This window comes from Corynebacterium sp. S5S1 (assembly GCF_001913985.1).
GTDB classification, from domain to species: domain Bacteria; phylum Actinomycetota; class Actinomycetes; order Mycobacteriales; family Mycobacteriaceae; genus Corynebacterium; species Corynebacterium marquesiae.
The window spans coordinates 660-48288 of record NZ_MKXT01000014.1 but is presented as its reverse complement, the minus strand read 5'-3'; the positions used below and the strand labels follow the sequence as shown (position 1 = coordinate 48288).

Here is a 47629-nt window from a genome sequence, read left to right as displayed (position 1 = left end):
AGCCATGCCCGAAAACAACACGACCAAACAACCCCGCAGAGAGAATCCGCCCCCGATTTCTCCACCCTCGAGGTTGACAACCTATATAGGAACACCCCCCTATGCGTTTGTGCTAGGCACAGGACCAAGAAAGCCAGCTAAGGAATCGCGTACTGTGGGGTGCATCCACGTAATGGAGAAAGGTGATCAATATGAGCATCGACCAGAAGGAACTACTAGCGAAGGTCCCCACTCAGCTTTTGATTGACGGACAGTGGCGCGACGCGTCTTCCGGCGAGACCTTTAATGTAGAAAATCCGGCGACGGGCGCGACGATCGCCACGCTGTCCTCGGCGAATTCTAATGATGCGGTGGCTGCCCTCGATGCTGCCTGTGCGGCCCAAGATGAGTGGGCGCACACCACCCCGCGCGAGCGCGCAGATATTCTCCGCCGCGCCTTTGAGTTGGTACACGAGCGCGCCGATGAGTTCGCTACCCTGATGACCCTTGAAATGGGAAAGCCCTTTGCCGAGTCGCAAGGCGAGGTCACCTATGGTGCGGAATATTTGCGGTGGTTTAGTGAAGAAGCCACGCGTGATTATGGCCGCTACTCCCCTGTCCCGGAAGGCACCTTGCGCATGGTTACTCGCCGCAAGCCCGTGGGTCCGTGCCTATTGATTACTCCGTGGAACTTCCCCCTCGCCATGGCCACCCGAAAGGTTGCCCCGGCCGTTGCAGCAGGCTGCACCATGGTCCTGAAGCCAGCCAAGCTGACGCCGCTCACCGCGCAGTACTTCGCGCAAACCATGCTCGATGCCGGCCTGCCGCAAGGCGTGCTCAATGTTGTCTCTGGCAGCTCCGCTTCGGCCATTTCAGAGCCCTTGCTTGCCGACGCCCGCTTGCGCAAGCTCTCCTTCACCGGTTCTACCCCAGTGGGCAAAACCCTCCTGAAGGGTGCCGCGGACAATGTCTTGCGCACCTCTATGGAATTAGGCGGTAATGCACCGTTCATTGTTTTCGAGGATGCGGATATTGATCAAGCGGTTGCGGGAGCTATGGGCGCCAAGATGCGCAATATCGGCGAGGCCTGCACCGCGGCCAATCGCTTCTTGGTGCACGAGTCCGTGGCAGAGCAATTTACGCAGAAGCTGGCAACAGAGTTTGAGAAGCTTGTCGTTGGCAATGGCATGGACGAAGGCGTGACGTGTGGTCCACTGATTGAGGCTAAGGCCCTCGACAATATTGCAGCCCTGGTTGAGGATGCGGTGGACAAGGGTGCGACCGTTGTCACCGGTGGCACCCGCGGCGAGGGCGCGGGCCACTTCTATGCGCCCACTATCCTGAGCAATGTTTCACGTGAAACTCGCGTGGCTCAGGAAGAAATTTTTGGACCGGTCGCGCCCATCCTTACCTTCAAGGACGAATCGGAAGCGTTAGAGATTGCGAACGATACGGAGTACGGACTTGCCTCCTATGTATATACGGAGGATTCCGATCGCCTCTGGCGCGTTGCCGACGGCCTCGAGTTTGGCTTGATGGGATTCAATGCCGGTGTCATCTCTAATGCCGCTGCCCCATTCGGCGGTGTCAAGCAATCTGGTTTAGGACGCGAAGGCGGCGCCGAAGGTATTGAAGAATATACCGCGGTGCAGTACTTGGGTATCCGTGATCCTTATACCGGGGCCTAAAGGTTTGAGCGCTTTACAAGGCGGGAGAAACCAGCCGGGTCCCCTTTGCGCGACCCGGCTCAAGCTATTTATGCAAATCTCCTGACCAGCGTCTCCTAAGCGTGCACGAATCTGTGCTACCTGCCCAGTGGGTAGCATTTTGCCAGTTCAAGGCCTGGCAATTTGCCGGTAGCCGCCGAAACGGGGGCGGCTTTGATAAGAGCCTGTAAGGGCTTTTGATTAACCTTTGCAGCCTGCGGGGCGTATAGTGCCTCTCCGTATAATTCAATTTCTATTTCCTTCGTCTGCGATGCGTGGCCTTATGGCCAGCGCGTGGAGAGGGAATTTTCTTTTTGTTATTTGGAGTGAGTATATGACGCCTACGGAATCTGCAGCGGCTAAACCGCAGCTGATTACGCCTACGTTTGTCCTCGCGTGGGTGGCTAATTTTTGTCAGTTCTTGGTCTTTTACCTGTCCGTAACCACCATGGCCCTCTACGCGGTAGAGAGCTTCGGGGCATCGGATACCGTCGGTGGTTTCGCCTCCAGTGCCTTTGTTCTGGGCGCGACGTGCATGCGCGTGTTCTCCGGCTGGATCGTGGACCGCGTGGGCCACAAGAAGGCGGCCTTGACTTCCCTGGCCTTCGTCACAGTTGTAGCTGTGGCGTACTTTTTTGCGCATAATGTTGCGGTCTTGATTATCGTGCGAATGGTGCACGGCGCGGGCTATGCCTTGACCTCCACGGCACTCATGGCGGTGGCGCAGTCCGTTATCCCACATGAACGCCGTGCGGAAGGCACCGGATACTTCGCCCTGGGCACTACCCTTGCAACCGCGTTTGGTCCAGCTATCGGCCTGTTATTGGCTAATAACATCGGCTACACCACGCTTTTTGCTGTCGCCCTTGGTGCAAATATTGTTTCCTTGATCCTGGCCTTGGTGCTGCGCTATCCGGCCGAGGTTTCCTCCGAAAAGCCGGCCTTTAAGTTGCGCAATGCCGTGCACCCCAACGTGGTGCCCATCGGTCTATTCATGCTCCTAGTCGGCATCGCCTACTCCGGCGTGGTGACCTACCTCAACGCCTACGCCCGCAAGGAAGACCTGGCCACCGGCGCAGGGCTCTTCTTTATCGGCTATGCGGTCACGATGCTCATCATGCGCTTCGTCTTGGGCCGTATCCAGGACTATAAGGGTGATAATGCCGTGATGTACCTCGGCTTGGCCGCCTTTGTCGTGGCCCTGCTGATCATGGGTTTCCCCACCAATGACGTCATGCTGGTGGTCGCGGGCGCCTGCACCGGTTTGGGCTTCGGCACCCTCAGCCCCGCCTGCCAAGCCATCTCCGTGCGCTCGGTTCCTGCCGCGCAGATGGGCGCCGGTATCTCCACCATGTTCCTGCTCATGGACCTCGGTATTGGCCTGGCCCCGTTCGGCCTGGGCCCCATTGTTGGGGCAACGGGCTTTGACACGATGTATCTCATTCTCGCGGGTCTCGTGGTCATCGCCGCTATCTACTACTTCTTCGTGCACGGCCGCTTCCCTAAGGCGAAGGGGCACCATCTGAGCTTTGAAGCGGGCAAGTAACACAGCCACTGCCCCTCCTTCGCACTCGGCATGAAAAGCACGCCAGCGCTAAGCGCTGGCGTGCTTTTGTTTTGCGTGCACTCCGGGCAAGAAGAGGGTGCTGGCCTCGCCGGTAAGCTAAAGGCCCTGACACAGCCTGCGGTCTCGTTGCCTACCGGATGTTTGGGCTCATCGAGTGCGGGCGGAACAACGGGACATTGATGAGCTCGACATGAGGACGCGGCAAAGCGATACCTTTCGAGCAGTGCCAATAGTGATGGGGAACGTTCAAGGTGGATCGGTTCGGCGGACTATGAGCCCTTGTGTAACTAGGTGCGAAGCGAGTTCTGTTGGTGAGTGGGCAGGCAGCCAGCATCTACAACGCGCCGGGCGAGGGCGCGGTCGCCCATCTTGGCGGCAAAGGCCATGCGCATGATGATGCCGTGGCTGGGTGGGGTATCCAGCTTAATGGCGTCGCCGGGGCGAATGCGGCCGGGGGACACGATGCGCAGGTAGGTGCCGCAGTCGCCACGCGCGGTCCAGCGCTTGAGCCAGCCGCACTCCCCTAGCCAGCCGGCGAAGGTGGCACACGGTTGGCGGGGCACGGATACCTCAAGCACGGCAGTACCGATGCACACGCGCTGATTGATGAGCAGAGCAGACAGATCGATGCCCTGCGTGGTGAGATTTTCGCCAAAGCTCCCGGAGGCCAGCGGGCGGGAAAGTTCAGATTGCCAGTAATCCAGTTCCTCGCGGGAGTAAGCGTAGACGGCCTTATCGTTGCCGCCGTGATGTTGGGTGTCACCAATTATATCGCCGCGCACGCCAGATCCATCGCCGTAATGGGGTCCGGGTGCCGCCAGATCGATAAAGTCCTGCGGCTGCTTGTCGATGCCCGAGAACTCATGCCGCCCGCTCGGGTCCGGCCGGCGGACGGCGACATTGGTAGAGATGACCTGCATGCCTGCCACCCTAGCTGAGCGTGAGCGCCTCCGCGGTGAGAATATCGCGGTAGAACAGCTGCGGGGCGAGGGAGACGGCCTCGGCGAGCTGTGGGAGGGCGTCGTCAAGCGTGGCGGCGAAAGCAGGGTCCGCCAGCTTGCCATTGGCCACGCCGCGCGCCGTGATGGCAAAGACATAGGAAATAAACGGCATCCAGGCGGAATCGCCGAGCTCCGAATTGCCATCGCCAAAGGCGTCCAGCGCGAGCAGGGTATGCAGGACGGACTTATCGACGCCCAGCTGTTGCAGCGTCACCCGCAGCTGCATTGCGGTGCTACGCAGGTTAGAAATGGTGCCCAGGCGGGTGAGCGCAAGGTCATTGGCAAAGCACTCGCGCAGTGCGGCGATGCGGTGGGCATCATCGCAGAGCTGGTCGCTGTCCATTGCTGGCGTAGGTGCCTCGCCCGTTGCACTCATCAGCAGCATGGGGCGGGTGACATCGTCGACGCCGGTGGACGGCACGCGCGCGAGGGAGGCGGAGCCGTGGGCTTCGACGTAGTCATGGGCGGCGTCGGCAAGCGCGGCCAAGAGTGAGGAAGGCTCGGTGGCCGGCTCCTCGCGGCGGAAGGTGCGCGAGACCAAGCCGGTGCGGACAAAGGCGCGCATGCGCTGCCCTGGCTCAAAGTCTGCGGCCATAAGGGCGTCCATGCTGGCGCGCGGATCCGCCTCAATCTCCTTGATGATTCCCTCGAAGGTTTCCTTGGCCTTGGGCGCGAGGCGGCGCATGGCCGCGTAGGTAGGCCACATACCTTCGGTGTTTTCGGTTTCGCCGTCCTGGAAGATGATGAGGGCGCTAGCCGGCGGGTACTGTGGCGCGGCTAAGTCGCTGGCCGGCTCATCCTCGCGGAAGTCCACGATGAGGTGGCCGGCGTCCAGCAACTCCTCGGGCAGTTCAAAGCCTTCCTCCGTGGGCTCCAGCGGTTGCGGCTCGCCCGCAGGATTACCCAGCGGCCACGCCCAAGCCAGCAGTTCTACCTCCTCCTCATGCGCCTGCTCAGGGATGAGGATGCCGTCCTCAATGGTTGCGCGGGCGACCAACGGTGCCTTGCGCACGGTGGCAATGGCGGCATAAATGAGGTCGCTGGCCGCGGTGGCCTCATATTCCATGACGCGACGCTCAAAGCTGCGCTTTTGGTGCGCTGCGCGCTCCTTTTCCGGCAGTCCTTCGAGGTATTCCTCATAGGACAACGTGGACCACAGGAGGTAGAGCTCCAGCGAGGTCTTCTTCGTCAGCGCCGACTTCAGCGCGCGGTTAGGCACGGACAGGCTGGTGGCGGCCTCCGTAGAGCCATTGGCGGTGACAAGGTCCCTAATCTTCTGGTTCTTATCAATAACCACGAACTTTGCCAGCGGCAGTGGCTCCGGTGAGTGGATGGTGAAAAGTGCATCGGCATCGAGCTGGTCCGCCAGGATGACCTGCTTATCCAGGTAATACACGGGCTCGGCCGCGGTACGTTTGACGCGGGTGCGAATCGTCGCCGGCTCCACCTGGAAGGTCAGCTCATAGCCGGCTTCACTGCCGACGGTCTCCTCGCGCACGCTTTCGTCTTCGCCAAAGACGCGCTGGCCCTTTTCCATCTGGATAGCCTTGCCCGGCGCAGAAGCCAAGGCATAGCTAAACGGTGAAAGGTTGCCCAGGGCGTCGATAAAGCGGAAGTTGGTGCCGCGCGGGCCCTCGTTCTTGGCACGCATGTGCAGCGATTCCGCAAAGTTGAGGTACTGGATATCCACCAGTTCCTCGTCCTTGTACAGGGTGAAGCGGTAGCGGCCTACCCAGGGATCCTCGAAGGCGTCTGCGGGGAGCACCTCGTGGATGCCCTCCGGTAGTTCATCCTCCAGCACTGCCTCCTCTTCCCCACCAATGGGGACATAGGTCAGCTCCATGCTGAGATCCGTATTGGCGATGATCCGCGGGGACTGGGTATAGACCAGTTCGCCATCTAGGCCATGGGCATTGGGTAGCGTCTTTACGGCCATGTCCCAAGCAAAATCAGGGCTGCCGGAGACCTTGATGGTTGCGGATTCTTGGCGCGGGACCTCCACGGTGAAAGACTGGCTGACCTCGACCGGGGCGATAGTCCAGCCCTCCCATGCACCGTGGGGACGGGCCTCGCTGACCTTGGCCTTGGCGAGCTCCGTGCCAGCGGGAGCGATGAAGGTATAAGAGCCCTTGGCCACCGCGGTGGTGGTATCGATTGGGCGATGGGTGGAATCCAACAGCAGGCCGCCATTGGCCACGCCGGCGAATTCCACAGTGTGCTCCTCAAAGGAGACGCTGAGGTGGCTAAAGGCACGCGGCATGCTGATCCACAAGCCGGGCTCCTCGCCCTCCACATAGTAGAACTTGCGGGTGTCCTCGCTGCCATCGAGCAGCTGTGCGGTCACGGTCCACTGGGGATCTTCTGGCTCATAACCTGCGGTTACGGCCGGTAGGTACAGCTCCAGAGTGTGGGTAGCTGGGGAGAGGCGCAGGTGCGGGATCCCCTGAAATACCGCTGCGTCTGCAAAAGATGATAGCTGGCTGCGAAACTTCTCCTGGCTCATTTACCCCAGCCTAGATCATTTTCATGCAGATCTGCATTTTGGCTGCGAGCGGCGGAAATGACGCGAAAACCGGGGGAGAATACGGCGGAGATTTTGCATGTGCGTGCCCTGCAGAACGCGGAAAGCGTAGCGAACTACCCCGCGCCGGGATGCGGCTATTACACTGTGTGATTATGACTACCCAGAGCGATTCCACTTCGTACCGCTATACCCCGGAGCTGGCGAACCAGATCGAGAAGACCTGGCAGCAGTACTGGAAAGACAATGGCACCTTTAATGCCCCGAACCCGGTAGGCGAGCTCGCCACCGATGCGGGCGAGTTGCCTAAGGAAAAGCTCAATGTGCAGGATATGTTCCCCTACCCTTCCGGTGCGGGCCTGCACGTGGGACACCCACTGGGATATATCGCCACCGATACTTACGCCCGCTATAACCGCATGCTGGGCAAGAACGTGCTGCATACCTTGGGCTACGATGCCTTCGGACTGCCGGCCGAGCAGTACGCCATTCAGACCGGTACCCACCCGCGCACCACTACCGAGGCGAATATTGAAAACATGCGCCGCCAGCTGGGTATGTTGGGCTTGGGTCACGATCCGCGCCGCTCCGTGGAATCAACCGATCCGGAGTTCTTCAAGTGGACGCAGTGGATCTTCCTGCAGATTTATAACTCTTGGTTCGATGAGGAGCAGCAGAAGGCGCGCCCGATTGCAGAGCTCATCAAGGAACTAGAGGCCAATAAGCGCACCACCAAGGACGGTCGCTACTACGAGGACCTCACCGAAGAGGAAAAGGCCGCGGCTATCGACGAATTCCGCTTGGTCTACCTGTCTAATTCCACGGTGAACTGGTGCCCAGGCTTGGGTACTGTGCTGGCAAACGAGGAGGTCACCGCTGAGGGTAAGTCCGAGCGCGGAAATTTCCCGGTCTTCCGTAAGAACCTCTCGCAGTGGATGATGCGCATTACCGCCTACTCCGATCGCTTGCTGGATGATCTGGAGCTTTTGGATTGGCCGGACAAGGTCAAGTCCATGCAGCGCAATTGGATCGGCCGTTCTCGCGGCGCAGAGGTCTCCTTCTCTGCTGAGGGCTACGAGATCGAGGTCTTTACCACCCGCCCCGATACCCTCTTCGGCGCCGAGTACGTGGTCCTAGCCCCAGAGCATGAGCTTGTCGACGCCCTCCTCTCCCCCATCCCTTATGACGATGACGTGGATGAGCGTTGGACCTATGGCCACGATGATCCGAAGGAGGCCGTGGAGTCCTACCGCACCGATATTGCCGCCAAGTCCGATCTGGAGCGCCAGGAGAACAAGGAAAAGACCGGCGTATTCCTGGGTACTTATGCCACCAACCCGGTCTCTGGCAAGAAGGTCCCGATCTTCATCGCGGACTATGTGCTGACCGGCTACGGCACTGGCGCCATCATGGCAGTTCCGGCGCACGACACCCGTGACTACGAGTTTGCCCAGGCTTTCGGCCTACCAATTACGGAGGTTGTCTCTGGCGGAAACGTGGAGGAAGAAGCCTGGACCGAGGACGGCGCGCTGGTTAATTCCTCCAACGACAAGGGCCTAGACCTCAACGGCCTGAACAAGGCTGAGGCCATTGCCGCGGCCATCGAGTGGCTGGAAAAGGACGGCTCCGGCCGCGAAAAGGTGCAGTACAAACTGCGCGATTGGCTCTTCGCCCGCCAGCGTTACTGGGGCGAGCCCTTCCCCATCGTCTACGACAAGGATGGCTTCGCCCACGCCCTGCCGGAATCCATGCTGCCGGTAGAGCTGCCAGAGGTAGAAGATTATAAGCCCGTTTCCTTTGATCCAGAGGACAAGGACTCCGAACCACAACCACCGCTGGCAAAGGTGCGCGACTGGGTCGAGGTAGAGCTGGATCTGGGTGACGGTCCACAGACCTACTTCCGCGATACCAATGTTATGCCGCAGTGGGCGGGTTCTTCTTGGTACCAGCTGCGCTATATCGATCCCCGCAATGATGAGGCATTCTGCGATATCGAGAACGAGCGCTACTGGACTGGCCCGCGTCCGGAGCAGCATGGCCCGCAGGATCCGGGCGGCGTGGACCTCTATGTCGGCGGCGTCGAGCACGCTGTGCTGCACCTGCTTTACTCCCGCTTCTGGCATAAGGTGCTCTTTGACCTGGGCTTTGTTAGTTCCCAAGAGCCTTACCGTCGCCTGTACAACCAGGGCTATATCCAGGCCTATGCCTACACGGATTCCCGCGGCGTGTACGTTCCAGCCGCTGAAGTAGAGGAAAAGGACGGCAAGTTCTACTACAACGGCGAAGAGGTCAATCAGGAGTATGGCAAGATGGGCAAGTCCCTCAAGAATGCCGTGGCGCCGGACGATATTTGCCGCGACTTCGGTGCCGATACCCTGCGCGTTTACGAGATGTCCATGGGTCCACTGGATACGTCTCGCCCGTGGGCTACCAAGGACGTCGTAGGCTCCCAGCGCTTCCTGCAGCGCCTGTGGCGCCTAGCCGTCAACGAGGACACCGGCGAGCTGGCCACTACCGACGCCGCCTTGAGCGAGGATGACCTCAAGCAGCTCCACCGCACCATCGCAGGCGTGCGCGATGATTACGAGAACCTGCGGCTCAATACCGTGGTGGCTAAGCTCATCGAGTACGTCAACTACCTGACCAAGACCTACCGCACCGAGGCCCCGCGCGCCGCCGTGGAGCCGATCGCACAGTTGGTCTCCCCCATTGCCCCGCATATCGCGGAGGAACTGTGGCAGCGCTTCGGCCATGACGAGACCATCACCTATCAGCCCTTCCCCACTTTTGAGGAAAAGTACCTGGTGGACGATGAAATCGAGGTGCCGGTTCAGATCAATGGCAAGGTAAAGGCCCGCATCAACGTGGCCGCTGATGCGGACCAGGACGCGGTCTTCGAGGTTGCCCTCGCCGACGCGAAGATTGCTGAGCTGACCAGCGGAAAGAACGTGGTGAAGAAGATCTACGTTCCGGGCCGCATGGTCAACCTCGTGGTCAAGTAGTTACTCGTCCCAAAATTCCGTGGCGCACAGCGCAATGCCGTGCGCCCGGATCCCCTGGCCGACCTCCAGCTTCTCGTTCACGATGAGCGGGAGACCGTCGAGGTCGCATACCCAAAACTCCCCTATGCCCAGCTCATTGCTGTGCTTGGCGACGCCCCCGATAGTCCCCGCTACCTCTACCTGCGGGTTAAGCATGCTGGGCTTGAAATTCCGGTAGAAGCGCTCGGTAGCGGGCGAAGTTAAGGAAAACTCTTCCGGCTCCCCTACCTGGTAATTCAAAGCCACAACCGCCGGCCGCACCTGTCCCTGGAGCTTTTCTCCTCCGACTGGATTGCCTGCCGGCAGGGCGAAGGGCGCATCCGCCAGCGCCGCGAACTGTAGATCACCAGTTTCCACAATGCCGATATAGGGCGTTGCGCGATATATGGTGCCCGGTGCCTCTTCCCCGCCCCGGTAGGAAGGAACTGCGGCCCACTCCCCTTCGTACTCCATACCTGTAACCGCCATACCAGACGGGTCGGCGTGGAATAGCACTCGATCAAATCCGGGCGCCTCCCACATGTCGTGATCGTTAGGTAGCTCCGCAATGAGTTCTTCCATATCCGCGAAGTCGAAACCGCACGTGCTAAATAGCTTATCCATGCTTGCCATTCTAAACGCTGCGGTCTTCTCTGCCGGAGCGGTCATTGCGTTCGCACTCGCATCTCTGCCGCGAGTATTTACTTCACTATTTAATTTTTAAGTCAAGAACATATCTATTCAAACAATGGTGCGTTTCAGCAGATAGGTATTCAAAAGGAACATTAACGTGCTTTTGGTAGCAAAGGTATGGGTTTGTGAAATTGTGGTTCTCGTAGACCCACTTCTCTGTACAGTAGTGGGAGTTGGTGTATCAACTCCTGGCAAGCCAATGAGTTGCTAGATCAACTCTGCAGTATAGACTGTTGATAGAAGGAGAACCAAAGGAGGAATGCGATGCGCGTGGAGCAGAGTGCGGCGTGGGGAGACTTTGTTGCCATGCAAGAAGCGCTCCACGCACGTCTTTCTGGGGAGCTGCAGAGTGGCTCTAGATTGAGCGAGGCAGATTACGCGGTGTTGGCCGTGCTGAATCGCCGGCGCCAGATTTCTACGCGCCCGCATGAATTGGCGGCGGAGCTTCGGTGGGAGAAGTCGCGGTTGCATCGGCAGTTAGTGCGCATGGAGTCCCGAAAATTGGTTTCCAGGCGTGAGGCGCCGGAGTTAGGAACCCGTGCAGTTGAAGTCACTGTGACGGAAAGCGGAAGTGCTGCTTTCAACGCAGCGATCGTGCGACATACTGCAACAGTCGAAGAGATCGTGGTGGGCACCCTTAGTGACGAAGACCTACAAACCTTGGGCAGGATTTCCCGCACGTTGCTACGCGCGGTAGTTAAAGAGGGGACGTCGGAAAGCTAGCTGTCCGCGCCGACTGGTGCATGTAAAAAGGCACCCGCTATAACGGCGGGCGCCTTAGAGATTGGCTAGGCGGGACCTAGGAAATCTTAAGAACGGTGCGTCCGTGGTGGGTGCCCTCGAGGAGGGACTTGGATTCCTCGACAACGTCCGACAACGGAATCGTATTGGTCAGTGACTCAAGGATGGACCGGTCCAGCTTGCGTGCGAGGAGCTGCCAAGCGTTCTGGCGGTAGTGGAGCGGGGCGTCGACAGAGTTAACGCCGGCGAGGTGCACGTTGCGCAGAATGAACGGCAAGACGGTGGTGGGCAGGTCCGGGCCGGCGGCCATACCGGTGGAGGCGACGGTGCCGCCCCACACAGTGCGGGACAATACATTGGCCAGGACGTGGGAGCCGGAGGTATCAACCGCACCGGCATACGTTGCCTTCTGCAAGGGTTTTCCGGCCTCAGTAAATTCGGCGCGGTCCACAATGGTGTGGGCGCCTAGCTCGTGGAGGTACTGGGAGTAGTCATCCGGGCGGCCGGTCATCGCGTGAACCTCGTAGCCAGCATTGGAGAGGAGGTTCACAGCGATGGAGCCTACGCCACCGGTGGCGCCGGTGACCAAAACTGGACCATCGGGTAGCCCGCGCAGAGAATTAACGCATAGGGCGGCAGTGTAGCCCGCGGTGCCAACAGCGGCCGCCTGCTCTGCGGTGAAGTCCGCGGGCAGGGCGACGGTTGCCTGGGAATTCACGCGCTGCTTCGGGGTGTAGCCACCGTGGCGGAACTCGCCCAAGCCATCACCGAAGGAAGCTACCAAGGTGCCAACTGGGAGGCGTTCCACGTTGGACTCGGCAACGGTACCGACCACGTCGATGCCCGGAACCAACGGGCTGGTGCGCATGACACCACGATCGCCGGCAATTGCCATGGCGTCTTTGTAGTTCAGCGAAGAATAAGACACATCGACGGTAAGGTCGCCCTCGCCGAGGAACTCTCCCTCTTCAAAGGAGGTCGTGACGGATTTATCATCGTTGCGAGTAACTAGTAGAGTGCTCATGCTCACCATAGTACGTTAAATGTGATGCAGTGATTTAACAGCGAATCTCACGGGGATTTTTCAGGCTCGCTTGTTAACTTGAAGGACATGACGATGACCACGATGTCCGCCCGCACCTCGCGCCAGATTGGTGCGCGTGGACTGCCTGCTAAGCGCACGCTGTGGCGCAGTGCAGCGGTAGCCTGCGTGGTTGTCATGGTGGCTATCGCAGTAGCTACGGTGGGCAAGCCCTTCATAGATATCCCCGGTGTGGTTGATGCGTCTGCGCACGCACGCCGCAGCCTCGATCTGCAGATGTTTAATGGGTTTAATAACCCTCATCCGTGGTGGGGTCCGTGGACCAATACCTTTGGCAATATAGCGCTGTTTATGCCGCTCGGTGCGTGCTTGGTAGTAATGGGTCACAATTCGCGGCGCATCCGCTTTGGCCTCGGTGGAACCATCCTTCTGGCAATGGCGCTCAGCCTAGGTATCGAAATTACCCAATACGTATTCTCGCTGGGATTTAGCGACGTAGACGACTTGGTCTTCAATACCCTCGGCGCATCCTTGGGTGCGTTCCTGCTAAGCCGGAGCAGTTTTAAGGCGCAGCTGCGAGCTGTGCGCTTCATCGGCTGGACTGCGGCGGCGGGCCTGGGTGCTCTCGCTGCCGTAATCTTGGCCGGAGTGATTGTTTAGCGCCCTAGGGTGACTCGGTGTCCGAAGTTGAACATATCGAGGGAATCACCCTTCTCTAGGCCCTCAAACATCCCTGCGGGATTGGACGGAACCATGCCGGTGACTTGCGATACGCCGTAGTGTTCAAGCAGTACAGGGGCTAGGGGAGTTGATGGGCCTAGGACGACATTGAAGGACTCGCGGGAGAGCTCGAGCAGGCGGGGAGCGGTTTTATTGACAAAGGCAGAGCCGGTAATAAAGACATAATCGCACTCGGGCAGGATGTATTCGGCGGCGGAATCTGGATAGTCGCCCTCATTGAGCGAGCGCTCCAACATATAAAAATCCGCAGCCTGGTTGAGTGTCTTGGGTGCAAAAGGGAAGTGGCCAATGACCGCGACCTTCTTCCCCGCGACGGCGTTGCGGAAGGGATCAAAGAAGTGGGGCCAGGGGGAGTCGGCAAGCGTAAAACCATGCTCATCGGCTACAGAAGGCGTGGCGTAGTAGGAATTTAGCGCAGCCATGCCGAAGGAAGCCTCCGAAAAATTCCAGCTCTTGGCCAGCTGGGCGATGGCGCGAAGAGGAACCCCAGAGTACTCGGCGCGCATCTGGGCCGGGCGGGAGGTGGCAGACATGGTCATGGCCATGCCGCAGCTAGGACTTTCGGTGTATACCCGGGTCCACCGCGGTCCTTGGGCGGCGCGGGAGACCACTATGTCACGGGGAATGGCATCGATGAGGTCATCGTAGAGATCCCAGGCAGACATGCATAAACCAGCTTTCCCAAATTGTGTCGCACTCTTTGTGTGAAGGCAGTGTAGTCGAATTAGCTGGGACTAACCTATAGCTTTAGTCACATATATTCGCTACATCGAGCGCGGTCTGCTTGGCAAAGGGGCTTACCCCGGTAATGGTTGCGGATCCGGGTCCGGTCCACGTGCCGTAACCCACGAGGAAGAGGCCGTCGACGGTGGGGGAGGTGCTATCAAGGAGCCCGCGGATGGGCCGGAGGGCGGGCCGGAAACCGGTGCACCAGATGAGGTGGTCTGCGGTGACTTCAGCAAGCGAAGAAAACATAGGGGTGGCCTGCAAGAGTCCGGAATCCCGTGCGCGTAGAACCGGCGGAACCATCACAATATCGCCCAGGTTGGAATCCGCGCCGGGGTCTGGTTCGCCGCGGAGCATGGCGTTGAGGCGGGCGCGATTGCGCTGAAAGAGCACTCGGCCGTCAACGTCGTCGGGCATCCACCGCGGGGAGTTGCGGGTATACCAGGTGGTTTCCACACCGGAGAGTAGGAGCTCGGCTGCGATTTGGGCACCGGAATTGGCCGCGCCGACGACCGCCACGGTAGATCCGGCGAAGTCCGCGGGGCCTGGATAGAAGGCGGAATGCCATTGCCTCCCGTCAAAAGTACCGGGGTAGTAGGGGATAAAGGGAGCGGACCACGTGCCCGTGGCCGCCACGACCGTGCGTGCTGTCAGATGCTCTTCGCCGGCGAAGACGTGGAAGCACGCGCCGTCATGGGTTACCTCATCCACTGTGACCGGCCGACGAATGGGCAGTTCATAGCGCTTCTCATAACGCGCAAAGTAATCAATAACGTGGCTAGCTGGCGGAAAGCCTTCATAGTGGGGCATGGGCCATCCCGGCAGGTTGGAGGAGGCAGAATTGCTAAAGAGCGTGAGCGAGGGCCAGGTATGGCGCCAGGCCGCGCCGGGCCCGGGCTCAGCGTCTAGAATGACAAAATCCAGGCCCTTTTTGCGCAGATAGTAGCCCACCGCAAGACCCGCCTGGCCGGCACCAATGACTATGCAGTCCAGCATCAGATGAGCTTCCTCTCCCGCGCCACGGTCACCGCGGCGGTGCGAGTTTCCACACCCAATTTCTGAAAGATATGGATGAGGTGGGTTTTGACCGTGGCCTCAGAGATAAAGAGTTGCTTGGCCAGCTCCTTATTGGAGGAACCGGTAGACAACGCCCGGAGGATTTCTAGCTCGCGGGCGGACAGCGATTCGTGCGGCCGGCCCACGCGCTGGGCTAGGAGGTCTACTACCTCCGGTGCCAAGGTGCGGCGGTGCGCGGCGGTATTGAGCACGGCCTCGTGCAGCGCCTGCTCGGGGGAATCTTTAAGCAGATAGCCCATCGCGCCGGCCTCTACGGCGGCAAGGATATCGGCCTGCGTGTCATAGGTGGTGAGGATGAGTACCGGTGGGCCGCCGGCCTCCACTACCCGCTTGGTGGCCGCGATGCCATCCATGCCAGGCATCTGGATATCGCAGACCACGGCGTCTACCTGTGGGGCGTCGTCAGTAAAGAGCTTATCCACATCCGCGCCGGTAGAGCCTTCCATGACAACCTCGACATCGGAGAAGGTATTGAGGATGGCACGCAGGCCGGCGCGGACCACGGGGTGATCATCAATCAGCATGACATTAACCATTGCTTTTCTCCTTCAGCGGGATACGGACGGCCAGGGCGGTACCTTCGCCGGATTCCAGGTTCATGGTGCCGCCCACAGCTTCCACGCGGCCGCGGATGCCGCTGAGCCCAAAACCATGGTCCCTGCCGCTGGGGCGAGGGGAGGCGGATAGTCCGCATCCATTATCAACGACGTCCAAGGTCACCGCATCCTCAAAGAGACCGAGCGTGACCACGGCGCGCGAGGCGTGGGCATGTTTGATGACGTTATTGAGCCCTTCCTGCGCAGCACGTATGATGACCTCTTTGATGCGTCCGGGCACCTTGCCACTTCCAGATACCACCAGCTCAAAGGCGGTCTCTTCCCCCAAGGCTTTCACGCGGCTGCGCATCTGGGACAGCAGGGAACTAAGTTGGGTTTCCAGTCGCTCATCCGGGCCGGCTAGTTCGCGGACAAAGCGGCGGGCCTCAGCCAGGTTTTCGCTCGCGACGTCTTCAATAACCGCCAGTTGCTCCTCTTTGGTCGCTGGATCGTCGGTACCGCGGGCCGCGCGGGAGAGCAACAAGATGGAGCTGAGGCCTTGCGCGACGGTGTCATGGATCTCGCGAGAGAGGCGCTCACGCTCCTCTAGCCGGCCGGCTTGGTGCTCGCTGGCGGCCAGTTCGGCTTGGGTTTCGCGCAGCTGCTTGGCTATGTCCCTGTGGTGCGCCGCCTCTGCCTGCAGACGCCGCTGGATGAAAAAGACCGTGGCTGCAAAGGCGGTACCGATAAGTGGTCCCACGGCCGCAGCGATGGACCAGCCCTCGGGGTGCAGCCAGGCGGGAATAAAGGCGGCCGCTGCCCACAGCGCGGCGATGGAGACTAACCCAGGCACGGTGGGCAAAGCGCGCAAAAAGACAAAAATAAGCGGGAATTCCAACCACATGAAATCTTGCGCATGGACCATCAGACCCAGCCACAGGAGGCATAGCCCACCCAGCCATAACCATGTGGGCAGCCAACGCTGTGCGGCATAGACCACGGCGAGGGTGATGGCTAAGCCGATTACCCGGGCGTCGAGCCGGTCATCCACATAGGCGCGCGCCACGCCGAAGACCAGCAGAAACGCGAACATGGCGTGCAGGCCATAGACCCATAATTTCTGTCCTTTAAACACAACCACCCAGGATATCTGCGTACGGGTGGACCGTGAATCAACCACTTGGTTGACTCGAGGTTCAGCGAGCTGGCCGATTACTTCTGACCTGCATAAAGCGAATATAGAACTATGTTCCTAGCAATCAGAGAAATCACCACAGCGCGCGGCCGTTTCGCGCTCATCGGCGGCACGGTTGCGCTCATTACCCTTCTGCTCGTGATGCTCTCCGGTCTGACGGAGGGCCTGTCCAAGCAAAATACTTCCGCGTTGGAGTCCCTGGAAAAGGAATACCCATATATCTCCTTCTCCACCGAGGAACCCTCCTTTAGTGAATCCGAGATGCACGCCGGCGATATCGCCAGCGACGGCATTCCGCTCGGCGTAGCGCAGACCAAGCTGGAGGGGCACGGCGGCGTTGCCGTCCTCAGCCTGCCGGCCGGCACCCAGGTTCCGGGTACCGATAAGACCATCCCGGAGCAGGGCGTGCTCTTGCCAGAGTCCATCGACGCGACCGATACCGTCACCCTAGGTAGCGCCGATTTTTCGGTGGAGGACACCATCCCAGAGACGATGTATGCACATTCCGAGGTGGTATGGGCATCTACCGAAACCTGGCAGCGCATCAGCCACGCTCCGCAGGGCGTGATTGGTACGGCAGCGCTATATAAACAAGAGGTTCCTGGCTCCGTGAAGGTGTCCAAGTCTTTTTCCGGCTTGGCGGCCTATCAGTCTGAGCGCGGCTCGCTGCTAACCATGCAGGGTTTCCTGTACGGAATCTCCGCGCTGGTCACCGTCGCTTTCCTGACCGTATGGACCATCCAGCGCACCCGTGACCTGTCCATCTTGCGCGCGCTCGGCGCTACCGTGCGTTACCTCTTGCGCGATGCCCTGGCACAAGCCGCCATCATCTTGGCCGCCGGCACTATTGCGGGCGCCGTCGTTGGTTGGGTGCTCGGCGCGCTTGCTTCCGGCACCGTGCCCTTTGATGTTTCCCTGCGCACCATCGCCGTTCCCGCGGTTGGCATCTGGGCTCTCGGCATGGCCGGTGCCCTTATTGCTACCCGCCGCGTAGCTAAAGCCAACCCACTCGATGCCCTTGGAGGAAATGCTTAACATGTCCACCATTCTTGATATCCGCAACGCCACCGTGACCTACCAGGACGGTGAGACCACGACTACTGCGCTTGCCGAAGCCTCCCTCATCGCCGAATCCAATACGCTTACCGCCATCGTGGGTGAGTCAGGGTCCGGCAAGTCCACGCTGCTGTCCGTAGCCGCAGGCCTCATCACGCCGGACTCCGGGTCCGTGCACGTGGACGGTACCCGCTCCATCATTTTCCAACAGGCCAACCTGCTGTCCTCGCTCAATGTGCGCGACCAATTGGTGATTATGGACCATATCGCCGGCCGTAAGCTGCGCCCGCAGCACGCCGATGAGCTATTGGAGTTTGTTGGCCTAGAGGGGATGGGAAACCGCCGTATGGGCCAGTTGTCCGGTGGCCAGCGCCAGCGTGTCAATATCGCCCGGGCGCTGATGGAGCAGCCAGACCTGCTCTTGGCCGATGAGCCTACCTCTGCGCTTGATTCCCATCTCTCGCAGGAGATCATCCGTCTTTTGCGTGATGTCACCCAAGAAATGCAGACCGCCACCGTGCTAGTGACCCATGATCGCTCCTTGCTGAATTTTGCTGACCGCGTGGTAGAGGTCAAGGACGGTCACGTTTCTGAACAGGAGAAGGTTTCCGTGCTCAGCTAGCGTTGCATGGCGAGCAGCCGTGCGATTGCCTGCGGCACGGCTGCGGCAATCTGGGAGGCGGAGCAAATCCCAAAGCCGTCCGGGGTGTGGGCGGCAATGGCGGCAGCATGCTGGTGTATGGCCGCGGCATGGAGGATTTCCAGAATGATCGTCTCCGCACTTACTTCAGCGATATCCAATTGCGCGAGCGTGGCGCCGAGGATGCCAGAGAGCACGTCACCAGAACCGGCGGTGGCTGCGTAAGAATGCCCAGCGTTCATGCCGTAAATTTTCTGGCCTGGGGCCGTGACCGTGGTGATCCGGCCCTTGTGCAGGATGAAGCAGTCGAGCGCGTCGGAAAGCTCGCGCAGGTGCACCCCGAGTCCCTTCGAAAGATCAAGTTCGCGGCCGAGAGTTGCCGCGTAGAGCCGCTCAAATTCCCCGGCATGCGGGGTCAGGACGGCGCAGGGATGATCGCGTACGAGTTCGCGCAGATCCCCACAGGTAGAAAGTATGGTCAGCGCATCGGCGTCGATAATCGTGGGCAGTCTGCGTTCTAGCACGGCGCGCAATTCGGCGGCCGCCTCCGGTCCGGTGCCTCGCCCTGGGCCTACGACCCAGGCTTGGGCGTGGACTTTTTCTTGGGCGCTGGCATGGGGCACTACCTCCGGCAGGCTCGTGACCACGGAGTCATTGCCCACGACGCGAACCATGGACGGCGTGGCGCGCACCGCGCCTGTGGCGGCGAGAATGCCCGCGCCGGGAAAGGTGTTGCTGCCAGCACATACCGCGGTCACCCCGCCGGTGTATTTGGTGCTTTGAGCCCCCGGAGTCGGATCCAGAATCGGGCCCGTGCAGCCCACCGCCTTCGGGGCGGTAACTAGGCCTTGTTCTCCGGAAAGCACCGGCTCAGTCGGCCACTGGTAGGGCAGGGGGATAGTGGGTTCATTGGCGATATAGCCCACCGGCTCCGCGGTAGCGGAAAGCTCTTCTGCAAAGGAGCGCGGGGCGCCGGGCAGGAGCAGATCGCAGAGCACCACCGCACCGCATGCCGGGGCAAAGATATGTCCGGCACGGGCCCAGCCAAAGCTAATGGTCACGTCTGCCTCTACGGCATCGGCTGCGGCTACGCCGGTATCGGCGTTAATTCCCGAAGGAATGTCCACAGCTAATACCGGCACCCCACGCTTCTTGGCCTCGGTATAGGCCCTCAGTGGGGCACCGGAAAGGCCGCGGGTGGAGGCGAGGCCGGCGACGGCGTCGATAAGCAGATCGGCGTTTCCTAGGTCGTGCGCTATGGTTCCGCCGGCCGTGGCAAATGCGTCTAGCGCGGGTTCGTGTGCGGCATCCGCCGCGAGGATAGCCACTACTGAATAGCCTTCCTCCGCCAAGAAAACGCCAGCATAGAGGCCATCGCCGCCGTTGCCGCCTGGCCCGACAAGGATAGTTACGCGCCGATAAGAGCCGAGCATGTTCGCGGCCGTGGCCGCCACGCCTCGTGCGGCCAAGCGCATGAGCTCATCGTCAAAGTTCTGCTGGGCTAGAAGGGAACGCTCTGCCGCGCGAACGGCGGCAACGCTATAGGCATGTCGCATATTCGCCAGGATAGGCCTTTAAGGAGCCGGTTGGCAGGTTGGACACCAAAATAGGTTGCGTCCCTCCATGACCTTTTCTGCCACCGGGGTGCCGCAGATATAGCAAGGTAGGCCGGCGCGGCGATAGACGTAGACCTCGCCGCCGTGGTCATCCTTGCGCGGTTCGCGGCCCATGGCCTCGGGGGAGTGCTCGGGCCGCACGGTATCGATGCGGCCGTGCTCCACTCCGTATTCCATGAGATCCACCAAGTCCGCCCACGTGGCGTCAAAGGTTTCACGGGAAACGTCCCGGCCCGGGAGGAAAGGGGAGAGGCCGTGACGAAAGAGGGTCTCGGCCCGGTAGATATTGCCCACGCCGGCATAAAGGTGCTGATCCATCATGAGGGAGCCGATGCTGCGGCGCGATTTATGCACTTTGGCCCAGAGTGCCTCCACATCGGCGTCCGCGCGCAGCGGGTCTTGGCCTACCTTGGCTAGCTGTGCGCGGAACTCCTCTTCAGTGAGCAGGCGGCAAAACTGCGGCCCGCGCAGGTTAGCGGCCTCGGCGCCATTATCAATGCGCACCCGGATCTGTCCGCCTACTTCCTCGCGGGGCTCGAAGCGCAGCTTGCCAATCAGGCCTAAGTGAATATAGAGGATATGGCGCGGATCCTGGGCGCTAAAGTGTACGAAAAGGTGCTTGCCGTAGGTCTCTGCCAGCTCGATACGCTCGCCATCGAGAAGCTCCGCCTCCGCTGCGAAGCGCCCCTGCGGGCTGGTCACGCGCAGCGGCATGCCGCGAAAATCGGCGTTGAATTTATTAGCTAGGCGGTGGATGACGTGACCTTCAGGCATAGAACTCAGTCTAACCGGGAAGAATTTTCGGCCAAACCTGCCGCTAACCAGCCCACTTATTCGGGAGGTGACAATAGCGTAAACTCGAAATGCGGAATGATTTAACTCAGGGGAAGGCTTTCAAATCATGACGCAAAAAATCGGCTTTGACCGCGAGAAATACATCGAGCTGCAGTCGAAGCACATCCACGCCCGCCGCGAGGAAATCGGCGGCAAACTCTACCTAGAGATGGGCGGCAAACTTTTTGACGATATGCATGCCTCCCGCGTGCTGCCCGGCTTCACCCCAGACAATAAAATCGCGATGCTGGAGCGCATCAAAGAGGACGTAGAGATCCTCATCTGCATCAACGCGAAAGATATCTCCCGCCAGAAGGTGCGCGCGGACCTGGGCATTCTTTATGAAGATGACCTGCTGCGCTTGGTGGACGTATTCCGCAGCCGCGGATTCTTGGTAGAAAACATCGTCATGACCCAGCTGGAGGAAGGCAACTCCCAAGCCGAAGCCTTCATCGACAAGGCAGAGCGCCTCGGACTCAAGGTGGCGCGCCACTGTGTTATCCCTGGTTACCCCACCAATACGGACCTCATCGTGTCCGATGAAGGTTTTGGCCGCAATGAGTTTGCGGAAACCTCCCGCGACCTCGTCGTGGTCACCGCGCCGGGCCCCGGCTCCGGCAAGCTGGCTACTGCGCTTTCGCAGGTCTACCACGAGCATCAGCGCGGCAATAACGCCGGATACGCCAAGTTTGAAACCTTCCCTATTTGGAATCTCCCCCTGGAACACCCCGTGAACCTGGCCTATGAGGCAGCCACGGTAGACCTCAATGATTCCAATATTATTGACCACTTCCACCTGTCCGCCCACGGCGAATCCACCGTGAATTACAACCGCGATGTGGAAGCGTTCCCGCTGCTGCGCACGCTTTTGGAAAAGCTCACCGGCACCACCCCGTACCAGTCTCCAACGGACATGGGCGTGAATATGGTCGGCTTCTGCATTACTGATGACGCCGTGTGCCGCGCCGCTGCCCAGCAAGAAATTATCCGCCGCTACTTCAAGGCGCAGGTGGAAGAGGCGCGTGCCGGCTTGGGCACCGAGCAGTCCGAGCGAGCCGCCGTCATCATGGCTAAGGCCGGCATCAAGGTTGAGGACCGCCCTGTGGTGGTGCCTGCTCGCCAGCGTGCGGAAGAAACCGGCGAGCCTGCCTCTGCTATGCAGCTGCACGACGGCACCATGATCACCGGCCGCACCTCGCCATTGCTGGGTTGTTCTGCAGCTATGCTGCTTAATGCGCTAAAGCACTTGGCGGGCATCGATGACGATATCCACCTGCTGTCGCCCGAGTCCATCGAGCCGATTCAAACGCTCAAGACCAAGCACCTGGGTTCCAAGAATCCACGCCTGCACACCGACGAGGTGCTGATCGCCTTGTCCGTGTCTGCGGCGAAGGATGACAATGCCCGCAAGGCGCTGGAGCAGATCAAGGAACTTGCTGGTTGCGACGTCCACACCACCACCATCCTGGGTTCTGTGGATGAGGGAATCTTCCGCAACCTTGGCGTGCTCGTGACCTCTGACCCAGTCTTTGCCCGCAAGAAGGCGCTGTACCAGAAGCGCTAGGTTCTGCGTAGTAGAGGGTCGGCCCTTTCAGCCCGTGCTGGAGGGGCCGCAGTCTTATAAAGAACAACTACAAGATTGGGGATCTACCCAGCTGCGGGCCTAAGATTGGGGCGTGACTATTGGCAAAGTTCTCCTGTATTACTGCTTTACCCCCATCGAAGATCCCACCGCAATCATGCTGTGGCAACGCACCCTGTGCGAGTCCCTGGGGCTCAAGGGGCGCATCCTCATTTCCGAGCACGGCATCAACGGCACTGTTGGCGGCGATATGGAAGCCTGCAAGCGCTACGTCCGCCAGACCAAGGAATACCCCGGCTTTAAGCGCATGCAGTTCAAGTGGTCCGAGGGCGGAGCGGACGACTTCCCGCGGCTTTCGGTCAAGGTGCGCGATGAAATCGTGGCCTTTGGCGCGCCGGGCGAGCTGAAGGTGGATGAAAATGGTGTCGTCGGTGGCGGCGTGCATCTCAAGCCAGAAGAGGTTAATAAGCTGGTAGAAGAACGTGGCGAGGAGGTCGTCTTCTTTGATGGACGCAACGCCATGGAGGCAGAGATTGGCAAGTTTAAAAATGCCGTCGTGCCCGATGTGAAAACCACGCATGACTTCATCGAGGAAATTGAGTCCGGCAAGTACGACTGGATGAAAGATAAGCCGGTGGTGTCCTATTGCACCGGCGGTATTCGCTGCGAAATCCTGTCTTCGTTGATGAAGAATCGTGGTTTCAAAGAGGTCTACCAGATCGATGGCGGCATCGTGCGCTATGGCGAAAAGTACGGCAATGATGGCCTGTGGGAAGGCTCAATGTACGTCTTTGATAAGCGCATGCACCATGAGTTTGGCCAAGGACTCCAGGACCCAGGCTTTATCCAGCTGGGCCATTGCGTGCACTGTGGCAAAGGCACGAATACCTTCCACAATTGCATCAACGAAGATACCTGCCGCCAGCAGGTGCTTATATGTGATGACTGCATCCAGCACGTAGAAACCCAACACTGCGGCCGGCCAGATTGCGCCGAGGTAGCAGCAAAATTCGTCGACCAAGATTCCAAGGCTTGATTAGAAATTGCTAGGTACTTTAAAACAGGCGCGAGATCGCTAGATGCAGCGCCCAGCAGATGCTTTGCTTCGTCTTTGCGTGGGCTGAGTGTTAACCAAAGTATTAATAAGATTTTACTGCCATTTTACTTGCTGCATAGTATTTTCAAGTATGTTGATTTTTATAGGTCCAGCTTTGGCCGTTGCGCTGCAAAGATCGTACGCATCGGTGGCAGGCGGGCCTAAGGTTTTCACATTTGACTTGAGGAGTTTAGTTTATGCCCAATTTTAAGATGAAGGGGGGCGCGTTGCCGCGGCTGCACTCGTTGCCCTAGGTGCGATTTCTGTTGCAGTTCCGTCCGCCGTTGCGGCTGAACAAACTGATGAGACGGTGAACGCGGTTAATGATGCTGTTGGAAAAGAATTGCCTCCCGAGGTTGCTAAGCAATTGGATGAGTGGGCAGCATCTCAGAATCTTGATCTCGATGCCGAATTTGAAGAGGAACCTGTAACTACATCTACCGAGACTCAAAAGGCTCTTGCTGATAAGCACATTGTAATGTTCAACCGAGCAGGGGTTGAACCCCCACCGGGTTATGTGTATGACCCTTCAAAGGGAAATCTGAATGACTATTGTACGAATTCTCCCGATCAGTTCCCCGCTCCTGGCGACAATGCTGATTTCTCTGGCGCATGCGCAAAGCACGACATGTGCTACGGAGCCCATCAGGATCCCGGTGAGCGTGTGGGCTGCAATATTCAACTAAATAAGGACATGGTTCATATTTGCAAGAGCGTTTATCCAAATGCTGCCGATCCGCGTAGGGGAGGCTGTCTTTCTACTGCAGGAACCTATTTTGCTTTTGTGACTGCAGTTCATCCTAGCCAGTGGAACCCTACGATTTCGGGATAAGAGAAGCAAAGGAGAGTAACTATGGCAAGTGGAAACCTCCGTCCGCTTTGGCCTGAATTGGTGGCGGCCGTCTTAGGGGTGGCTCTCGTTCTTATGGCCCCAGTCAGAATCGGTTGGATCGGCACTGTGGTCATTATTCTATCTGCGGTTTCCGCAATTACCACGTTAATTCTCTCGAAACAGTCCGCGAAAGTTCAGTTGACAGGAATGATCATCGGCATCATTGCCATTGCAGTCGGTCTGTTAATCGGTTTAAAAAATGATGGGCAAACTGCGATCTTCTCGCCGGCCCTTGTTTGGGTATTTGGTGCGGGACTAGTGATGTCGACCCTTTGTACCTTGATAGCTCGAAAGTTGAAAGTTAATTCAAAGCAAACAGCTTAGGATTTTGAGTCTTTTCTCCGGCGGCCTCGTCTACCTATCGAACATAGTAGGCGGGGCCGCTCTCGTGCTTACTGACTGGGTGGTTAGGTGTTTGTAGAGGACAGTCGACTTAGAGAGTCAGTACCCATGACTGGTTACGGTCAACATGCAGTGCAAACGCAGTTGGCAGCCCAGCTAGCCAAGCAGGAGAGCTAGTCGCGCCCCGTTTCCTTGTAAAAGGAGTCCCACCACCACTGTTCCCAGGTGGCGGTGTGCGGGTTGCAGGGCGGATAGACGATGCCGGTAGGTGTGTATAGTTCGGTCACCGGGCTGATTCCGTGCAGCGAGTTGAGGAACCACAGGGGGCATGCGGTGGCGAGCTCCGGGGTGAGCGGTCTTGTTTCGGTCCGTATGCCTAGGGCCGCGGCGCGCTGGGTGACCTGGTGCAGCGTGATGCTGGGCAGCGCCGTCCCGGTGGGGAGGATAAGAGTCTCCTCCTCCCAGGCGACGAGCGCGCCGGTGGTGGTCTCCAGCATGGCACCGGAGGAATCCACAATGACGGTGTCATCGGCACCGTCGTCTTGGTATTCGGCGCGGTAGCGTGCCAGTGCCGGGAAATCGGGGCCCTTGACCAAAGGCTGCGAGCGCGGGTCGGGTGCCTGCGCATAGGTTAGCCGGGTGACTGGGCGTGCTGGGGGTGCGGGGCGAATATCAAGGCGCAGTTGTCCTGCAGCTAGCGAGATGCGGGGAAAAAGATCGCCGGGGGCGAAGCGCTGCAGCATCGCAGGCACGAACCCAGCGGGAAGCGGCCCCGCCACCGACTCGAAGCGCCGGAGGTGAAGGCGAAGGGCGCTTGAGTGGGCGTCGCCAAGCATCCGCCAAGAGTCCGCCACGTCAAAGGGGCCGGGGTGGGCTTGGCTTGGAATGAAGCTGCTTTCGTGCCAGAGGTAGGTGCTCATTGCCACGCTCCCAACACGGATTGGGCCTTGAGGTTGCGCTCCTCCAGCTCGGCGGCCGGATCCGAATCCAGGACGATGGCCCCGCCGGCGCCGATGGTGACCTCACCGGCCGCCCGCACGGCCGTGCGGATAACCACGCTGAGATCGGATTGACCGTCAAACCCCAGGTAGCCCACCACGCCGGAGTACACACCGCGCGGTCCCGTTTCGAGTTGGTCAATGATCTCGCAGGTGCGCAGCTTCGGCGCGCCCGTCATCGATCCGGGAGGAAAGGTGGCGCGGAGGGCATCGACCGCGGTGGCACTGGCGCGCAGTTGCCCGGTAATGGTGGAGACCAACTGATGGACGGTGGCATAGCTTTCTACCTGCATCAACTTTGGCACGCGCACGGTACCGGGCTCGCATACCCGGGAGAGATCGTTGCGCAGTAGGTCAACGATCATGAGATTTTCGGCCCGTGTCTTCGGGTCCGTGGTCAGCAGCGCGGGATCCTGGTCGGCCGAGATAGTGCCCTTAATCGGCTTGGCCTCTACCTCACGGCCGCGCACGGTGAGGAAGCGCTCGGGCGAGGCGCTGCAGACCTCCACACCATCGAAGACGAGGTGCGCGGCGTAGGGAGAGGGATTGTGCGAGCGCAGTTGGGGATAGAGCTCGCCCTCGGCCGCGGCCGTGTAGGTATCGGTCAGGCAGACTTCGTAGCTCTCGCCGGCGTGCAGGAATTCTTGGGCGCGCTTAATCCGCTCTAGGTAGCCAGGGCTGCGCCAAGAGCCCGCGCTTAGCGACGCCCCACCGTCCTCCCCTCTGGACCGTGGTTCCTCTGCGGCCAAGGCGGCTTCCAGACGGTTCAGCAATTGCTCGGCGCCGTCACCGGCAAGGCAGCACAGGTGCGCTATTTCTGCCTGGTGGTCATAGACTAGGAAGGATTGCGGCCGCACAAAATAGGCATCTGGGTAAGGAGAGCGGTGGCGTAGCTCAACGGGCAGGGTGAGCTGGGCGCATTCGTAGCCTAGGTACCCGATGACCCCGCCGGTAAACGGGAGGGCCGGTGCGTCGATGATGCGGGTGGCGAGCTCGCGGTCGAGGAGGGTGAGGATATCGGGGGCGTCGCCAAGCTGGTAGCGGAAAGAGCGACTCAACGCTCCCGCGGTATCGCCGAGGATGGAATAGCGCCTGCGGGGATCCGCGGAGTCGAGGAAGAAGGCATCGTTGCCCTCGGCGCGCAGGGCGGCAAAGACCCGTGGGCAGTCCACCGAGCCGGGCACCTCGCGGTGGAGCAGGCGGAATCCGCCCAGAAAATTGCGCATGATGTCCCGGCCGTATTGCGTGAGCACTGACTCGGGGTGGAATTGCACGCCCCAGTGCGGCAATCCATCCACCTTGAGCGCTTGGATGACGCCGTCTTCGCTGCGGGCGTGGACGGTGATGCCGGGGGCCTCCTCTATGTGCAGGGAGTGGTAGCGCACCACTTCGAAGCCTTGCGGGATTCCGGCAAAGATGCCTTTGCCCGAGTGACGGATGGTGGAGACGAAACCGTGGCGCGGCTGCGGCGCCGGCGACACCTGGGCGCCGGCTAGCAGGCCTAGCCCCTGGTGGCCGAGGCATACGCCCAGCACCGGAATCTCGGCCGCGGCCGCGGCGGCGATAATGCCCCGGGCAGCACCGAAATCTTCTTCGCGTTCCGGCGTGCCCGGGCCAGGAGAGATCACTACGTGGGAAAATTCGCCCGCACGGACGCGCTCGGCCAGCCCTTCCGCTTCACCGGCGGCGACGACGAGTGGTTCGCGTCCGGCTACCTCCGCGATGAGGTGGGCAAGGTTGAAGGTATAAGAATCGTAATTATCAAGCAGGAGGATCATAGGGAGGCGGAAAGTTTCTACGCGGCGGCCGAATCCATGAGGAACAGCTGGATATCGGTAATGGTCCACAGCATGAAATTGCAGGCCATTACCCAGAAAATGGCCATCCAACTGCGCCACCGCAGATAGCGGTGCAGCTTGCGCACCATGATGATGGCGCAGCCGATCATGCCGAAGAACGGAATGATCGGGGTGGTCAGGCTAAAGAAGGTGCGCTGCCCGTCGGTGCAGAGCCACGTGGCGGTGCCGTCCTCGCACAAGGGGCCGCCGGAGAGCCGGGTGACGAGCGCAACTGCGAAACCATAAAGCGCGGAGAGAACGAGAACGCCGATCATGTACCAGACGGCCTGGCGGGTGGAGCGGCGGTTAGCAGCGGCAATCTCTAAAGGGTCCGGCTCATCGGCCAGCTCATCAAAGCTCCGCGGTTCCGGGCGGCGCAGATTGGCATAGTCCGCATCGGAGGTCAGATCGTTTTCGGGATGCTCTGGTCGCAGGCTCATGCCCCAATCCTAACCACAGGCAGGGTGGACCAAGATAGGCACCCGAATATGCGGCAGCAGCTCCGTGGCGGTAGATCCCAAGAACACGCGGGCGATGGGGCCTTGCGGGGTGGAGGACATGAGCATGAGATCGCCCTTCTTCCACTTGAGCGAATCCACCGCGCCGCCCCAGCCCGCGCCGGAACCAATCTCAGAGGCGACATCCAGCTCGGGGAATTGCTCTTGGATGCAATCGCGGGCGCGGTCCAGCATGGCGAGGGAATCCTCGAGCCACTCGGCCGTCAGCTTAAGCGCCATATCGTGCTTATCCTTGGACGGCGTATTGAGCAGACCGTTTGCCGAGAAGGCAAGCAGGCGCAGCGGCAGGTTCCAGCGGTTCGCGAGCTCCGCCGCGGCGAGCATCTCATGATCTTCGCGCGGGCTGCGTTCGGTGATGGCAAAGTTGAAGCGGGTGACGCCGTGCTTGGACAGCTTCACCTTGCGGGGGACCAAGCCCAACGGTTGAGGAGAATAATGCAGCAAGGTATCGGCCGTAGAACCAGCAAAGAAACGGCCCTTCGGCGCCGCCTGGTTGGGGCCTAAGATGATGAGGTCTGCCTCGAACTTCTTGGCCATCTCCGTCAGCAGATGGGGGCGCGAAGGCCCGTCGACCAAGAGGGAAGGCTTGTCATCCCAGCAGCTACGCGGCACGCCGGCTTCATCGAGGGCGGCATGAGTAGCGGCCGCGCAGGCCTCCTTTTGTGCTTTAAACCATTTCTTATATTTTCCGCCCAGCTTGCTGAGGGAGGTAGTAGTCCACGGCTGGAACACGGTAGAGATGACCCGTACCTGGGTAGTGGCGGTACGGGAAAGCCACGCGGCACAATCTAGAGCCTCGGTGCCGGAGGAAGAAGGGCTCCAAGAAATAAGAATGCGAAGGGGTTTATCGGCCGAGCCCTTGTTCAAGGCTGGCAGATGCCCATCGGAAGAATCAGTTGCCATACGGAGTGAACTAGTGAGAGATTACGGTTTTCGTTTTCTCAATTATCACGTTAAGCCCAAGAAAACTGAAATCACCGCGGGCACAACTAGCGCTGTTCGTCGTTCATTGTGGGGCGATAGACATCAGCGAGCTTGGAGATGACGGTGGCAACGTCGTTCGCGGTCTCCAAATCCTTCGGCTCGAGCCACCGCATGATTTCTGCTAGGGCGGAAGCGCGCTGCTGCGAGACGATGGCTAGTTCGGATTCGCCTAGTTGCGTCAGCGCTACCAAGACGCCGCGGCGGTCCTCTTCATCGCGGTGGCGTTCCACGTAGCCGCGGCGCTCTAGCTGGTAGAGCGCGTTGGAGGCGGTGGGCATGCGGATAAGCTCTGCCTGCGCGATGGTGGAAACGCGCGACGGTCCGCGCATACGCAGCTGGTTCATGATGGACACCTGGGAGGTGGTCAGTGAAGAGCCCTCCGCCGTGCGCTGGAAAATAAGAATGAGCTTATTGAGCGACGGCTGGATGGAACGCGCGACCTCGACGGCATCCTCGTACGTAGACGGGGATTGAGCGGGGCCCTTCTCCTCATGTTGCTGCGTCATAAAAAACGATTGTATAGCCCGTTTTCCCTGCGCGGTAGTTCGGAAGTTAAAAAATTAGTTTCCGGCAATAAAGTCTTCTAACTCGGCGCGCGCCACGTCATCAGCCTTTTGTACCGGCGGGGATTTCATCAAGTAGGACGAGGCAGCCAGTACCGGGCCCGCCACCCCGCGGTCGAGGGCAATCTTGGCGGCACGCACCGCATCAATGATGATGCCGGCGGAGTTAGGCGAGTCCCAGACCTCCAGTTTGTACTCCAAGTTCAGAGGTACTTCGCCAAAGGCAGAGCCTTCCAAGCGGACATAGGCCCATTTGCGATCATCGAGCCATTCCACGTAATCGGAAGGCCCGATGTGGACGTTGCGGTCCTCCCGCTTGCCGGCGATGGGCGAGTTGTGCAGGTTAGAGGTTACGGCCTGCGTCTTGGAGATCTTTTTGGATTCGAGGCGCTCGCGCTCGAGCATATTCTTAAAGTCCATATTGCCGCCCACATTGAGCTGCATGGTGCGCTCCAAGCGCACGCCGCGGTCTTCAAAGAGCTTCGCCATGACGCGGTGAGTAATGGTGGCGCCCACCTGGGACTTAATATCATCGCCCACGATGGGCAGCCCGGCGTCTTCGAACTTCTTCGCCCATACCGGATCAGAGGCAATAAAGACCGGCAAGGCATTGACAAAGGCGCAGCCGGCGTCGATGGCCGCCTGGGCGTAGAACTTATCCGCTTCTTCAGAGCCCACCGGCAGGTAGGAGACTACGACGTCGGCGCCGGACTGGCGGAGTATGGCGGGGACGTCGGCAAGCGGGGCTTCCGATTCCGCGATGGATTCTTGGTAGTACCGGCCGAGGCCGTCCAGGGTAGGACCGCGCTGCACGGTAACGCCCAGCTCAGGGACGTCGGTAATGGAAATGGTGCAGTTGCGGGAGCTGCGCGTAGCCTCCGCTAGGTCCTTGCCTACCTTGTCCGCATCCACGTCGAAGGCGGCAACGAATTCCACATCGCCTACGTGGTACGGGCCAAACTGGGCGTGCATCAAACCGGGAATATCTGCATCGGCCGCGGCGTTGCGATAAAACTCCACGCCTTCAATGAGGGACGTGGCGCAGTTGCCGACGCCCACGATGGCGACCTTTACTTTTTCGGACACGGTCTACTCCTTTAACTCCATGAGTTGTGGCTGTCAGTGACTGCGCAAGAGTAAGCCGAAAACTATGCCCTACGGTGGCATAACGCCATGTGGATCGATCAAGAAGAGGTAATTAGGATGATCCGGGTGAATTCCGTTGCCTATAAGCACGTGCTCTCCCACGAGTGGGAGCGCGCCCACCACCTGCGCGAATTTCGCGCCGGGCAGCTCACGCGGGAGGACGTGTGCGATGCCGATTTTTTGCTGCGCGCCGCAGCTGAGCACCATGGGCGCACCATGGATAAGGAATGCCCCGTGTGCGGCGAGCCTTTGCGGCTCACGCGCTGGGTCTATGGCGAGAACCTCGGCCGCCGCGCCGGAAGCGCCCGCAGTGAGAAAGAAATAGCGGAGTTTGTGGCCGAGGGCTTGGAGTTTACGGTGCACGAGGTGGAGGTATGCCGCCAGTGCCGGTGGAACCACTTGTTGCGTTCTGCTACTGCATTTAACGCGTGTTAGTTTCCAGCGCACCGCCCTAGGCAGTAAGCTGCAATTATTTAGTTTGTGATCAGGGATGAATGAGGACACGAATCAGTGACCGAGAAGGAATCTACCGGCAAGTCCACTAAGGTGGCTCGCCCCAGCAAAAAGCAGGCGACAAAGAAGCGCCGCATTTGGCCGTGGGTCGTTTTGACGTTCCTACTGGTCTTTGTGGCATTGCCCGCAGGACTTTTTGCTTACGCATACTCGCAATACACCGTTCCGGAGCCCAAGGACCTGGCCAATAACCAGGTCTCCACCATCTACGCGGGTGATAATCAGACCGAGCTCGCCCGCCTGGTGCCGCCGGAAGGCAACCGCACCCACGTGACGCTGGATGAAATCCCGGAATACGTGCAGGACTCCGTGCTGGCCGCGGAGGACCGTGACTTCTGGGATAACTCCGGCTTCTCCTTCACCGGCCTCGGCCGAGCCGTGGTGGGTAAGGTAACCGGCAATGAAGACGCTGGCGGCGGTTCCACCATTACCCAGCAGTATGTGAAAAACACGCTGGTGGGCAACGAATACTCCTACGTGCGCAAGATTCGCGAGCTCATCTACTCGGTGAAGATGACCAATGAGTGGGATAAGAAGGATATTCTCAATGCCTACCTCAACACCGTGTACTTCGGCCGCAATGCCTACGGCATCCAGGCGGCGTCCAACGCCTACTTTGATAAGGACGCCAAGGATCTCACTGCGGAGGAAGGCGCCATGCTCGCCGGTCTCATTCAGTCCCCGTCCGGCCTCGACCCGCGTGTGAACCAGGAGGGCTCCGAGGACCGTTGGAACTACGTTCTTGACGGCCTGGTGGGAATGGGTGACCTCACCCAGGAACAGCGCGATGGCATGGTCTTCCCAGAGACCCGCGACCCAGCTGAGTACTCCGCCTACACCGAGGCGCCCGGCGCCAATGGCCACATCAAGGATCAGGTCATCCGCGAATTGGAAGAGGTAGGCATTACCGAAAATGAGGTGTCGACCGGCGGCCTGCGCATCACCACCACCATCGACATGAATGTGCAGAACAACACCATTCAGGCAGTCGATGACCAGATGGCTCCGCTGCAAGAGGATGCGCGTGCGGCTTCCGTGACCATTGATCCGAAGACCGGTGCGGTCCGCGGATACTTTGGCGGCCACGATTCCAATGGCTGGGACTACGCCAACTCCCCGCTGCAAACCGGTTCTACTTTCAAGATCATGACCCTTGCGGCCGCCCTGCAGCAGGGCATCAGCCTAGATACCAATTACTCGTCCGCTCCGTACCAGCTGCCCGGCTGGGATGTTGTCAACAACGACATGGGCGGCGGCTGCGGCGTATGCAACCTGCGCGAGGCTACTAAGCAATCCCTGAATACCTCCTTCCTTCGCCTGCAGGCCGACCTCAAGAACGGCACCCAGGACACCGCGGACATGGCCCACGCCCTTGGCGTGGCTAAGTCCCTGCCGGGCATTGAAAAGACGCTGACGGAAAAGGGCAAGCAGCCATTCGAAGGCATCGTATTGGGCCAGTACCAGTCCCGCCCGCTCGATATGGCCACTGCCATGTCCACCCTGGCCAACCAGGGCGTATGGCATAACCCGCACTTTGTGCAGCGCGTGGAAAACGCTGCCGGCGAAGTGCTGTACGAGCACCCCGAAGACGGCGGCGAGCGCCGCGTTTCGTCCAACGTTGCCAACAACGTCCTCGAAGCCATGGAGCCGGTGGCAGCATGGTCTAATGGCGCCCTAGCCGGTGGCCGTGTTTCCGCCGCCAAGACCGGTACCGCTCAGATGGGCGATACCGGAAATAACAAGGATGCCTGGATGGTCGGTGCCACCCCGCAGCTGGCTACCGCCGTGTGGGTAGGTACCGCGGATAATACCTCCGCCATCTTCGATCAGTACGGCGGCATCATGTACGGCGCGGGCGCGCCAACCAAGATTTGGAAGGCCGTGCTGGACAACTCCCTGGCCAACTTCGAATTCCAAAACTTCCCGGCTGCCTATCCGCTGGGATTCGGCAACATGGGCGCCGGAACGGCCGCTCCGGCCTATGACCCGAGCTGGGATAGCGGCGCTGGCGATACCCAGGACTACGAGGCCCCTGCCGAGCAAGCAGCTCCGGAAGAGGAGACCAAACCGGTTCAGCCGGAGAATAAGCCGGAGAGTCCGAAGCCTGCCCCGAAACCGCAACGCGGTAATGGCAATAGCGGCAATGGTGGCAATAGCGGTAATAGCAACCAGGCTCCGGCCCAGCCAGAGGCGCCGTCGTTGGATGACCTCATCGGCCCCGATAGCGACTTGGCAGATCTCCTAGGGTAGGCGGCAGTGACAGCGAATCCGCACCAGCGCATTCCCGCCTCCTCAGAACCCTTGGCCCGCGGGGTAATTGAATTCCTCGGCGGGCCAAGGGGCCGTTTTGCCGGTGTACGCCGCACCCAGTGGTGGACCCCGCTGCGCGCCATTATCGCCGTCGGCTGGGTTTTCCTGGCGTGCGGATTCCTCTCGAAGGCTAATTGCGCCGGCGGCACCCGCGGTGATGACGGGGTCATTAACCTAAATTGGGCAGGCAACCGCCAGTACACCTCTTTTTGCTATAACGACATCATCCCGCTCTACGGCGGCCGCGGCCTCGATGAAGGCGGCTTCCCCTATGCCTATTCTTGGCAAGAGGGTGACCTGACCCGCTATATGGAGTACCCAGTCCTCGCGGGCCTATTCCAGGGGTTGATGGGCTGGATTGCCCGCAATACGTACTCTCTGGTTGAGTGGGTTGGCATCCCGGAGGCCGGATGGTACTTCGGCCTGACCGCCTTGGTCATGGCGTGCATCTGGGTAGGCGTGCTCTACATGGTCTACCTGCTGGTGGGCAACCGCACCTGGGACACCATCCTCGTCGCCGCCAGCCCCCTTGTCATCATCCACGCCTTCAGCAACTGGGATATCCCCTCCATTGCCTTTGCCGTAGGTGCGCTCCTGGCCGCCGCGCGCAAGCGCCCTGCCGTAGCGGGTATCCTCATCGGCCTTGGCACCTCATTTAAGCTGTGGCCGCTCTTTCTCTTGGGGGCGTTCCTAGTCTTGGCGGTGCGCAATCGTCGCTGGCCGCAATTTTTCTACGCTTTGCTCGCCGCGGCCGTGACCTGGATTGTGGTCAACGCGCCGGTGGCCCTGAAGTATCCGGAGGCATGGCGCGAATTTTTCCGCCTCAACCAAGAGCGCGGTGCGGAGTGGACCACCATCTACTCGGTGCTTAGCCGCAATACTGGAATTAGCTTTAGCCCAGAGTTCCTCAATACCTTCAGCTTGGTAGCATTTTTGGCTCTCTGTGCGGCGATTGCGGTGCTGGGCCTGCGCAGCTCGCGGACCCCGCGCATGGCCGAGCTGGTTTACCTCATCGTGGCAGCCTTCTTACTATTCAACAAGGTATGGTCGCCCCAGTATTCTCTGTGGCTGGTAGTGCCCGCGGCCCTAGCCCTGCCACGTTGGCGCTTGGTCTTTAGCTGGGCGCTTGTCGACGCCCTCGTGTGGCCCTTACTCATGTGGCACATGCTGGGTACAGACAATAAGGGTATTCCGCACGAGCTGCTTGACGTTGCGATTATCTCCCGCGACGCCCTCATTATCGCCATGGCTGTCCTCGTCATTCGCCAGATGTGCGGAAAGACCCCGGATATGGTGCGCGATGCGCACGCCGGCCGCGACCCCTTGGCAGGAGCATTCGCATGATCATTACCTATATCGGAATGGCATCCATCTTCTTGGGATTCCTCTGCGTGATGGGGGCCTTCTGGCTCTTCCACAATCGTGAAGATCGCCGCGGGCCCGTCGTGCTGGGGCTTTTGGCCATTCTTTTCCTCACCATCATTCCGGCGACTGCTGCTGTGTTTTTCGCCGCAACGACCACTGGTTAGATTTCTTTTCCCCGGTCATTTGCGGTACTGTAGTGGGGTTGCTTGACGCAACGTACCCTCCTGCTGCATCCGCAAAGGTGATGCAGCCGAAAACTACTAGACCATAGGAGGTGATGAGGTCCGTGCGTCACTACGAAGTCATGATCATTCTGGATCCTAATCAGGATGAGCGCACCGTAACCCCGTCCCTGGATAAGTTCCTCGAAATCGTCCGCCAGGAAGGCGGCAAGGTTGAGAACCTTGATGTATGGGGCAAGCGCCGTCTTGCATACCCCATCAACAAGAAGGAAGAGGGCATTTATGCCGTCGTCAACCTGGAGTGCGAGCACACTTCGGTTGCCGAGCTCGACCGCCGTCTGAACCTGAACGACACCATCCTGCGTACCAAGGTTCTGCGCACCGACAGCAAGTAGCGGATACTGGGATCAAGCACAATCCACGTAACCGATAAGGAGTAAAGACATGGCACAGGGAGATACCAATATCACGGTGGTAGGCAACATCGTTGCTGACCCCGAGCTGCGCTTCACCCCGGCGGGTGCGGCAGTAGCTAACTTCCGCGTCGCCTCCACCCCTCGTCGCTATAACTCGCAGACGAATCAGTGGGAAGACGGCGAAGCTATGTTCCTGACCTGCAATGTATGGCGTCAGGCAGCGGAAAACGTTGCCGAGACCATGTCCAAGGGCATGCGCGTCATCGTTACCGGCCGCTTGAAGCAGCGTTCCTTCCAGACCCGTGAGGGTGATAACCGCACCGTATTCGAGATTGACGTCGACGAAGTCGGCCCGTCTCTGCGCTACGCCACCGCCCAGGTAAACCGCAATCCTCGTGAAGGCGGCAATAACTTTGGCGGCGGCGGCCAGCAGCGCTCGAATAACAATAACCAGGGCGGTTTTGGAGGCGGCCAGCAACAGCAGTCGCAGCAGAGTCAGGCTCCTTCTGAGGATCCGTGGAACTCCGCACCACCTGCAGGTGGTTTCGGAGGCGCTGATTCTGAACCTCCGTTCTAAGTCTGTCACCCGCAACTATTCAACTAACTCAATTGAAAGGCAGGGATCATGAAGCTGATCCTCACCGCTGCCGTTGAGAACCTCGGCGCCGCTGGCGAAATTGTTGAGGTTAAGGACGGCTACGGACGTAACTACCTGCTTCCTCGCGGCCTGGCCATCGTGGCTACCCGCGGCGCAGAGAAGCAGATTGAGGGCATCAAGCGTGCCCAGGAAGCTCGCGAGATTCGCGACCTGGATCACGCACGTGAGGTCCGCAACCAGCTCGAGCAGCTGACGGATGTCAAGGTAGAGGTTAAGACCTCCGAATCCGGTAAGCTCTTCGGTTCCGTTAAAGCAGAAGACATTGTCAACGCCGTCTCCAAGGCCGGTGGCCCCAAGCTGGATAAGCGCATCGTTGTGCTTCCTAAGGGCCTGGTCAAGAAGACCGGCAACTACCAGGTCGAGCTGAAGCTGCACGCTGATGTTATCGGCAAGGTGAACTTCTCGGTCGTTGCTGCCTAACTAGGCGCACGACGGTCCATATAGACCCAAAGACAACAGCAACGCTTTAGGCCTCAAGTTCCTGCTATGTGAGGTGGCAGGAACTTGGGGCCTTTAGCGCGTTTTCACCGGGCTGTGGATAACTGCGGAATTCTGTGGATAACTCCTTGGCAAATTAACTCTATGTTTACGCGGAGGCCTCTTTATTAACCCGCAGGTCAGGCCGCTTATCCACGCAAGGTGTGCCTATTTTCACACCTAGGAAAACATGCTCTGAGCTGGGATTTTGATTTGTGCAGGTCATGGGGTTTTGGAGTTATCCACAGGCCTATGCAGGGCAAATATGGGCAAAGGCTCTCGCGACCTGCAATTTTCACAGCGCCCTGTGGATAACTGTGGAAGTTATGCCCAGGGGGTGGTGTTTGGGCACTAGACTACACTGAGATTCCGATACGCTCGCTCGCTCGAATAGCTACAAGGGGGAAGATATGACCAACGCCAGTTTTGATGATGAACACCTGCCACCGGAGCCGCCGCCGGAAGAGGAACCGGCCCCACGCCGCCGCTATCAGCAGGAAGAGCCAAAGCGCTATGGCGAATTCCGCCAACCCCCCGCGGACCGCGAAGCGGAGCAGGGTGTTCTGGGCGCAATGTTGCTCAGTCCCCATACGGTGATGGAAGTCATTGAGGAGCTGGAGCCAGAGGATTTCTACTATCCGGCGCACACGTTGATTTACCGCGCCATGCTGGATCTATATTCCGAGGGCAAGGACGTCGACGCCGTCATTTTGGCCTCCCAGCTCGACCGCTTTAATAACCTCGAGCGCGTTGGCGGTGCCCCCTATCTCCACACGCTGCTGGCCACGGTGCCCACGGCTGCAAACGCTCGCTACTACGCCGAAATCGTCGCGGAAAAGGCAGTATTGCGCAAGCTTGTGGATGCCGGCACGCGCGTAGTACAGCTCGGATTTTCCGGCACCGAAGACGCAGAAATCGAGTCCGTGCTGGACCGTGCGCAGCAGGAAGTTTTCGCCGTCGCCCAGCGCAAGACGGCAGAAGATTACCGAGTCCTGGGAGACCTTATTGACCCGACCATTGATGAGCTCGCTGCCCTGCAGCAAGCCGGCGGCGTGGAGCTAGGCGTGCCTACTGGCTTCATCGACCTCGATAAGTTGACCAACGGCCTTCACGCGGGCCAGATGGTCATCGTTGCTGCTCGCCCTGGTGTGGGTAAATCGACCCTGGCCATGGACTTTATGCGCTCCTGCTCCTTGCAGCACGGTAAGTCTTCGGTGATTTTCTCTCTCGAGATGTCAGCTTCTGAGATTGTCATGCGCCTGCTCTCGGCGGAATCAGAGGTGAAGCTGGCCGATATGCGCGGTGGCCGAGTGTCCACCGAGGACTGGGCAAAGATCGATGAGACCCTCAACCGAGTGCAAGACGCCCCACTCTTCATTGATGACTCACCGAACCTCACGATGATGGAAATTCGGTCCAAGGCCCGTCGCCTCAAGCAGCAGCACGGCCTGGATCTCATCGTCTTGGACTACCTACAACTGATGTCTTCGGGCAAAAAGGTTGAGTCCCGCCAGCAAGAGGTCTCTGAGTTTTCCCGTCAGCTGAAGCTCCTGGCCAAGGAGCTGGAGGTTCCTCTCATCGCGATCTCGCAGCTGAACCGTGGACCTGAGGCGCGTACGGATAAAAAGCCGCAGCTTGCGGACCTTCGTGAGTCTGGCTCGCTGGAGCAGGACGCCGATATGGTCATGCTGCTCTACCGTCCCGATTCCCAGGACCGCGATAATGAGCGCGCCGGCGAGGCGGATATTATCCTAGCTAAGCACCGTGGCGGCCCGATCGATACCGTGCAGGTGGCTCACCAGCTGCACTACTCCAAGTTCGTCAATATGGCCCACGGATAAATTATAGGTCCACCACCGCGTTGGGATCGCCCAATCGTGGGCCGAGTATGACCAATACCAAGAAAACCGCAGCTGCGGCAAGGGCTAACCAGCGCCACACAGGGAAAAGGCGTTCGCCGCACAGGCGTGCCAATACAGCACCGATGAGTGCGCCCACGGTGTTAAAAACGAGGTCGTCAATATCCGTTCGCCCAAGCGCAAACGCATATTGGCACACCTCCAGTACTAGGCTCAGGCCAAATCCCCACGCCGCAGTAGTTTTAATGGAACGGCACAGACTAAACACCAGCATTCCAAACGGGATAAAGAAGGCTGTGTTTCCCACGTACTCAAATAGCGGACCAAACCAGCTGCCGCCGGAGAATTCATCCAGAGGCACCCAGCGCAGTTCTCGCGCACGCTGATTTTCCGGCTTCCACAAATAGCCGATCTGGTAGAAAGGCTTGAGCGTGGTCAATGCGACCATAACGGCCGTCCACGCGGCGAGGGAGAGCCTACTGAGCAAGCGCTATTCCTTTCTGCTCGGGCAGATTGAAGGCGGCGGCAGCCGCAATGGCAAACGCTGCGGCGAATACAACAAATAACCAGGCCGTCCCACCCGCAGCAAGCAGTGGCGGGACAATAAGTGGCGCCGCAATAGATGCTAGCCTACCGAAGCCTGCTGCCGCGCCCGTACCACGCCCTCGCAGTGAAGTGGGATACAGCTCCGGACCGATGGCATAGAGGGCTCCCCAGGCGCCGAGGTTGAAGAAGGAGAGCAGACAACCAGCCAGGATGATCAATGCTTCCGTAGCTGCTGCTCCGTATAGGCCGGCCGCTGCTGCCGAGCCGAGCAGGAATACCGCGAGGGTTACCCGCCTGCCCCAGAGCTCGATGAGCCAAGCTGCCACCGCGTAGCCAGGCAGCTGGGCAAGGGTGATGATGAGGGTGAAACTAAACGACTTCACTAGGGAGAAACCGTCGGCTACTAGCAGAGAGGGAATCCAGATAAAGGCGCCATAGTAGGAGAGGTTTACACAGAACCAAATGGTCCACAACGCTGCGGTCCGCCTTCGTAGCTGCGGACTCCAGATAGACGCTGCGGGGGAAGGCGTGGGGTCTGGGAGGGCATCGTCCAGCGGCCGATCTTCTGCCGCGGCTTCGAAACTGGCAACGATAGCTTCGGCCTCATCATGACGGCCCTTGGATTCAAGAAAGCGCACAGATTCTGGTAGACCGCGGCGCACATAGATTGAATACGCGGCTGGCAGCATGCCAAGGGCCAGGGCCCAGCGCCATCCGGATTCACTCGTGCTCACTACGAAAGTACCGATGATGGCCGCAAGGATCCATCCCAATGCCCAGAATGCCTCGAGAATGACTACCATCCTTCCGCGGACCCGTCGAGGCGCAAATTCGGATATGAGCGTGGAGGCAACTGGTAGCTCGGCTCCGAGGCCCAGCCCGACGATGAATCGGAAGAAGATGAGAACTGTAAGTCCCCCAGCTAGCGCGGAAGCCCCTGTTGCCAAACCGTAGATAAGCAAGGTGAGAGAAAAGACATTGCGGCGGCCGAATTTATCTGCCAGCAATCCGCCAAAGGTTGCACCGAGCGCCATGCCAAGGAAGCCTGCAGAGGCTAACCAAGAAGTCTGGCTAGGATTTAGCTCCCAGTGAACGGCAAGGGCGGCCATGATGAAGGAGATTAGCCCTACATCCATGGCATCAAGCGCCCATCCAAGGCCGGAACCTAGGAGTAGGCGCTTGTGCTTCGAGGTGACGGGAAGGCGATCGAGACGTTCGGTGCGGCTGAGCATGCGATAATACTATCGCTGAACAGAAAAACTTTTCAGGCGTAGTGAGTTGGTAACTACAAAAACCGAGCTCAGTGCCATGGCAAGGCCGGCAAGTAATGGGTTAAGCAGGCCAAGCGCGGCAACAGGAATGAGTATGACGTTATAGGCAAAGGCCCAGAAGAGGTTGCCCTTAATAATTGCCAGCGTGCGGCGCGAGAGCCGAATAGCATCAGCGGCGCAGCGTAGATCGCCGTTCATCAGGGTGATATCGGAGGCTTCGATGGCTACATCGGTACCCGCGCCCATGGCGAGGCCGAGGTCGGCTTGGGCCAGTGCGGCGGCGTCGTTAATGCCATCGCCCACCATCGCCACGGTGTGCCCCGCAGCCTGCAGCTTCTTGATGTGGTTTACCTTGTCTTCCGGTAGTACCTCGGCGCTGACGTGTTCGATCCCCACCTCGGCAGCCACGGCGCGGGCGGCCCCGGCGTTGTCGCCTGTCAGCAGGTAAGGGGTAAGCCCCAGCTCCTTCATTTGGGCCACAGCGGCCGCCGAGCTCGGCTTGATAGTATCGCGGACCTCAATGATGCCGGCAGGTTGGCCGTCCACGGAGACAACCACTGGCGTGGCACCAGAATCTTGTGCCTCGCGGAACGGTGCTTCTAAGTCACCCAAGGGGCCTTGCGGCTTGCCGACGCCCACCCGGACCCCCTCCACAGTTCCTTCCACGCCACCCGGAACTACTGCGAAGTCGGTAGCCGGCTTAACGTCGCGCTCTTTGGCTATGGCGCGAGCGATGGGATGCTCGGAGTTCTGTTCCACGGCTGCGGCTAAGTCGAGGACGTCGCCGTGTACGGCGGTAACGGACATCTCTCCGGCCGTGACCGTGCCGGTCTTATCCATGACGATGGTATCGATTTGCCGCGTAGATTCCAGGATCTCCGGGCCTTTAATGACGAGCCCCAGCTGCGCGCCGCGGCCGGTGCCGACGAGGATTGCGGTGGGCGTCGCCAAGCCCATAGCGCAAGGGCAGGCCACAATGAGGACGGCGACCGCGGCAATAAACGCTGGGGCCACTCCGCCGAAGAAGAGATGGGCGAGGAGTGTCAGCACTGCTATGGCGATGACTGCGGGGACGAAGACTTGCGCAATGCGGTCCACGAGGCGCTGTACTGGCGCCTTGGACGTTTGTGCATCCGTGACCAGCTGGGCCATTTGGGCCAGTACAGTATCCTCGCCCACCTTGGTCGCTCGAACTTCAAGCTTGCCGGAGGCATTAATGGTCGCGCCGGTCACTGCATCGCCGGAGCCGACCTCAACGGGCACGGGCTCGCCGGTAATCATGGAGGCGTCGACCGCCGAATTGCCGGCAACAACGATGCCATCGGTGGCAATCTTTTCGCCCGGGCGTACTACGAAGACATCGCCTACTTGCAACTGGGCAATTGGAATGCGCTGCTCGCCTCCCTCGCGCAGCACCGAAGCTTCCTTAGCTCCTAGGGAGAGTAGCTCCCGCAGGGCCTCAGAGGACTGGCCCTTGGCTCGTGCCTCGAACCACCGACCGAGCAGGAGGAAGGTAATGACCATGCCCACGGACTCGAAATAGATGTGATCCATCTGCGCCGCGTTCGCGTCCAGCGTCATGTGCATTTTCATGCCCGGTTCGCCCGCGTTGCCGAAAAATAGCGCCCACAACGACCAAAAATAGGCCGCTGAGGTTCCCATGGTGATAAGCGTGTCCATGGTAAAAGACCCGTGCTTGAGGTTCGTCCACGTAGCAGTGTGGAAAGGCGCGCCGCCGAAGACGAAAATGATGGTGGCTACGATGGCACAGGCCCATTGCCAATTCTGAAATTGCAACGCCGGCCACATCGATACCACCATGAGCGGTAGCGATAGTGCGCCGGAGATAACGGTGCGGCGCAGCAATCCCCCGTCACTGTTCTTCTCGGCTTGTGGCTCCTCCGCCTTCGCCGCCGCCATATCGAAGGCGCCGTAACCCGCACCCTCTACCACCGAAATGAGCTCCTGTGGACTTACCGTCTGGGAGTCGTACTCGATGGCCGCCGCCTCGGTAGCGAAATTGACGCTGGCGCTTACTCCCTCGAGCTTGTTTAGCTTGCGCTCGACGCGGGAGGAGCAGGAGGTGCACGTCATGCCCGTGACGCCAAGGTCCAGGTGGGACATAGTCTCGCCTACTTCAGTGTGTAGCCGGCTTCCGCTACGGCGGCCGCTACTTGCTCGTCGGTGAAATCGGTTCCGGTAACCGTAACGGCGCCGGTGGTGTGGTCAGCAGTGACTTCACTGACGCCGGAAATCTCGCCGACTTCTTCCTTTACTGACATTTCGCAATGTCCGCAGGTCATGCCCTCTACGGTGTAGTTCTTGGTGCTCATAATGATCCTTTCTTAGAGTTGGTTTCTGGGCTCATTTTATACCCCATAGGGGTATATGACAAGGATTTTTCATGTACGTTGGGGAATAAAGCAATCCGCAAAGGAGTTAGAACGATCATGGCTACTATCGATGTCACCGAAGAAAACTTTGAAGAAACCGTCACCGGCGAGGGCATTACGCTCGTAGACGCGTGGGCCGATTGGTGCGGCCCTTGCAAGCGCTTTGCGCCGGTTTTTGAAAAGGCCTCCGAAGAGCACACGGATGCCACCTTTGCCAAGCTCGACACCGAAGCAAATCAGGGCTTGGCATCCGCGTTGGAGATTCAGTCCATTCCTACGTTGATGATCTTCCGCGATGGCATCCTTGTCTTCCGTGAAGCTGGCGCGCTGCCACCTGCGGCCTTGGAAGACCTGCTGAAGCAGGTGAAGGACCTCGACATGGAAGAGGTTCGCCGCCAGGTAGAAGAGCAGAATGCGCAGGGTTAATCCCACCAACTTCCTCGGCGCTTTCTGGTGAGTATCGCTAAACTCGCTAGAAAGCGTCTTTTTTATGACCAAAGGAGAAGATAATGGCTAATCCCTTCAGCAAGGGCTGGAAGTACATGATGAGTTCCTTCGATCAGAAGATTGATGAGAACGCTGATCCGAAGGTGCAGATCCAGCAGGCCGTCCAGGCTGCGAAGGAGCAGCACCAGCAGATTTCTGATCACGCTGCAGAAATCATTGGCCATAAATCCCAGCTGGAGATGCAGATGAACCGCCTGGTTAAGTCTCAGCAGGACTACCAGTCTCAAACCCAGCGTGCATTGGAGCTGGCGGACTCTGCAGAGGACCCGCAAAAGGCCTCCGAATATAACCAGGCTGCGGAAGTGGTTGCCTCCCAGCTGGTAGCGGTGGAGCAGGAGCTGGAAGACGTTAAGCAGCAGTACGCCGCCGCAGAGCAGGCTGCCGCGCAGGCCAAGAGCCAGCAGCAGCAGTCTGAAGCGCGCTTGAAGGAACAACTAGCGCAAGTTAGCCAGCTGGAAGCTCAGGCGGACCAGGCGGCTATGCAAGAAAAGAACGCCCAGGCTATTGATTCCCTGAATCAGCTCAACCCGGATGATTCCGTACCTACTCTTGATTCTGTGCGTGCCAAGATTGAAAAGCGCTACGCCGATGCCCTTGGCGCCCAAGAATTGCAGCACGCCACCGGCGGCGATCGCATTAATGAGATCCAAGCCGCCGGCAATGACATGAAGGCGACTGCGCGCCTCGATGCCATCCGGGAGGATCTTAAAAAGAAGAAAGAGCTCGAATCCGGTGATTAATTCTGCCGGCGAACGTTAATCAGAACCCCACGAATCCCTGAGTGGAATCCATCGCGCAGGTTCACGCGTTGGGTTTCGGTCAGGGTGTATTCGTGCAGGGTTTCGCAGGCAAACTGCAACAGCGGGCGGTCTATCTCCGGGGGAAGCCCCCCGCCAGAAAGCAGATGTGCCTGATCGCGCTGCTCGGTGCTAGCAGCGTTATCGAACCACCACGAGGCGTATTGCTGGCCCACGTCGAATGGGGATTGGAACCCAGCCGAGCTCCATACTTCCTCCGGCAGCGGCACATACTTGGAGCGCAGCTTGCGGCGCGGCGCCATCATGGATGGCTTGGGCGCCGGCTTCTCCGCGGGAGATTCCTCCTCGGCGGGGGAATCCCCTGCAGCATCTGCCTTGGGCGGAGCCGGCTTGGGCGTCGGGGCCGGGGTGGGTTTTTCTGTGGTGCCGAAGGCTGCCTCCACCTCTGAGGGCTCGCCGCAGTCATCCGGTTCGGGCATTTCCTCGCCATCTTTATGCGCATTTTCGCGCACCACTGGGGGAAGCGGGCCTTCTAGGACTTGCAATTCCATAGCGTCTGCGAAGTCCTCGCGAGGGTCCAAGATGGTGGTGGAATCGCAGGCATGGCGCAGTGCGGAGGACATGGAGTCCCAGCCAAACCCATAAAGATGGACGCGGATGCCGTTATCCACGGCCGCTTGAGCGCCGGGAATCATGTCTGCATCGCCACTGACGAGCACAAAGTCAGTGAATTGGCCCTTCATGGCGGCGATGACCATGTCTGCCACAAGGCGGGTATCTACGGCCTTCTGGGTGCGGCGCTCGCCCCATTCGATGAGCTGACCGGTGCGCAGCTGGACCCCTTCGCAGGTGCGTAGTGCACGCTGGTAGCGGTGCGGGCCGGTGTCGGGAATGCCGTCATACCAGTATTGGCGCTGGATGGGGGTCCCAAGTTGGTTCTCGATCATCCCGCCCATAGTGCTGACTACCTCGGGCAGATCAATCTCTAGTTGTGCGCGGGCACCCGTTTCCCACGAGTTATAAAAGCTAGCGAGCAAGTATGAGGTATCGACAAAGACGAGTGTGCGTTCAAGCATGGCTCCTAAGTTCCGTTCTAATTGTTCTAAATAAAAATCTTTGTGGTTTCCAGTGTGCCCCATTAGTCACAAAACGTCGATAACCTTGGACAAAATCCCAGCGCAGTGGCAGCAAAAAAGTTTTCTCTTTGGAAGTATTGCAGGGGTGGGGTGTTGCCGATATGGTTGGTTACACAAGTAACTAACCAACGAACCGAGGGGCAATGGATAATTCCACGCAACCACTCTTCCGCCAAATTGCTTCCTTGGTGGAGGACGCCATCGTGGACGGAACCTTGGGCGAGGGGGATAGGGCCCCTTCCACTAATGAGCTTGCTGATTTTCACAACATCAACCCGGCCACGGCCCGCAAGGGCATCAGCCTCCTGGTGGATATCGGGGTGCTGGATAAGCGCCGTGGCATCGGCATGTTTGTGGCAGAAGGGGCCCTGGCGACTATCCGTGAGCGGCGGAGAGCGGACTTTGCGGCGGAATACATGGCACCGCTGGTCGATGAAGCCGTTCGCCTTGGCTACAACCGCGCCCAGCTCCACGACCTATTTGATCGCGTCGCAGAAAGTCGAGGAATGTACTCATGATTACAACACGAGAATTCACTTTTGCTGATGGCCTCACACACGGCTTAGTTGGCCCCAATGGCATTGGCAAAACCACGCTCCTGCGCAAAATCGCCGGCCAAATCCAATCTGGCGGTATTACGGTCTTCGAGGAGAATCCTTTTGATAATCAATCGGTTCTCAACCGAGTCATTTTGATGGGGATTGATAACCCACTGCCGGATTCCTGGGGCATCGGAAAGCTGGGCGTCATTGGTAAGGCGCGCTGGCCGCGCTGGGATGAGGAGCGCTTCAATGAGTTGCTGGTTCGCTTCGACGTGCCGGCCAAGGCCTATTCCTCCCTGTCCCGCGGGCAAAAGTCTGCGGTGGGATTCATCTTTGCCGTTGCTTCAGGCTGCGAAGTCATGCTCCTTGACGAGCCCTATCTCGGCCTCGACACACAGCGACGCGAGCTGTTCTATCAGGTCCTTCGCGAGGAACACGGCCGTACCATCGTCATTTCCACTCATCACCTCAATGAGGTAGCGGGTCTCCTCGACACCGTCTCTCTGATGGGGGATAACCCAATTTCCGGCCCAATTAATGACTTTATCGAGGGCATTCTGGAGATCACCGGCCCATCTGAGGCCCTCACAGCAGCGGTCACAGAGCTCGATCTGCGCGTGCTCAGTAGGGAAACCACAGGCTTGGGGGATCGCGTGCTTATCGACGCCCGCTCTATCGCCACCGACCCCATCTTCCGCACTGCCCAGGCCTACGGCCTGCGAGTCAATGAGGTCTCCTTGGAGCGAGCGGTGCTGGCATTGGAGGAAAAAGCATGAAGCTACTGTGGTACCTAGGCGATTGGTGGAGCTGGTCCTTCTTCTTTTTCGCTTTGTTGGTCATGCCCGTCATGGCGCAGGGAACGTGGAACGTGTTTCCGGTGATCTTTTCCTTGTCGCTAATACTTACCCTGGCACCAGACTTTAAGAAGTATCAGCTGGTAGGTCTAGGCTCGAAAATCTGGAATGAGCATCGCCGCAGTCTTGTTGCCCTGTGCGCACTAGCGGCAGCTATCGGTGCCCTTACCGTGCAGTTGTGGTGGGCATTGCCCATTTATGCCCTCGCGGCGGCGTGGGCCATGTACCGCAAAGCTGGGCCTCAACGGACCGGGTACACCACCACCGGGACCCAACCCTCAAGCGGCTTCGGATGGTTCCCCCGCACCTTGGCAGGGCAAACTATTTACTGCCGGCAGGTCAAGGCATGGGGTGCTGCGTGTCTGGCACAAGCAATCGGATTTGTCCTTAGCCGGTATAAGGAGGAAATCCCGTTGCTTGGTTTCCTTGGCATCTTCATCTGGGCACTGTCAATTGCGATGCTCGCTGCAGCTTTCCACAGTTTGCGAGTATCTCTGCGCGAATACACGGTACTTGGTGGAAGCCGTGCTGTTTGGTCCCGGCATACTGCCGTGCTCGGCCTGATACCTGTCCTAGTCGCGAGCACCTTTAGCGCAGTACTGACGAATGACGGGGAACTTGTAGCGGACATCGTGCTGCTTAGTGCCACCTGTGCCCCTGTGGTGGTCAGTGTGGAATTTCTGGGAAAGAAGAACTGGTACCTACCTGCTCTCTATCTGGTCCTTGTTGCCGCGATGGCTCTTCTGCATACTCTGGTGCCGGTCTCCGCGGGTGCCAAGCTTTTGTTGGCGGTCGCCTTCTATGCAGTCTGGGCATTGACGCTGCCCAGCTACATTCGCCGAGCAAATGCACACCGTGGCGGAATGAGTGCTTGGATGGGCATATCTTAAACCGCTCAAAAGGAGCGTTGGCCTGGGGATTTGTGTTTGGTTAAGTCGCTGTGTAACTTAATACAAGTCAGCGCGACCGACAGCGCCCCACAGGAACAGAAAAGTTCTTGGCTGAAGCGGCGATAGGAAAACAGGCCCTGACAATACAAAATTCTTTTTGCTCACAATGAGCTGCACGCAATAATGTGTGGTTGTTGTGTGGTGATGATGTTTGAGAACTCAATAGTGTGCCAATGTACTTTTTATTTTTTGTGTGCATGGTTGTGTGTTGATTGGTTTGTCTGCCAATGAGCCTTTAGGTG

At 59.2% G+C, this 47629-nt stretch carries 45 protein-coding genes; 24 read left to right on the top strand and 21 right to left on the bottom strand.

Translation table 11 applies throughout. The features are described from left to right. Nucleotides 1-191 precede the first annotated feature (191 nt). Nucleotides 192-1667 (top strand): NAD-dependent succinate-semialdehyde dehydrogenase, encoded by a 1476-nt coding sequence (locus BKN05_RS06675; protein ID WP_049377766.1) that lies wholly within the window; start codon nt 192-194, stop codon nt 1665-1667. A 352-nt stretch (nt 1668-2019) separates the two neighbouring features. Then, complete coding sequence (locus tag BKN05_RS06670) at nt 2020-3231, top strand: MFS transporter (RefSeq protein ID WP_049377765.1); 1212 nt, start codon at nt 2020-2022, stop codon at nt 3229-3231. Nucleotides 3232-3539: 308 nt separating this feature from the next. Here the strand turns inward: BKN05_RS06670 and BKN05_RS06665 are convergent, their stop codons facing one another. After that, the gene (locus BKN05_RS06665) at nt 3540-4172 is read right to left on the bottom strand and encodes an MOSC domain-containing protein (protein ID WP_049377790.1); all 633 of its coding nucleotides are present in this window, start codon (nt 4170-4172) and stop codon (nt 3540-3542) included. Nucleotides 4173-4182: 10 nt separating this feature from the next. Next, a complete protein-coding gene (locus tag BKN05_RS06660; protein ID WP_049377764.1) occupies nt 4183-6756 on the bottom strand; it encodes a hypothetical protein in 2574 nt (857 codons plus the stop codon). 173 nt (nt 6757-6929) lie between these two features. On the opposite strand from BKN05_RS06660, the gene leuS reads away from it, so the two are divergent. Continuing rightward, nucleotides 6930-9776 carry a leucine--tRNA ligase gene (leuS, locus tag BKN05_RS06655; protein ID WP_049377763.1) on the top strand — a complete coding sequence of 949 codons (2847 nt, stop codon included), beginning with the start codon at nt 6930-6932 and terminating at the stop codon, nt 9774-9776. Here the strand turns inward: leuS and BKN05_RS06650 are convergent, their stop codons facing one another. Beyond that, complete coding sequence (locus tag BKN05_RS06650; RefSeq protein WP_239661071.1) at nt 9777-10418, bottom strand: hypothetical protein; 642 nt, start codon at nt 10416-10418, stop codon at nt 9777-9779. A 333-nt stretch (nt 10419-10751) separates the two neighbouring features. Here BKN05_RS06650 and BKN05_RS06645 point away from each other — a divergent pair, with 333 nt between their 5' ends. Continuing rightward, nucleotides 10752-11210: a MarR family winged helix-turn-helix transcriptional regulator gene (locus BKN05_RS06645; RefSeq protein ID WP_049377762.1), complete on the top strand. Its 459-nt coding sequence runs from the start codon at nt 10752-10754 to the stop codon at nt 11208-11210. Between the two features lie 76 nt (nt 11211-11286). Here BKN05_RS06645 and BKN05_RS06640 read toward each other — a convergent pair whose 3' ends face one another. Continuing rightward, entirely contained in the window at nt 11287-12261 is a 975-nt protein-coding gene (locus BKN05_RS06640; RefSeq protein ID WP_080970405.1) for an MDR family oxidoreductase, read from the bottom strand. A gap of 78 nt (nt 12262-12339) precedes the next feature. On the opposite strand from BKN05_RS06640, the gene BKN05_RS06635 reads away from it, so the two are divergent. Then, on the top strand, nt 12340-12930 hold the full coding sequence (locus BKN05_RS06635) for a VanZ family protein (protein ID WP_065422212.1): 591 nt from the start codon (nt 12340-12342) through the stop codon (nt 12928-12930). Here BKN05_RS06635 and BKN05_RS06630 read toward each other — a convergent pair. The 4 genes from BKN05_RS06630 to BKN05_RS06615 all read right to left on the bottom strand — a co-directional run bounded on the left by BKN05_RS06630 (nt 12927) and on the right by BKN05_RS06615 (nt 16491). Beyond that, nucleotides 12927-13676, bottom strand: a complete 750-nt coding sequence (locus BKN05_RS06630) for a DUF364 domain-containing protein (RefSeq protein WP_049377038.1) — start codon at nt 13674-13676, stop codon at nt 12927-12929. The genes BKN05_RS06635 and BKN05_RS06630 overlap by 4 nt on opposite strands. 82 nt (nt 13677-13758) lie before the next feature. Then, a complete protein-coding gene (locus BKN05_RS06625) occupies nt 13759-14733 on the bottom strand; it encodes an NAD(P)-binding domain-containing protein (protein WP_049377039.1) in 975 nt (324 codons plus the stop codon). Next, nucleotides 14733-15350 (bottom strand): response regulator, encoded by a 618-nt coding sequence (locus BKN05_RS06620; RefSeq protein ID WP_049377040.1) that lies wholly within the window; start codon nt 15348-15350, stop codon nt 14733-14735. The genes BKN05_RS06625 and BKN05_RS06620 overlap by 1 nt, the downstream gene beginning before the upstream one ends. Next, on the bottom strand, nt 15343-16491 hold the full coding sequence (locus BKN05_RS06615) for a sensor histidine kinase (protein WP_049377041.1): 1149 nt from the start codon (nt 16489-16491) through the stop codon (nt 15343-15345). The genes BKN05_RS06620 and BKN05_RS06615 overlap by 8 nt, the downstream gene beginning before the upstream one ends. 105 nt (nt 16492-16596) lie before the next feature. On the opposite strand from BKN05_RS06615, the gene BKN05_RS06610 reads away from it, so the two are divergent. Both BKN05_RS06610 and BKN05_RS06605 read left to right on the top strand, forming a co-directional pair. After that, nucleotides 16597-17580 (top strand): ABC transporter permease, encoded by a 984-nt coding sequence (locus BKN05_RS06610; protein WP_049377042.1) that lies wholly within the window; start codon nt 16597-16599, stop codon nt 17578-17580. A gap of 1 nt (nt 17581) precedes the next feature. Then, nucleotides 17582-18223, top strand: coding sequence for an ABC transporter ATP-binding protein (locus BKN05_RS06605; protein WP_049377043.1), 642 nt, complete (start codon nt 17582-17584; stop codon nt 18221-18223). Here BKN05_RS06605 and BKN05_RS06600 read toward each other — a convergent pair. Beyond that, nucleotides 18220-19797 (bottom strand): bifunctional ADP-dependent NAD(P)H-hydrate dehydratase/NAD(P)H-hydrate epimerase, encoded by a 1578-nt coding sequence (locus BKN05_RS06600; RefSeq protein ID WP_049377044.1) that lies wholly within the window; start codon nt 19795-19797, stop codon nt 18220-18222. The genes BKN05_RS06605 and BKN05_RS06600 overlap by 4 nt on opposite strands. Before the next feature lie 18 nt (nt 19798-19815). After that, nucleotides 19816-20631: an Fpg/Nei family DNA glycosylase gene (locus BKN05_RS06595; protein WP_049377045.1), complete on the bottom strand. Its 816-nt coding sequence runs from the start codon at nt 20629-20631 to the stop codon at nt 19816-19818. Nucleotides 20632-20758: 127 nt separating this feature from the next. Here BKN05_RS06595 and BKN05_RS06590 point away from each other — a divergent pair, with 127 nt between their 5' ends. The 4 genes from BKN05_RS06590 to BKN05_RS06575 all read left to right on the top strand — a co-directional run bounded on the left by BKN05_RS06590 (nt 20759) and on the right by BKN05_RS06575 (nt 24585). Next, complete coding sequence (locus BKN05_RS06590) at nt 20759-22255, top strand: DUF1846 domain-containing protein (RefSeq protein WP_049377046.1); 1497 nt, start codon at nt 20759-20761, stop codon at nt 22253-22255. A gap of 112 nt (nt 22256-22367) precedes the next feature. Next, a complete protein-coding gene (trhO, locus tag BKN05_RS06585) occupies nt 22368-23309 on the top strand; it encodes an oxygen-dependent tRNA uridine(34) hydroxylase TrhO (RefSeq protein WP_023020146.1) in 942 nt (313 codons plus the stop codon). Between the two features lie 370 nt (nt 23310-23679). Continuing rightward, nucleotides 23680-24201, top strand: a complete 522-nt coding sequence (locus BKN05_RS06580) for a phospholipase A2 family protein (protein WP_152687310.1) — start codon at nt 23680-23682, stop codon at nt 24199-24201. Between the two features lie 21 nt (nt 24202-24222). Beyond that, the gene (locus BKN05_RS06575; RefSeq protein WP_023020145.1) at nt 24223-24585 is read left to right on the top strand and encodes a hypothetical protein; all 363 of its coding nucleotides are present in this window, start codon (nt 24223-24225) and stop codon (nt 24583-24585) included. 191 nt (nt 24586-24776) lie between these two features. Here BKN05_RS06575 and BKN05_RS06570 read toward each other — a convergent pair whose 3' ends face one another. The 6 genes from BKN05_RS06570 to BKN05_RS06545 all read right to left on the bottom strand — a co-directional run bounded on the left by BKN05_RS06570 (nt 24777) and on the right by BKN05_RS06545 (nt 30590). Continuing rightward, a complete protein-coding gene (locus BKN05_RS06570) occupies nt 24777-25523 on the bottom strand; it encodes an aminotransferase class IV (protein WP_049377047.1) in 747 nt (248 codons plus the stop codon). Then, nucleotides 25520-27379, bottom strand: a complete 1860-nt coding sequence (locus tag BKN05_RS06565) for a chorismate-binding protein (RefSeq protein WP_049377048.1) — start codon at nt 27377-27379, stop codon at nt 25520-25522. The genes BKN05_RS06570 and BKN05_RS06565 overlap by 4 nt, the downstream gene beginning before the upstream one ends. Nucleotides 27380-27396: 17 nt before the next feature. Then, nucleotides 27397-27879, bottom strand: coding sequence for a hypothetical protein (locus BKN05_RS06560; RefSeq protein WP_049377049.1), 483 nt, complete (start codon nt 27877-27879; stop codon nt 27397-27399). Between the two features lie 9 nt (nt 27880-27888). Continuing rightward, nucleotides 27889-28860 carry a universal stress protein gene (locus tag BKN05_RS06555; protein WP_049377050.1) on the bottom strand — a complete coding sequence of 324 codons (972 nt, stop codon included), beginning with the start codon at nt 28858-28860 and terminating at the stop codon, nt 27889-27891. An 86-nt stretch (nt 28861-28946) separates the two neighbouring features. After that, the gene (locus BKN05_RS06550; RefSeq protein ID WP_049377051.1) at nt 28947-29447 is read right to left on the bottom strand and encodes a MarR family winged helix-turn-helix transcriptional regulator; all 501 of its coding nucleotides are present in this window, start codon (nt 29445-29447) and stop codon (nt 28947-28949) included. Nucleotides 29448-29501: 54 nt separating this feature from the next. Beyond that, nucleotides 29502-30590: an inositol-3-phosphate synthase gene (locus tag BKN05_RS06545; RefSeq protein WP_005326986.1), complete on the bottom strand. Its 1089-nt coding sequence runs from the start codon at nt 30588-30590 to the stop codon at nt 29502-29504. 117 nt (nt 30591-30707) lie between these two features. Here BKN05_RS06545 and BKN05_RS06540 point away from each other — a divergent pair, with 117 nt between their 5' ends. The 8 genes from BKN05_RS06540 (at nt 30708) to dnaB (ending at nt 38412) form a co-directional block, all read left to right on the top strand. Continuing rightward, on the top strand, nt 30708-31085 hold the full coding sequence (locus BKN05_RS06540) for a DUF5318 family protein (protein WP_034667960.1): 378 nt from the start codon (nt 30708-30710) through the stop codon (nt 31083-31085). A gap of 75 nt (nt 31086-31160) precedes the next feature. Further along, nucleotides 31161-33413, top strand: coding sequence for a transglycosylase domain-containing protein (locus tag BKN05_RS06535; protein ID WP_286688257.1), 2253 nt, complete (start codon nt 31161-31163; stop codon nt 33411-33413). A 6-nt stretch (nt 33414-33419) separates the two neighbouring features. Further along, nucleotides 33420-34817, top strand: a complete 1398-nt coding sequence (locus tag BKN05_RS06530) for a glycosyltransferase family 87 protein (RefSeq protein WP_049377053.1) — start codon at nt 33420-33422, stop codon at nt 34815-34817. After that, a complete protein-coding gene (locus BKN05_RS06525; protein WP_049377054.1) occupies nt 34814-35002 on the top strand; it encodes a hypothetical protein in 189 nt (62 codons plus the stop codon). Before BKN05_RS06530 ends, BKN05_RS06525 begins: the two co-directional genes overlap by 4 nt. Before the next feature lie 122 nt (nt 35003-35124). Further along, nucleotides 35125-35415 (top strand): 30S ribosomal protein S6, encoded by a 291-nt coding sequence (gene rpsF / locus BKN05_RS06520; RefSeq protein ID WP_005326996.1) that lies wholly within the window; start codon nt 35125-35127, stop codon nt 35413-35415. 49 nt (nt 35416-35464) lie between these two features. Beyond that, complete coding sequence (locus tag BKN05_RS06515; protein WP_049377055.1) at nt 35465-36013, top strand: single-stranded DNA-binding protein; 549 nt, start codon at nt 35465-35467, stop codon at nt 36011-36013. Between the two features lie 48 nt (nt 36014-36061). Then, nucleotides 36062-36514, top strand: a complete 453-nt coding sequence (rplI, locus tag BKN05_RS06510) for a 50S ribosomal protein L9 (protein ID WP_023020132.1) — start codon at nt 36062-36064, stop codon at nt 36512-36514. A gap of 467 nt (nt 36515-36981) precedes the next feature. Next, complete coding sequence (gene dnaB / locus BKN05_RS06505; RefSeq protein ID WP_005325950.1) at nt 36982-38412, top strand: replicative DNA helicase; 1431 nt, start codon at nt 36982-36984, stop codon at nt 38410-38412. Between the two features lies 1 nt (nt 38413). Here the strand turns inward: dnaB and BKN05_RS06500 are convergent, their stop codons facing one another. The 4 genes from BKN05_RS06500 to BKN05_RS06485 are packed head-to-tail and all read right to left on the bottom strand — an operon-like array spanning nt 38414 to nt 42580. Continuing rightward, nucleotides 38414-38917 (bottom strand): VanZ family protein, encoded by a 504-nt coding sequence (locus BKN05_RS06500; protein WP_408920671.1) that lies wholly within the window; start codon nt 38915-38917, stop codon nt 38414-38416. After that, on the bottom strand, nt 38907-40208 hold the full coding sequence (locus BKN05_RS06495) for an MFS transporter (RefSeq protein ID WP_049377056.1): 1302 nt from the start codon (nt 40206-40208) through the stop codon (nt 38907-38909). Before BKN05_RS06495 ends, BKN05_RS06500 begins: the two co-directional genes overlap by 11 nt. A gap of 9 nt (nt 40209-40217) precedes the next feature. After that, complete coding sequence (locus tag BKN05_RS06490) at nt 40218-42371, bottom strand: heavy metal translocating P-type ATPase (RefSeq protein ID WP_049377057.1); 2154 nt, start codon at nt 42369-42371, stop codon at nt 40218-40220. An 8-nt stretch (nt 42372-42379) separates the two neighbouring features. After that, complete coding sequence (locus BKN05_RS06485; RefSeq protein ID WP_005325954.1) at nt 42380-42580, bottom strand: heavy-metal-associated domain-containing protein; 201 nt, start codon at nt 42578-42580, stop codon at nt 42380-42382. On the opposite strand from BKN05_RS06485, the gene trxA reads away from it, so the two are divergent. Together trxA and BKN05_RS06475 are read left to right on the top strand one after the other, a co-directional pair. Next, on the top strand, nt 42536-43066 hold the full coding sequence (gene trxA, locus BKN05_RS06480) for a thioredoxin (protein WP_353743550.1): 531 nt from the start codon (nt 42536-42538) through the stop codon (nt 43064-43066). The genes BKN05_RS06485 and trxA overlap by 45 nt on opposite strands. Before the next feature lie 83 nt (nt 43067-43149). Continuing rightward, on the top strand, nt 43150-43887 hold the full coding sequence (locus BKN05_RS06475; protein ID WP_049377059.1) for a PspA/IM30 family protein: 738 nt from the start codon (nt 43150-43152) through the stop codon (nt 43885-43887). On the opposite strand, the gene BKN05_RS06470 is transcribed toward BKN05_RS06475, so the two are convergent. After that, nucleotides 43884-44981, bottom strand: coding sequence for an NYN domain-containing protein (locus BKN05_RS06470; RefSeq protein WP_049377060.1), 1098 nt, complete (start codon nt 44979-44981; stop codon nt 43884-43886). The genes BKN05_RS06475 and BKN05_RS06470 overlap by 4 nt on opposite strands. A 203-nt stretch (nt 44982-45184) precedes the next feature. On the opposite strand from BKN05_RS06470, the gene BKN05_RS06465 reads away from it, so the two are divergent. The 3 genes from BKN05_RS06465 to BKN05_RS06455 are packed head-to-tail and all read left to right on the top strand — an operon-like array spanning nt 45185 to nt 47327. After that, nucleotides 45185-45559: a GntR family transcriptional regulator gene (locus BKN05_RS06465; protein WP_005325961.1), complete on the top strand. Its 375-nt coding sequence runs from the start codon at nt 45185-45187 to the stop codon at nt 45557-45559. Next, a complete protein-coding gene (locus BKN05_RS06460) occupies nt 45556-46359 on the top strand; it encodes an AAA family ATPase (protein WP_049377061.1) in 804 nt (267 codons plus the stop codon). The genes BKN05_RS06465 and BKN05_RS06460 overlap by 4 nt, the downstream gene beginning before the upstream one ends. Further along, nucleotides 46356-47327 (top strand): hypothetical protein, encoded by a 972-nt coding sequence (locus BKN05_RS06455; protein ID WP_049377062.1) that lies wholly within the window; start codon nt 46356-46358, stop codon nt 47325-47327. Before BKN05_RS06460 ends, BKN05_RS06455 begins: the two co-directional genes overlap by 4 nt. The last annotated feature ends 302 nt before the right edge of the window (nt 47328-47629 follow it).

Bases quoted from the DNA above. Each gene is read 5' to 3' on its own strand.
- BKN05_RS06675 (WP_049377766.1), top strand. From the start codon at position 192: ATGAGCATCGACCAGAAGGAACTACTAGCGAAGGTCCCCACTCAGCTT.
- BKN05_RS06670 (WP_049377765.1), top strand. From the start codon at position 2,020: ATGACGCCTACGGAATCTGCAGCGGCTAAACCGCAGCTGATTACGCCT.
- BKN05_RS06665 (WP_049377790.1), bottom strand. From the start codon at position 4,172: ATGCAGGTCATCTCTACCAATGTCGCCGTCCGCCGGCCGGACCCGAGC.
- BKN05_RS06660 (WP_049377764.1), bottom strand. From the start codon at position 6,756: ATGAGCCAGGAGAAGTTTCGCAGCCAGCTATCATCTTTTGCAGACGCA.
- leuS (WP_049377763.1), top strand. From the start codon at position 6,930: ATGACTACCCAGAGCGATTCCACTTCGTACCGCTATACCCCGGAGCTG.
- BKN05_RS06650 (WP_239661071.1), bottom strand. From the start codon at position 10,418: ATGGATAAGCTATTTAGCACGTGCGGTTTCGACTTCGCGGATATGGAA.
- BKN05_RS06645 (WP_049377762.1), top strand. From the start codon at position 10,752: ATGCGCGTGGAGCAGAGTGCGGCGTGGGGAGACTTTGTTGCCATGCAA.
- BKN05_RS06640 (WP_080970405.1), bottom strand. From the start codon at position 12,261: ATGGTGAGCATGAGCACTCTACTAGTTACTCGCAACGATGATAAATCC.
- BKN05_RS06635 (WP_065422212.1), top strand. From the start codon at position 12,340: ATGACGATGACCACGATGTCCGCCCGCACCTCGCGCCAGATTGGTGCG.
- BKN05_RS06630 (WP_049377038.1), bottom strand. From the start codon at position 13,676: ATGTCTGCCTGGGATCTCTACGATGACCTCATCGATGCCATTCCCCGT.
- BKN05_RS06625 (WP_049377039.1), bottom strand. From the start codon at position 14,733: ATGCTGGACTGCATAGTCATTGGTGCCGGCCAGGCGGGTCTTGCGGTG.
- BKN05_RS06620 (WP_049377040.1), bottom strand. From the start codon at position 15,350: ATGGTTAATGTCATGCTGATTGATGATCACCCCGTGGTCCGCGCCGGC.
- BKN05_RS06610 (WP_049377042.1), top strand. From the start codon at position 16,597: ATGTTCCTAGCAATCAGAGAAATCACCACAGCGCGCGGCCGTTTCGCG.
- BKN05_RS06605 (WP_049377043.1), top strand. From the start codon at position 17,582: ATGTCCACCATTCTTGATATCCGCAACGCCACCGTGACCTACCAGGAC.
- BKN05_RS06600 (WP_049377044.1), bottom strand. From the start codon at position 19,797: ATGCGACATGCCTATAGCGTTGCCGCCGTTCGCGCGGCAGAGCGTTCC.
- BKN05_RS06595 (WP_049377045.1), bottom strand. From the start codon at position 20,631: ATGCCTGAAGGTCACGTCATCCACCGCCTAGCTAATAAATTCAACGCC.
- BKN05_RS06590 (WP_049377046.1), top strand. From the start codon at position 20,759: ATGACGCAAAAAATCGGCTTTGACCGCGAGAAATACATCGAGCTGCAG.
- BKN05_RS06575 (WP_023020145.1), top strand. From the start codon at position 24,223: ATGGCAAGTGGAAACCTCCGTCCGCTTTGGCCTGAATTGGTGGCGGCC.
- BKN05_RS06570 (WP_049377047.1), bottom strand. From the start codon at position 25,523: ATGAGCACCTACCTCTGGCACGAAAGCAGCTTCATTCCAAGCCAAGCC.
- BKN05_RS06565 (WP_049377048.1), bottom strand. From the start codon at position 27,379: ATGATCCTCCTGCTTGATAATTACGATTCTTATACCTTCAACCTTGCC.
- BKN05_RS06560 (WP_049377049.1), bottom strand. From the start codon at position 27,879: ATGAGCCTGCGACCAGAGCATCCCGAAAACGATCTGACCTCCGATGCG.
- BKN05_RS06555 (WP_049377050.1), bottom strand. From the start codon at position 28,860: ATGGCAACTGATTCTTCCGATGGGCATCTGCCAGCCTTGAACAAGGGC.
- BKN05_RS06550 (WP_049377051.1), bottom strand. From the start codon at position 29,447: ATGACGCAGCAACATGAGGAGAAGGGCCCCGCTCAATCCCCGTCTACG.
- BKN05_RS06540 (WP_034667960.1), top strand. From the start codon at position 30,708: ATGATCCGGGTGAATTCCGTTGCCTATAAGCACGTGCTCTCCCACGAG.
- BKN05_RS06525 (WP_049377054.1), top strand. From the start codon at position 34,814: ATGATCATTACCTATATCGGAATGGCATCCATCTTCTTGGGATTCCTC.
- BKN05_RS06515 (WP_049377055.1), top strand. From the start codon at position 35,465: ATGGCACAGGGAGATACCAATATCACGGTGGTAGGCAACATCGTTGCT.
- rplI (WP_023020132.1), top strand. From the start codon at position 36,062: ATGAAGCTGATCCTCACCGCTGCCGTTGAGAACCTCGGCGCCGCTGGC.
- dnaB (WP_005325950.1), top strand. From the start codon at position 36,982: ATGACCAACGCCAGTTTTGATGATGAACACCTGCCACCGGAGCCGCCG.
- BKN05_RS06495 (WP_049377056.1), bottom strand. From the start codon at position 40,208: ATGCTCAGCCGCACCGAACGTCTCGATCGCCTTCCCGTCACCTCGAAG.
- BKN05_RS06490 (WP_049377057.1), bottom strand. From the start codon at position 42,371: ATGTCCCACCTGGACCTTGGCGTCACGGGCATGACGTGCACCTCCTGC.
- trxA (WP_353743550.1), top strand. From the start codon at position 42,536: ATGTCCGCAGGTCATGCCCTCTACGGTGTAGTTCTTGGTGCTCATAAT.
- BKN05_RS06485 (WP_005325954.1), bottom strand. From the start codon at position 42,580: ATGAGCACCAAGAACTACACCGTAGAGGGCATGACCTGCGGACATTGC.
- BKN05_RS06475 (WP_049377059.1), top strand. From the start codon at position 43,150: ATGGCTAATCCCTTCAGCAAGGGCTGGAAGTACATGATGAGTTCCTTC.
- BKN05_RS06470 (WP_049377060.1), bottom strand. From the start codon at position 44,981: ATGCTTGAACGCACACTCGTCTTTGTCGATACCTCATACTTGCTCGCT.
- BKN05_RS06465 (WP_005325961.1), top strand. From the start codon at position 45,185: ATGGATAATTCCACGCAACCACTCTTCCGCCAAATTGCTTCCTTGGTG.
- BKN05_RS06460 (WP_049377061.1), top strand. From the start codon at position 45,556: ATGATTACAACACGAGAATTCACTTTTGCTGATGGCCTCACACACGGC.
- BKN05_RS06455 (WP_049377062.1), top strand. From the start codon at position 46,356: ATGAAGCTACTGTGGTACCTAGGCGATTGGTGGAGCTGGTCCTTCTTC.